Genomic DNA, 48,312 nt, shown 5'->3' on the forward strand with positions numbered 1-48,312 from the left:
CGGCGCCGGCGGGATGTAGCGGTACCGGTTGTCGGTCATCTTCTCGTAGATGTAGACCATCATCGGGTACTGCCGCTTCGGGTCGAAATCCGCCGGCTTGGCCAGCAGCGCGCGCAGCTTGCGGCCATCGGCCGCGGTGTACTCGATCAGTTCCTGCGTGCCCCAGGCGTAGCGTGCCTGCTGCGGATTGGCGTCGCTGACGCGCGACGGTTGCTGGAAGGCGAGCGTCGTCGCCCACAGGTCCGGGAACTCGACGAAGGTCTGCTGCGTGAAGACGACGCGATCGGCCTCCTTCGCCTTGATCAGGCCGCCGATCATCTTGTCGTCCTGGATCAGCATGCGCGGCACGCCGCCCGCGGCGTCGACGCGGTAGTAGCCGCTGGCGCGCGTGATGTCGTGCGTGGCGCTCAGCGTCAGCGTGTCGGCGGGCAGCGGCTTGCGGTCCGCGTCCTCGGGGTCGAGCGGCACCGCGCGCAGCTGCAGTTGCTGCTTGCGGCCCCAGCCCTGCGTCAGGTTGCGCGACTCGCCGGTGGCCGGCCGGACCGCCCACAGGTCGAACTTGTCGTAGAGGACGACGCTGTCGTCGTCGGCGGTCCAGCCGGCGCTGCCATAGGGCGAGGGCAGATCGGGGACGTCGCGGTCGTCGTTGTCGAAGCGCGACTTGATCCGGCCGGTCAGGTCGCTGGCTTCGCCGGTGTCGGTGCGCCAGGCCATCCAGCGCGCGGCCGGCGCATCGAAGCCCAGCACATAGCGCCCGCCGGGCGACAGCGTCGGCGCGTGCCGCAGCTTGCGTGCGAGCGGCGTCGCCGCGCCGGTGTCCAGGTCCACGGCATAGGCGTCCATGTAGACGCCTTCCCACGACACCAGCGGCCGGTACGGCAGCTCACTGAGGCCGAGCGCGACCTTCGCGTTCTCGTTGACCTGGATCGTGGGCAGCTCCCTGGTGGCGAGCTGCACGAAGCGCGACGCGCCGGCATCCGTCCCCAGATGCACGACGGCCAGGTAGCTGCGCACGCGCTCCTTGTCGGCCTTGGCCTTCTGCGCCGACTGCAGCTCCGGATCCTTCCAGTGCCAGAGGTCGACCTTCAAGGGCTCCGGCGCGTCCTTGGGCTCGGGCGGGGGCAGCTCGGCGGTGCTCAGGAACAGGCGCAGGCCGTCCTTGCTGAAGCTCAGCGGCGCATGCTCGCTGGGCGTCCAGCCCGCGGGCATGCCGGCGGTCGCCGCGTCCACCAGCATGGCGGCGCGCTCCTGACCGGCTTCCCACAGGAAGAGCTTGAACGGCGTCGGATCGGGCTTGGCGGGCTTCTCGTCCTTGGCCGGCTTGTCCGCCTTGTCCGCCTTGGCGGTGGCGACGTGGTCGCGATTGCTCACGAAGGCCAGCCGGCGGCCCGCCTCGTCGAAGGCCAACTGTTTGTAGCTGCCGGCGCCGGACAGCACGGCGCGGGCCTTCGCCGGTTCGGCGGGATCGACGAGATAGACGCCTTCGCGCGCGGTCTCGTCCGCAGCGGAGGGCGCGGGCACGGCGGGAGTGTCCGAAGCGGCAGTGGAGGGCGCCTTGACGGCTTCCTTCTTCGGCGCCTCCTTCACCGACAGCGTGTACGCGAGCAGCGTGCCCGGCCGATTCCATTCGAATTCGGCGGCGTCCTTGTAGGTGTTGCGCTGTCCGGTCTGCGCGTCGATCAGCACCAGCGCCGTGCCGGGCACCTTGGCGTCCTTGACGTCCTTGGCGGGTTCCTTGCCGCCGTCCTTCTTCGCTGGCGGCTCCAGCAGCATCGCCAGATGCCGGCCGCCGTCCTTGCCCCAGGCGAAGCGCTTCACACGCTCCACGGTCTCGACCTGACCGGTGGCGAGGTCCATCCACGCCGCCCCCGCCTTGGGCGCCTCGTCGCCCTTCTTCTTGTCCTTCTTCGCCTGATCGAGCGCCTCGCGGGTGGGCTGCACGGCGAAAGCGACGAAGCGGCCGTCGGCGCTGAATTGCGGCGAGGTGCCGCGCGCCGCGCGGTACTCGCGGCCGTCGGTCATATGGCGCACGACGAGTTCGCCATCGGCTTCCTGCGCGACCAGTGCGTAGGCGAGCCACTGCCCATCGCGGCTCAGCTGCGTATGCTGGATGCTGCGCCAGGTCGCGTAGACGTCATGCGTGATCGGCGCCTTCGCGCTGTCCGGTTGAACGGACGATGCCGCGGCGGCCGCGACCGGGCGCGCGGGCTGCGGCGGCGTGGCGGCGCTCAGCGGCGCCAGGGGCAGCAGCGCGAGCGACAGCGCCGGGATCGCGGCCAACAGGGAGCGGGTGGAGGCATTCATGGGGGCGGATTTTCCCGCGCGTGCCGTCGCGGGCCGTGAGTGGAAACGCCCTGTCGCATGCCCCGCGCTCCGCATCGCGCCCAGATGCAGCCGGTCGCACGCGCCTCGCGCACGGCGGGGGCGCTGCGTAGTCTTCGCTCCATCGCATCCTTCGATGCCTGCCCCTCAGAAAGGAGTCCCTCATGTCCGACGCCGAAGAACTCAAGCGCCTGGCCGACCTGCACCACGCCGGGGTCCTCAGCGACGAAGAGTTCGCCAAGGCCAAGGAACGTGTGCTCAATGCCAGCACGCGCTCGTCGACCTCGTACGCCTACGCCTCGCCGCAGGGCGGTGCGCCAGCGGTGAACGCGATCAACGGCTTCCACCGCAGCCGCGACGATCGCTGGATCGGCGGCGTGTGCGGCGGCCTGGCGCGATTGAGCGGACTGGCCGCGTGGTTCTGGCGCATCGTGTTCATCGCGCTGACGATGTGCGCCGGCGGCGGGATGCTGCTGTACTTCCTGCTCTGGATCTTCGTGCCGCTCGAGGACTGATCCCCGGCGCCGCGGCGGGCTAGACCCGGCCGGTCAACAGATACGCGGAGGCGAGCCAGCGGCGCTCGACCTCCGCGTCGCGCATCCGGGCCTCGAGCAGCCGCCACGGGCAGTCGAGCCCGTCCATGCGGATCACCGAATGCATCGCCGCGCCGAGCACGAACAGGTTGCTCATCGGCAGCCAGGGCGGTGCCCACGCCAACCCCGCCGCGACGATGCGCGCGCCCGGCTTGAGCACGCCGAGCGCCCGCGCCAGGCCGTCGGGACTCTGCAGCACATCGTGCGTGAAGAAGAACAGCGCGGCGTCCGCCTGACGCGTGCCGAGCGCGCTGGCATAGGGCGCATCCTCCGCCGTCGCCGGCAGGAAATCGATCGGCGCGTCCAGATGCTCGGCCCGCGCGCGCTGACGGGCCTGGCGCATCATCGATTCGCAGGGCTCGACGGCGACCACCCGGCCGCCGCGGCCCACCGCGGCGCACAGACCGGGCAGGCTCAGCCCGGTGCCCGCGCCGATGTCGAGCACCGTCTGCCCCGGCTCGAGCGCGAGCGCCGCGATGGCCTCGCGCCGCAGCGGCGCCACCGGCATCAGCTCGTAGTCGTAGATCGCGGCGCGGCGGCCGTACAACGCATTGAGGGCCTGCAGCGCGGGCCGCTGGTCTGGCGTGTTCATGGGCTCCCTTGTGCTCGCGGCGCAGCTTCGCGTGGCGCGGAGCGCGGTGTCAAGCAAGAAAAAAGAAGAGTCACGGAACCGTCATCCGGCCCCGAAACAATCGCGGCCCTATGTGCGTCGAACTCACCACAGGTACGCGGCTTGCCCGGCGTGCCGCCTTCGCGATCGCGGTCTTCTGCGCGGCCGGATCCATGCCGCCGGCCGCGTTGGCCGCCCCCTCGGCCGAGTCCTCCCTGAACGCCGCCGCGCCGGTGGACCTCAGGTTCTCCCAGTTCTTCAAGTCCCCGATCGGTCCCGCGGGTCTGGAGCTGTCCGACACCCTGCGCGGCGCCGATGGCCGCGCTGTGCGCTTGGTCGGCTACATGGTCGCGCCGGAGCAGGCCCGGCCCGGCCGTTTCTGGCTGACGCCGCGCCCCGTCCGCATGAGCGAGCACGCCGACGGCGAAGCCGATGACCTGCCCGCCGCCACGGTCACCGTGCTGCTCGATCCGGCGCAGCGGGAGCGCCTGGTCGCGCACCGCGATGGCCTCGTGACGCTGACCGGCACGCTGTCGGTCGGCCGCGCCGAGGACGAGTCCGGCCGCGTGTCCTGGATCCGCCTGCAACTGCCGCCGGACGCGCTCCAGGCCCAGCCATCCGATGCCGCCGAGCCCGCTCCGGCCGATGGCCACGGACATCGCCACTGACGGTGCCCGGCAATCCCTTCCGATTCCTCCTCCACGAGACTTCCCCGATGAAGCACCTTCCTTCCTTGAACGCTGCCGCCTGCGCGCTGATGGCGCTGGCCGCCGCTGGCTCCGCGCTGGCCGCGCCGGCCGTGACGCGTCTGACACCGCCCAGCGAGCGCTTCTCCAGCGGCCGTCCCGAGCCGGTGATCGCGCGCTTCCTGCCCGGCCAGCGCTTCGACCTGCAGGCCACGATCAGGCCCGACGCCGGTCAACGCATCACCGCCGCGCGCTTCCTGGTCGACGGCAAGCCGGTGGACGCGACGGTCGCGATGCGCGACTGCGCGTCGGGCTGCGTCAAGGGCATCAGCGCCGAGACCGCGATCGCCACCGTGCGCGCGATGGGCCTGGAGAAGGCCGGCCGCCACGAGTTCAGCGTCGAGGCCACGCAGTCCGACGGCCAGAAGGTCAGCGCCACCGGCAACTTCGACGTGATCCCGTTCGCCGCCTCGATGGGCCCGAAGGTCAAGAACATCATCATCCTGCTGGGCGATGGCATGGGTGCGGCGCAGCGCACCGCCGCGCGCATCGTCAAGGGCGGCTATGCGCAGGGCAAGGTCATCCAGCCGCTGGCGATGGACACCTTCCCGGCCACGGGCCTGGTCAAGACCTCGTCGCTGAACTCGATCGTCACCGACTCCTCGCCAGGCATGACCTCCTACGTCTCCGGCAACAAGAACAACAACAATGAAGAGGGCGTGTTCCCCGATGACACCGTCGACGCCTTCGACAATCCCCGCATCGAATACCTGTCCGAGTACCTGCACCGCACGCAGGGCAAGGCGCTGGGCATCGTGACGACGGCCGATGTGTTCGACGCGACGCCGGCCGGCAACGCGGTCCACACCAGCAACCGCGGCGCGGGCACCGGCATCGTCGACCAGTTCTTCGATGACCGCTCGCGCACCGGCCTGACGGTGCTGCTGGGCGGCGGCCGCAAGTGGTTCCTGCCGGCGGGCACGCCCGGCTCCGAGCGCGCCGACGGCAACGACTACGCGTTCTCGCCGACCGACGCGCATACTGCGGAGATCGTCAAGCGCTGGGGCGCGGCACCGGGGGCGAAGGACAAGGACCGCGACCTGATCAAGGAGTTCCAGGCCGCGGGCTACCGCTACGCGCCGACGAAGACCGAGCTGGACGCGGCCACCGCTGGCGCGGGCGCGGACAAGTTGCTGGGCCTGTTCGCGTTCTCCAACATGAACGTGGCGCTGGACAAGATCGACGGCCGGCGCGGCGTGAAGCAGGGCCTGGCCGGCGGCAGCGTCGTGGACGACTACGGCTTCCCCGACCAGCCGATGCTCGACGAGATGGCCAAGGCCGCGATCGCGACGCTGAAGAAGCAGTCCAAGGGCTTCGTGCTGATGATCGAGGGCGCTTCGATCGACAAGCAGGCGCACAACATGGACAGCGAGCGCTGGATGCTCGACACGATCGAGTTCGACCGCGCGGTGCAGGTGGCGCAGGACTTCGCACGAGAGAACGGCGACACGCTGGTGATCGTGACGGCGGATCACGAGTGCTCGGGCGCGGCGCTGATCGGCGGCTCGATGCTGACGGACCAGGCGCTGCGGGACGCGGCGGCGAAGAAGGGCGCGGCCAACCTGCGCGACAAGGTCGTGGGCGTGTACGAGAAGGCGGGCTTCCCGCGCTATCGCATCGCCACGGACGGCTATCCGGAGGCGACCGACATCGACTACCGCCTGCTGGTGGGCTACGGCGCGAACGCGGACCGGTACGAGGACTGGCGCACCAACCAGACGCCGCTGCGGGACTCGCAGCAGCCGATGGTCAAGGGCGAGCCGCTGAAGTGGTATCCGGCGAACGCCGCCGAGCGTGACGACGCGCAAGGGGAGTTCCTCGTCACCGGTCAGGTGCCCGGCGAGCAGGCGGTGCATACGGCGACGGACGTTCCGCTGTCGGCGTTCGGTCCGGGCGCGCTGGCGTTCACCGGCGTGATGGACAACACCGATGTGTTCTTCAAGCTGGCGCAGGCGGCCGTGAAGGGCGCAACGGCGCCTGCCGATACCAGCGGCGCGAAGCGCCCGGCGAAGGCGGCCCAGACGCGCTGAAACGCCGACCAGAGCGGACGGACAGGGCGGTGCCAGCGCCGCCCCGGGGTTGTCCCGCGACGCACGCAAAAGCCGCCGTCATTGGCGGCTTTTTCATGGGTGGTCGAGTGCCCCCTGAAGACACTGATCGGGCTCCTCGTTTTCATCAGGAGCCCTCATGCGTTCCATCGTCCTATCCACCGTGCTCATGCTCGGTGGCGTCTGGTCCGGCGCCGCCGTCGCGACGTCGCCCCCCGTACAGCCGTCACCCGCCGAGGCGGAGCAGGCTTCCGCGAAGAAGGAGCCGACCGAGTGGCGGAGATGGTGGGGAGGCTGGGTGCGGCTCGAGGCCGAGGTCATGACGCCCTTTGGTCCGCGGCGTGATCTGAGTTGCCTCAGCCCGAACGGCACCGACTGCTATTGGAGCGGTGAAGTGACGGACCCGGAGGCCTTCCCTGAATCGACACTGAAGCCGCTCGTGTGCGGCACGGACCAAATGCAGGCTCTTTGGGGTGTCAACGGCTACAACGACGGCTTCTACGACCGTAACAAGGATGGCAAAAGCGACTATGGCGAGCTCCATTGGTGCCGCTCGGCCTATGCGACGAAGTTCCTCCGTCCCGAGGAGTGGACCGATTACTCGATGCTCGGCGCCAGGCACTGGCTGGCGGAGACGCCGGCCGGCGACCTGATGTGCCATTCGACGGACGGCCTGACCTGCACGCCGGTCGCCGAAGGGGACACCGTTCCGCCCCCGGCCGAGGAGATCCATCCGGTCGTCTGTGGCGCGCATCACCGCTGGATGCATGGGCACGACGGCTACAGCACGCCGGGCCACTGGTGCCAGATGCCCAAGATCGACACCCATCACCCCAAGCTGAAGGTCACCGACCACTGGAGGGAAGACAAGACCGTCGGGTGGATGGCCGCGATCGAGCCCGCCTTCGTCGCGCGCGTCAAGGTGCCGGCCGGCCGGACGCTGACGTTGCGGGCGCATGGGCTGTTCGAGAACGCGAGCGCCGTCGGGCTGCCGCCTGTGAAGGAGAAGAAGTTCTTCGGCCTCGAATTCGGTCAGCAGCTGCGCTTTCATCTGGGAGACCGGTCTGAACACTTCGTTCCGCGAGCGTCGTGGACGCAACCGCTGCCTCACGATGGCGCCGTCATCGTGGGCACGCTGGTGACGTCGCGCAAGAACGCCTGCTTCTTCGGCGCAAGGGTGGGCGGCGAAGGGAAGGGCCTGTTCAATGCACCCGAGGCCTTGATCGGCAATTCCCTGGCGATTCGGGACGAGCATCATCGCCCGGTCCTCTTCGAGGCCAGCGCCGAGCCCATGCGCCCGGGCGAGCGCAATACGCTGTTCGATTGGCGCGCTGATGCCGGCCCCGAGTTCGAGATCGAGGAGGTACTCATGCTGTACGCCCGACCCGTGCCGCAGGAGCACGACCTCAAGAAGAGGCGTTTTATCTCCTACTCGAACGGCTGCGACGAGAAATAAGCGCTGGGTCTATTACCTGAACGACTGCGGTCAGCAGGCTTGACGGGCGCCCGCGGCAGGCGGGCGCAGTCCTTGAATCAGTTCAACAGCGCCGCCAGCCGGGCCAGCGGGAGCCTGTGGCCGCGAGTCGGTGCAACCGTCGTCAGCGCAAGCGGCCGTTCGCCACCATCTCCTCCGCCGCGCGCACCAGGCACATCGCGGACGCGCCCGCGGCCAGGCCGGCGCGCCATTGCCGGTCCTCGAGCACGCCGCCGATGCCCACCACCGGCGTGCCCGCCATCCGTGACCACCAGCGCAGTTGCGCCAGCCCTTGCGGCAGCCACGGCATGTCCTTCGTCGTCGTGGACCACAGCGGGCCGCAGGCGATGTAGTCCGGTGCCACGCCCCGCGCCCGGCACAGCTCCCACAGGCTGTGGCTCGACAGGCCCAGCCGCACACCGTGCCGCGCGCGCCGCTGCTGCAGCTCGTCACGGGCGGCGGTGTCCAGCGCCGCCCAGTCCTCCTGCCCGAGATGCAGCGCCCGCGCGCCCTCCTCGAGCGCCAATCGCCAGTGATCGTTGATCCACAGCGTCGACGAGCGCCCCGCCATGTCCCGCACCGCCGCGCGGATCGCGGCGCGCAGTGCGTCCTCGTCGACGCCCGGCCCGCGCTTGATCCGCAGCTGCAGATGCTCGAACTGGCCGCTGACCGCGATCGCCGCGATGCGCTCGGGCCGCTCGGTGATCGCGTACAGCCCCGTCGGGAAGGGCGCCGCGCGCCGCGCCGACGGCCAGAGCATCTCGCGCCAGCGCGTCAGCGTCGCGCGGTCGGGCGCGGTCTCGTCGTCGAAGCCCATCACGGGCATCGCGCGCGGGTCCTCGATGAAGCGGCGATCCGGGCGCAGCGGTCCCGGCCCCGCGCCGGCCGCGTGTCCATCGCGCAGCGCCGACCACGTCAGCATCTTCGCCAGGATCACGGCGTCCGGGAGCGCGAAGCCGCGCGCCATCGCGGCCGCCGCCGCGGTCGCGAAAGTGCAGCCGCTGCCGTGGTGATGCGCTGGCGCGCCGTCGCGGCCGGACAGCCGCGGCAGTGCGATCCAGCCCGTCGCCAGCGGGCTGTCGAGCCAGTCCAGCGACAGGCCGTCCGCCAGCGCCGCGTCGTCGCCGCCCGTGACCACCACGGCTTGCGCGCCCCGGCCGCGCAGCATCGCGGCGAGTTCCGGCACCGGCAAATGGCCGGCCGGCACGCCGAGCAGCCGTTCGGCCTCGCGCCGGTTCGGCGTGATCAGCGCGGCCTGCGGCATCAGCTGATGCCGGTAGGCGCTCAGCAGCGAGTCGTCGCAGAACGCCGCGCCACCGGCGCTCGCGCCCAGCACCGGATCGACCACCAGCAGGGCGTCGCCACGCTGCGCGAGCAGCGCATCGACCGTGGCCGCACTCGCCAGCAGTCCGGTCTTCACGACGCGCGGTGGCAGATCCTGGCGCAGCGCGCTGAGCTGGGCGCGCACCTGGTTCGCCGGCAAGGGGAACACCGCGTTCACGCCCCGCGAGTGCTGCGCCGTGACCGCCGCCACCACGGGACACAGGTGCACGCCCATCGCCGCGGCCGCGCGCGTGTCGGCGCTCAGGCCCGCGCCGCCGCCGCTGTCGGTGCCCGCGACGCTCCAGATCACCGGCGGCTCAGGATCGTCGGTCCAGGGCCGCAGCGCCAAGAGATCCGGATCGACCGCCTCCGCCCACCGCGAGGGCAGACTCGGATGCGGCACCAGGGGCGAGGGCAGGGCGCTGGCCGCCGGCGATTCCCGGCGATTCTCCCGCTCGCTCATGCGTCCCCCAGCAGAAAGGCGTGACCGCTGACCGGCGTGCTCGGGACGGCGAACGACTGCGGCGCCATCAGGCCGGCGCGGAAGGCTCGCCGTCCTGCGCCCACCGCGTCGCGGAACGCGCCCGCCATTGCGACGGGGTCGCCGGCCTGCGCGACCGCGCTGTTCAGCAGCACGGCGTCGAACCCCAGCTCCATCGCCCGCGCCGCCTGTGACGGCGCGCCCAGTCCGGCGTCGATGACCAGCACCGTGCCGGGCAGGCGCTCGCGCAGCGTGCACAGGCCGTGCAGGTTCAGCAGACCCTGGCCGGAGCCGATCGGCGCGCCCCAGGGCATCAGCAGCGGGCAGCCGGCGTCGAGCAGCCGGCGGCCCAGGATCAGGTCCTCGGTGCAGTACGGGAAGACGATGAAGCCCTCGCGCGTCAACTCGGTCGCGGCGGCGACGAGCTCGAAGGGATCGGGCTGCAGCGTGTGCTCGTCGCCGATCACCTCCAGCTTGATCCACGCCGTGCCGTAGAGCTCGCGCGCCATGTGGGCGAGCTGCACCGCCTCGCGCGCGCTGCGGCAGCCCGCCGTGTTGGGCAGCAGCCGCGCGCCCTGTTCGCGCCCGGCGGCCAGCGCCTGCGCGAGCGCGCCGTTGTCGCCCGCCTGCAGCGTGCGCTTGAGGCCGACCGTCAGCACCTGCGACGAGGACGTGCGGATCGCCTCGCACAGCACCGCCGGGCTCGGATAGCCGGCCGTGCCCAGGAAGAAGCGGCTGTCGAGCGCCACGCCGTCGATCAGCAGCGGATCGGATCCGTTGGTCATCTCAGCCTCCGACGATCGGTTGGAAGAACAGCACGACGTCGCCGTCGCGGAGCGCCGTCGCGGGACGCGCGTCGCGCGGCACGAAGCGGCCATTGAGCGCCGTTGCGACTGCGGCGGGCTCGCGCCGTTCGAGTTCCAGCAGTTGCGCGAGCGTGGCGCCGGCGGGCAGCGCCACGGCGCGGTCGTCGAGCCGCACGGTGATCGAGGGCAGGGCGGTCATGGGAAAGTCTCCAGGGAATCGGTGGCTGGAATGCGCTCGCCGATGAGCGCGCCGAGCGTGGCCAGGCCGGCCTCGCCGAGCAGCCGCTCGACCAGCGCGGGCGCCAGCAGCCAGCCGTGGCGGTACAGGCCGTTGAGCCGCAGCAGGCCGGGCTCGTGATGGGTGAAGGGCAGGTTGTCCGGCAGCGCCGGGCGCAGATGGCGATCCAGCCGCACGATGCGTGCCTCGGACAGCGCCGGCAGCACGCTCTGTGCCGCGGCCATCAGTTCGACCGCGGAGCGCAGCGACATGGGGCTGCGGTCCTCGCTCTCGATCTCGCTGGCGCCGACGACGAGCTCCTCGCCGGAGCGGGGGACCAGATAGACGCGATGGCGCGGATGCAGCAGCCGCGCGGGATGCCTCAGGCCATGGCCCGGCAGCGACAGCGTGACGATCTCGCCCCGCACGCCGCGCAGCGCCAATGGCGGCCGCGCGCCCAGTCCGCGCGCATCGATCGCCCAGTCGCCGCGCCAATGCCCGCCATCGGCGAAATGGAGCTCGCCCGGCAGCACCTGGTCGACGGGCCGCGCCCAGTGCCAGCGCGCCTGGGCTGCGCCCGCCTGCAACGCGGTCATCGCGGCGGGCGGCGAGATCAGGCCCTCGCGCGGCAGCAGCCAGCCGCGCAGGCCTGGCGCGAGCATCGGCTCCCGCGCGCGCAGCGCCTCGGCATCGAGGGGCTCCGCGCCCGGCATGCGCATCAGCGCGCGCTGCGCGGCGCCCAGATCCGCGCGATGCGCCAGCAACAGGCTGCCGTTCGCCTGCAGCGGCACGGGCAGCGGCAGCGCCGCCACGATGCCGGGCCACAGCGCCAGCGAACGCCATCCCAGCGCGGCGATCGCGGCGCCGCCCTGCTCCTGCTCGGCGAGCGGGCTCAGCATGCCGGCCGCGCTGAACGCGGCGGCCCCCTGCGCGTCGAAGGCGGGCGCCGGACCGGGCGACGCGTCGAAGACCTCGACGCGATGCCCGGCGCGCGCGAGCGCCCACGCGAGCAGCCGCCCGGCGAGCCCCGCCCCGGCGATGGCGATCGCGGCCATCGCGCTCAGTCCTGGCGGATCGGGATGTAGAGCTCGGCGCCGCCGGCGCGGAACTCCGCGCTCTTCTCGCGCATGCCGTCCTCCAGCTGCGCGCTGTACTCGCGCACGTCCTGCGTGATCTTCATCGAGCAGAACTTGGGCCCGCACATCGAGCAGAAGTGCGCCACCTTCGCGCTGTCCTTGGGCAGGGTCTCGTCATGGAACTCGCGCGCCGTCTCCGGATCCAGGCCCAGGTTGAACTGGTCCTCCCAGCGGAACTCGAAGCGCGCCTTGGACAGCGCGTCGTCGCGGGCGCGCGCCGCCGGATGGCCCTTGGCGATGTCGGCCGCGTGCGCCGCGATCTTGTAGGCCATCAGGCCCTGCTTGACGTCGTCGCGGTCGGGCAGGCCCAGGTGCTCCTTGGGCGTCACGTAGCACAGCATCGCGCAGCCGAACCAGCCGATCATCGCAGCGCCGATGCCGCTGGTGATGTGGTCGTAGCCGGGCGCGATGTCCGTCGTCAGCGGGCCCAGCGTGTAGAAGGGCGCCTCGTCGCAGTGCTTGAGCTGCTCGGTCATGTTGGCCTGGATCATGTGCATCGGCACATGGCCCGGGCCTTCGATCATGGTCTGCACGTCGTGCTTCCATGCGATCTTCGTCAGCTCGCCCAGGGTGCGCAGTTCGGCGAACTGGGCCTCGTCATTGGCGTCGGCCAGCGAGCCCGGCCGCAGGCCGTCGCCCAGCGAGAAGCTGACGTCGTAGGCCTTCATGATGTCGCAGATCTCTTCGAAGTGCGTGTAGAGGAAGTTCTCGCGGTGGTGCGCGATGCACCACTTCGCCAGGATCGAGCCGCCGCGCGACACGATGCCGGTGCGGCGCCTGACCGTCATCGGCACGAAGGGCAGCCGCACGCCGGCGTGGATGGTGAAGTAGTCGACGCCTTGCTCGGCCTGCTCGATCAGCGTGTCGCGGAAAAGCTCCCAGGTGAGGTCCTCGGCCACGCCGCCGACCTTCTCCAGCGCCTGGTAGATCGGCACGGTGCCGATGGGAACGGGGCTGTTGCGCAGGATCCAGTCGCGGGTCGTGTGGATGTTGCGGCCCGTGGAGAGGTCCATCACCGTGTCGGCGCCCCAGCGCGTGGCCCACACCAGCTTCTCGACCTCTTCCTCGATGCCCGAACTCACCGCCGAGTTGCCGATGTTGGCGTTGACCTTGACCAGGAAGTTGCGGCCGATCGCCATCGGCTCGAGTTCCGGATGGTTGATGTTGGCCGGAATGATCGCGCGGCCGCGAGCGACCTCGTCGCGGACGAACTCCGGCGTGATGACCGCCGGAATCGCGGCGCCCAGGCCGTCGCCGCGCAGGCGCTGCTCGCGCTCGGCGTCGGCCTGGTACTCGGCCATCCACTGGCGGCGGCCGTTCTCGCGGATGGCGACGTACTCCATCTCAGCCGTCACGATGCCGCGGCGCGCGTAGTGCATCTGCGTGACGTTGGCGCCGGCCTTCGCGCGCCGCGGCGTGCGGTTCAGGGCCGCGGTCTGCGCGCGCAGCGCCTGCTGCTGCGCGGCCTCGCGCAGACCGTCGTCGTAGAGCTGGATCGGGCGGCCGGTGTAGGCCTCGGTGTCGCCGCGGGTTTCGATCCAGGCGGCGCGCGTGGCCGGCAGGCCGCGGCGCACGTCGGTGGTCACCGCCGGGTCGGTGTAGGGGCCCGAGGTGTCGTAGACGGCGATGCGCTCGCCGTTGGTCAGCGCGATCTCGCGCAGCGGCACGCGCAGCCGCGGATGCAGGGTGCCGGCCTCGTGCGTCTTGGTCGACGCCGGCAGCGGCGCGCGGCTGGCGGCCAGGCGTTCATGGAAGTCGGCGGCCGCATCGGGGCGCTTGTCAGCGCGGGCCTCGGGGAGGGAACTCGGGGTCAGGTCAAGCATCGGTGTCTCCGGTTGGGCGCCGGAGGCTGGACCGAGGCGGTCGCAAGGCGTGAGGAACGGGGCCCCTCGCGAGGGGGCGCACCGGGTGGCCCGAGGGCCGCCGAGCGTCGGCGCGGCGCCAGGATGCGCGAGATTCGCCGAGGGTGCGCCACGAAGGGCGGGCTCTTCTTACGCCGGTACGAACCGGATCAAGTTCAGCGGGTCCATGGCTTCATCGCCATGTCTCAGCCCGTGCCGGCCGATGCGCGCGTCGCCGCATGCATCGCCTGGCCCAGGGCTCCCCGGAGCAGGCGCGCAGTATAGGTCCGGCCGCGGGCGGGGCTCTGGCGTTCGTGAATTCGTCGACGCGCCGGGGCCCGCGGGTCACCGTTACACCGTTCTTGCGGGCAAACCCCGAGTCCCTGTCCCGCATACGACTTCTTACACTGCGGCGCTCATGCTGGGCGTGACAACACCAGCAGCCACAAGAGCGACGAGAGCCCAAGAGAGCCACACGAGGCAGACAAGACCGGCGTCCCCAGGACGAGAGCAGCAGCGCAATCGAGAGGGTGGAGTGATGAGCAGCCGAAGTTTCCTGAGCGTGCGGCGTGGCGGCCTGGCGCTGTGCCAGGTCTTGAGCTTGTCCCTGGCCGCGATGGCCGCGCAGGCGCAGACCGCGCCGGCGGCTCCCGCCGCGGCGGCCGATCCCAAGGCTCAGCTCAGCGATGTCGAGCGCGCCAAGCGCGATGCCGACAAGGTCTTCCAGTGGATCAAGTTCCACGCCGAGAAGGGCGAGAAGAAGGCCTCCGACAGGCCGCACGAAGCCAAGGCCGAGGCGGTGAAGACGGTGGCCAAGCCGGCGCCGGCCGCCGCCGCGCCGGCGATGATCCCGGCCCGCCGCCAGGAGTCCGATCCGGCCGCCGAGCGCCCGCTCGCGGCGCGCGGCGATGCCGGTGCCGCGATGCAGACGGTGGCCGCCACGGCGCCGTCGCCGGCCCCCATGGCGCAGACCGTCGCGCCCGCCGCGCCCGCGCCGCAGCCACTGTCCGAGGCGCCATCGCCGCAGGTGGTGGCGATCGCCGCGCCGTCGACCTCGGCGCCCGCGGGCAAGGGCACGCCGCCCGAGCCGGAGACGGCCGAGCCCGACGAGCCGGTGCCGCTGAAGCTGGTGCGCCGTGTCGATCCCGAATACCCGCGCGGACTGCTGTCCATGCAGCGCCAGGGATCGGTGATGGTGCAGTTCATCGTCCGTCCGGACGGCACGGTGGACGCGGCGCAGGCGGTGCGCTCGCCGGATCGCAAGCTGAGCGCGGCGGCACTCAATGCCGTCAAGCAGTGGCGCTTCGAGCCCATTCCGGCGCCGCGCCAGGTGAGCGTGGAGATCGGGTTCCAGGTCGAGTAGCAGCCGGTTGCGCGGCGAACCCCTGAGCACCTTGCGGCGCACAAACGCCGCTTGTTGATGCTCATGCAAAGGGTTCTCCGTGTATTCACAGTTCGCATTTCCCTCGTCCCCAGCGAGTCCTGCGGAGCAGCCGTTCGAGGACCGCCTCGCCATGGCACGGTCGTCACCGGTCTGCTATGACTCCCGCATGTCGACGGACGATTTCATCCGGTCGCCCGAGTTCCAGACAGCGGTGCAGCAGACGCTCATTGGCGTGCAATGGCTTGAGTCGCTGGCGCAGAAGAACGCCCGCTGGGATGCGCTCAAGGCAACCGTGCTCATGTATGTCGAGAGCTACACGGGAAATACTTCGGCCCAGTCCGCGGCCCAGTGCCGGTTCTTGGGTGCAACTGATCGGCTTGCTTCCGTCCCCGGCCAACGGCACGTTGCAGCAAAGGCTGCAGGCGTGGAGCGAGAGCTTCTCGACACCTCCTGCGGAGCTTCGCGCGCACGATGCGGAGATGCTCGAGGCTGGCCCCCTTGTCCTGGCGGCACTGTGCAAGGAACTGGGCGAGATGAAGCCCGCCGACCGCCAGAAGGCTTTCACTCTCCTCGAGAGCCGCGTGCCGGCTCAGGTGGATCGGCGACGAGGGGTCTGCCCGCTTGCCAGAGCCCTGATCGAGGTGGAGAGCCTGCGGGCGGGCGAGGACAACCCTCATCTGAAGGAGCGCCGCGCGCGGTTTGACGAGTGGGCCCGGCCTCAGCTGCTGATGAGGCGCATCACGGCGCGTGAATGTGAGGAGGCGATGTTCAACGTGGGCCTGGAGGACTGGGACATGGACTACGACGGCCTCCATCAGGTGATGGACTTCATCCGCAACAACGCGACCTTGCGCGTCTGTCTGACGGGTTGCGCAGCTCCGGACGACAAGCACCCGCTCTCGGACGCGGGCAAGGCGGATCTGCACGCCGCGCTGGTTCGGTTGCAGCGTTGCTGTGACGATCTGATGGTGACGGACGCCACGTTGCGTGCATTCGCGGAGAACTGGCTGCCGAAAACGGCATCGGGCGGGCAGGACGACCTGGCCGGGAATCTGCAGACATTCGGCGCCGATGCATTGAAGCGCGTCGCGAGCCGGCTTGAGCGCCCGGGAGACCGGGCCTTGCGCGAGCGGAACAGGGAAACCCTGGGGCGCTTGCTGCGCGACCTGGCCAAGGCTGCGGACCCTGCGGCGACGCTGCTCGAGTACGCACGCTATGAGGTGCCGCACGATGCGCAATCGACGCTCGAGGTGACCGACGCCAGACGCCGGAAGGGCATCGAGGACGCGGTCAAGGCGTCCGCGGCGGCGCTGCTTCAGGGGACGTCCAGGGTGGAGTCGGAGGCGGCGGTGGCACGGGCTTGCCGCCGCCTGCAGCAACTGCTCGGCGTCCGGGCCGCCGCGGGCGAGGAGGACCTGGAAGCGGACATCGGTGGCCTGTACGACACCTCCGCCATCTCGCTGTTCGCGTTGAATGACCGGCTGCGCGAGGCGGCGTACCCGCCGGCCTGAGAACCCATTCCCGCGCCGCGCGAGCGAGCCCGGATTCCGGGACGGTTGGCGGACGGTGGCGAGTGACGGAACCCGCTTCCTGAGGAGTGAACTGAAGGGATTTCCGCTTTCCGGAGATCCCGATGCTGCCTTCAAGCCCAGCGCGCCCGCACTCGCCCGACACAGGGTTCGAGCTTCCTGTGAACGTTTTGGCCGCGCGTGCGGCGGAAATGCCTTTGCCACAGCGCATGGACGGTGATCTGCAGACGGACGTTCGTGTCTGCTTTACCGGGCGCGGGCGCAAGGGGCCGGGGGCCTCGACCGACAGGGAGACGTTCGACCAGTTCATGGCCGATCGAGGCTCGGAGGCGGTGAGAGAGACCGCGCGCAAGCTCGCCGCGCTTGATGCGGCGGCGTGCTTGCCGCAACTCGACGCCAATCTGGTGGCGCGGGCCTTGCGCGGTCCGTTGAACGTGGTCAGCTTGCTGCAGGCTGGCAAGCGAGGCAGCCTGGAAGACGAGATCCACGTGCTGGGCCTGGGGCAGTGCCTGCTTGACCGATTGCTGTCGCAGTTGAGCCATCGGACCTGCGATGCCGCCGTGACCCGGACCGTCATGACGCAGCTGTTTCAACAGCTGGCGGGGAGCGCCGAAGGCCACCCGCCCGCCGTTGGCGCGGCCTTCGTGACGGCGCTTGCCGAGGCTTTGAACCTCCTGGCCGAGTGTCTGGCGGGTTCCGACCCGCTGTGCCAGGCGTTCATCGCCACGCGCCAGCGGCTCGCGGAGGCTGCCCTGGTGGAGGACACCGCCTCCTGGGCTGACGACGAACCGCGGCCCCACCAACGCTCCCGGCAGCTCTCGGCCATCCGTTCGCAGATGCGGGAACTGCTCGCGCTGCCTGAGGTGGCTGGTCCCGGCCCCGCGTCGCGGGTCGACGCGGAAACGGTCACCAGGACGATCTTCAGCGCCATGCCCCATTGGCGCGATGGCGCCGTGGTGGCTCGTCTCGCCAGGGATCAGGTCCGGGCGGTGGTTGCGGAGGTCGAGGCAAGCACGGGTTCGCGCTGGGAGGAGCTTTCCTTGGACAGCGCGCAGCTGGCGATCGCGTCCCTGTCCAGCAGCGCGGGTCCGCGGCAATGGCCATGGGTGCTGCCGCTGTGGATCTTCTGCTTGTGGACGGCTCGTGTTGGCGGGGAGGGGATCTTGCATCGCGATCACAACCCGATGGGTCTTTTGTTCCTGGAGGAATTGCGCCGGAAAGGACTGTCCTTCAGCGAATGCGCCGCACCAGTCACGATCAAGAACCTCCCGGATGGCCGGCACCTGGGTCTGCCGGGTGGGCCGATCCGGCTTTGGCAGGCGCAAGGCGCGTTGTGTGCGATGGATGTGCTGACAGAGGGGGGGCGATTGGCCTTGCCCGTTGATCCGTGGATCGTCAATCAATACGCGGCGGGGGAAGCCCCTCGTGCGTCAGACCGGCTCAAGCAGGTGGTGATCGAGGCGATCGACACGGTGACGCCCGGGCGCAGCCGAGAGCTGGACACGTTCTGGCGGCCGGTCTCGCCGCAGTCCTGAATCACATTCCGTACATCGCCGCCTGATCGAAGGGCCCGAGTTCCTCCGCCATCGCGTCGAGGAACAGCCGCGTGCGAAGCGGCATCAGGCGGCGCTGCGGGAACACCGCCCAGCAGGTCGAGGGCTCCGCGCACCAGGCCGGCAGCACGCGCACCAGCTCGCCGCTGTCGACGAAGCGCTGGGCGTACTGGTTGCCGACCCAGGTGATGCCCAGACCCGCGCGCGCCATGTGCAGCAGCATGTCCGGCGCGTTGACCAGCGTGCGGCGCTCCGGGACGCCGGTCCACTCGTGGCGCTGATCCGCCTGCCCGTCCACGATGCCGAACAGCCGCCACGGCAGCGCCTCCCCGGCGCGACTCAGGATCATCAGGCCATGCATGCTGAGCAGCCCCTCCGGCAACTGCGGCTCGCCGTGCCGGGCCAGGTAGTCGGGCGATGCATACAGGCCGCTGCTGAACATCGCCAGCCGCCGCGCCGCGAGCTGGCTGTCCGGTGGGAGCTGGCCCATGCGCACCGCGATGTCGAAACCCTCCGCGATCAGGTCGACGCGGCGCGGCGAGAGGTCCAGCTCCAACTGGACCTCGGGGTAGTCGCCGACGAAGCGGCTCAGCATCGGCGTCAGCATCTGGTGCGCGAAGTCGGCCGCCATCGACACCCGCAGCCGGCCCGTGGGGCGCTGCTGCCGGTGCAGCGCCAGCGCCAGCGCGCCGTCCACCTCCCCGGCCAGCACGCGCGCGTGCTCCAGCACGCCCTGGCCGAAGTCGGTCAGCGTCAGCCGGCGCGTGCTGCGCTGGAGCAGCTTCTCACCGAGGCGCTCCTCCAGCGCCGCGATCCGGCGCGACACCGTCGACTTCGGCAACTGCAGCCGCTCGGCGGCGCGGCTGAAGCTGCCGCTCTCGATCACGCGGGCAAAGACCAGCAGGTCGTCGGCATCGAGGCTCATCGGCATCGGTCCTGATTGTTCGTTGAATGGGGTGAATATTAGCGACGGACCCAAAGATTGATGCTGATCCGGGAACAACGAAGCAGGGAGCCGGACTGAAGCGCCCTTCGCGCCGGGTCCCGACGCTCCGGGATCTGGTTTCGCCTGTCCTGTTCCGTACCGGAGAGTCGCTTGTTCAGCATCCCCAGTTTTCCCCCCTCGGTCATCGACGGCCACACCGCATCCGCCCGCCTCGACAACGCAAGGGCGACGCAGAGCGCGCACCACGCGGCGCGGCACGCGCCCAGCTGCGCCCCATTGGTCGGCATCGGGCCGGTCGGCGCGATCCTGACGCGCATTGAGCCGCAGCGCCTGAAGACGCTCCAGCAGCGGGTCGCAGACCACCTGGGCTGCTTGATCCCGTACGTCCCCGAGACCGCCCCCCACTTGCGCGAGTGCCTTGAGGAATGGCGCCATCGGTATGAGAGCAAGGTCGAACCTGGCGCCCTGAACGAGCACGATGCGCTGATGCTCGACGGCGGCCGTCGCATCCTGAAGCGGCTTCTCGACGGCCTGGGCCAGCTCGAGCCCCCTGAACGCGCCGCGCTTCTCAACGGCTACGAGGCACGGTTCCGATGCGACGCCAACGCCAGATCCAACTTCAAATTCAAATCTCGAGCCGTGGGATCGACCCATGGCGTCGTCCTGACGCTCGCCCATCTGATGGTCGACACGGAAAGTACCGCCCTGTCGCGGGCGCAGGGAAACCCCCTGTGGAACGAGCGTGTCGCCCGTCTCTCGCCATGGATCGGGCCGCTCAGTGCCATTCCCACCAGGGCCGTCCAGACAAGGCTGAACGACCTGGGCCTGGGGGACCCGAAGTCGCCAACGGATCTGCGAGATCCCCGCTCGATCAAGTTCGATCCGAAGGACGCGATCCACATGAACGCGCACTGGAAGATCTGCCTCAGGGACGATGCCGACCCTGTGCCGGATCCCGAGGACGAGCCGCTGCTGACGCACCTCGGCAACGCGGAATTTGCCTTGGCGCTGGACCGGTTGCTGGCGTCCTGCCACAGCCTCGGCGTGGTCGAACCACGGCCCCTGAATGACTTCGCAAACCAATGGCTGGGCAGCTTGCCCACGGGCGAAACGGACGATCCGGTGGTCCGCTTGCAGACCTTCGGCGTGGTGGCCATGCGGGACGTCGCCAAGCGCCTCGGCAGGCTGGAAACCGACAGCCTTGGCCGCATCGGGGACAAGCGCGCCTTGCTGGCCCAGTTCCTCGATGAACTGGTCCTGAGCAACGATCCCGCGGCCACGCTCTGCCATTTCGTCCGCTACCGGGTGCCGACCGATCCGCGATTGGCGTGCGAGGAGCATTTCGATGCGGTGCGCCGTGCCGCCATCGACAGCGGGATCCGGAAGTCCGCGTCGCTGCCCCCCAGGTTCGTGGCCTCGCCGGAGATCAACCTGCGGATCCGCAAGCAGGGCGGCCATCTGCAGCAGCTCCTGGGCGTCCGAGCCGCGCCCGACGACCCGCCGCCAGAAGACTGTGGGCTGTTCGACGCCTCCAGCGCGTCGCTGGCCTGGTTGAGCAACCGGATCTGCACCGCCGTGAACTGGCGAGCCAGGACGCTCAACGCCCAGAGCCTGGCAGCGATGGAGGCGAAGGCCCGGCCCCTTCCCGCCCGCCCGGCACCCACGGCGTCATCGCTGGACTGTTCCATGGGAGGAACAAACTTATCCGATGCGACGTCTTCCGGTGCTCTCAAGCGATCAATACAGTCATCTCCATCCCATCACACCTTGGCTCCCAAAGCCAGACAAGCCCGGAGAAACTGACCATGAACATCCTCCAGATCAATTCCAGCGCCCGCCGTCTGCATGAAGGCCAGGGCTCGGTCTCGACCCTGCTGGCCAACGAGGTCGTGCAGCAACTGGTCGAGCGCAACCCGGGCGCCAAGACGGTCGTGCATGACCTGGCGGTGCGGCCGCTGCCGCCCATGGACGAGGCCACCCTCGGCGCGCTGTTCACGCCGGCCGACGCCCGCAGCCAGGCCCAGGCCGATCGCGTCGCCTTCAACGACCAGTTGATCGCCGAGCTCCAGGCCGCCGACGTGATCGTGCTGACCGCGCCGATGATCAACTTCGGCGTGCCGTCGCAGCTGAAGAACTGGATCGACGCCGTCGCCCGCGCCGGTGTCACTTTCCGCTACGGCGCCAATGGTCCCGAGGGGATGGTCACCGGCAAGCGCGTGATCGTCGTCAGCTCGCGCGGCGGCATCCACCGCGGCCAGCCGACCGACAATATCGTCCCCTACCTGCAGGTGACGCTGGGCTTCCTGGGCATGAACGACGTGAAGTTCGTGCTGGCCGAAGGCCTGAACATGGGCGAGGAAGCCGCGGCCAAGGGGCTGGCGACCGCCCGCGAAGAGATCGCCGCGCTGTTCGGCGAGGCACAGCCGGCCTGAACGGCCGGGCGAGCCCAAGTTCATTGAAGAAGGAAAGGAATCCATCATGACTGCCGCGACCCCTGTCTCCACCATCACGACGCCCCGTCAGGTCGAGCGCCTGGTGCAAGGGCAGGCCACGCGCGACGGCGCCGGCGTCAAGCTGACGCGGGTGCTGACGCACGACCTGCAGCGGCGGCTGGATCCCTTCCTGATGCTGGACGCCTTCGGCACCGACAACGCCGACGACTACATCGCCGGCTTCCCCGATCACCCGCACCGCGGCTTCGAGACCGTCACCTACATGCTCGAAGGCCGCATGCGCCACCGCGACTCGGCCGGCAACGAAGGCCTGCTGGGTCCGGGCGGCGTGCAATGGATGACCGCGGGCCGCGGCGTGATCCACTCGGAACTGCCCGAACAGCAGGAAGGCCGCATGGAAGGCTTCCAGCTCTGGCTGAACCTGCCCGGCCGCGACAAGATGCGCGACCCCTGGTATCGCGACATCGCCAGCAGCGAGATCCCCGAGCTCGTGCGGCCAGGCGCCACGGTCCGCGTCATCGCCGGCGACAGCCATGGCGTGGCCGGCGCGGTGCAGCGCGACGCGACGCAGCCGCTCTACCTCGACGTGCGGCTGGACGCCGGCGCGAGCTTCGAGCAGGCGATCCCCTCGACGCACAACGCCTTCCTCTACGTGTATCGCGGCGCGCTGCGCTTCGACACCGGCTGCCTGGTGCCCAGCGGCCGGATGGCGATCCTGGCCAACACGCCGGGCTCGGACGGCGTGCGGCTGACCGCGTCGGAGGAAGGCGCCCGCGCCATCCTGATCGCCGGCCAGCCGCTGGGCGAGCCGATCGCGCAGTACGGCCCGTTCGTCATGAACACCGAGGGTGAGTTGCTGCAGGCGGTGCGCGACTTCCAGGCCGGCAAGTTCGCCTGAAGCCAACCGCCGCGCGAAACGCGGCTGGCCACGGCCTGGACGCGCGGTGCGGCGGCCTGGATCGGCGCCCGCGGCGGCGCCGGTCCACCAGCGAGCGCCAGCGCGCGGGCTCCGCAGGGGCATGACACAGGCGGTCTTCGAAGCCGAGACCGCCGCCCGGCGGCGCCGCCATGCCCCACCTGTTCCATCGATCCGCTCGCGATCCGCTGCCTGCCGCCGAAGACACCTTCGACGGGCACTTCGGCTTCTCCGTGGCGGTCTCCGCGACGCCGGATCGCGACCAGGCGTCCGATGCGGACGACCCCGCCTGCGGTGCGGCGTCGCTGGACAGCGCTTGCGCCCAGTTGATGGCGCGGGCGGCCGAGCTGCTCCACGTCGACGACCAGTTGAGCGTGGCCTCGGTCTTCGCCGACCTTCCCGCCGGCCTGGCCCGCGGAAACTCGTACCTGTCCACCGACCCCCACTACCTGACCTATCTCCGCGGCGACGGCGCCCGGCTACTGTCGCGGCTGGCCGCCGCGCTGGCCGACCCGCGGCTGCCGGTCGAGGACCGGCGTGAGCAACTGATCGAGGTGGCTGACGCGCTCAAGGCCTGCCTGGGCGGCTTCGTCCACACGCTGACGGAGGCGGTGCGGCGGCTCGATGCGGGCCGCGGCGGTGCGGTCGCCGCGGCGCTGCGCGCGCGCGACGGTCTGAGGGACGAGGCCATCGATCGCTTCGTGCGCCGCACCGTGGGCCGCGATCCGATGCAGCCGCATCCGCTCAGGACCCACCACGCGCACTTCGCGAACGCCTTGATCCAGCGCCTGGGCCTGCCCCTGCGCGAGTCGCGGCCGACCGACATCTTCATGGATGCGCGCCTGTGGAACGGCGGTGTCGCGAGAGAGATGTCGGCGATCCTGTCCGAGGCGGCCTCGCCGGCGCGCACCGCCTTGCGGATGGCGGAGACGGGCCTGGTCGACATGCGCCGATGTTTGCGTGAGCACGGCATCGACGCCGACCGCCTGAAGCTGACGGATCCGTGGGAAGTCGAGGCGTTCCATGAGGCGCATCGCCAGCTCGAAGGCGGGATCGGCCCGGTCTCCCGGCAGGTTCTGCTCGAGGCCTTTCCCGATCCGGCATCGGCCGGCGACGAACTCTGGCGGCTCACACCGGATGCCGGGCGGGTGGCCGCCGGGGTGCTGATGCACCTCGCGGCGCTTGGCGCGCTGACGCAAGCGCCAGCTCCCCCGGTCCCCGTCGCGGCTTGGCTTTCTGACGACGGCGGGCTGATCGAGCTGATGGATCTGGCCGGCGCCTTCTGCTGGATGCGCGAGAACGGCGACGATCACGCGGCGCGGCGCGTGTCGATGGCGGATCTCCGGGTGCTCGACGGCCTGCAAGGGCGCGCCGGACGCGCGATCGCGCCCACCATCGCCCTGGCGGCGGGGCAGCGCGAAGCGATCGCGCGCGCGGCGCTGGCCGACGCCACCGACGCCGACTGGACATGGCTGCCGCCGCGCTGGCTGGTGAGCGACGACCTGGCGTCGCGCTGGTGGCGCCGGATGCCGCGCGAGGCGATGGCGGCGTGGTGGCGGCGCCATCCGCCCTGTTGCTGGCCGGTGGAGTGCCGTGCATCGCTGGGCGCGGCGGCCGACCAGGCCGGTGATTGGCCGCGTCTGCGTGAGATCGCGGCCCAGTGCGCGACGGCGGCCGTGGCGCTGAAGTTCTGGCGGGCGATCGATGGCGGCGCCGCGCTGGCGGGCGCGCTGCGGGAAGGGGATGATCTGCGGCTGTCGTGCTGGTTGCAGCTGCTGCGGCGCGCCGCGCCGGCGATGGGTGGCCGCGGCTGCGTCAACATGCTGACGGGCAAGGACGAGCGGGGACATCCGGCCCTGATCGACGCGATGCGTGCCGGCTCCGCCGCGGCGCTGAACGTCTGGCTCGATGCGGTGGACCGGTTTTGCCGGGGCGGGCCGTTGACCGTGGGCCAGTACCAGCGCCTGGTGCTCGGACAGCTGAACGGCGAGCAGTACTCGCCAGCCGGCGAGGCGCTCGAAGCGGGCCGCCACGATCTGTTGTCCGTCTACCTGGGCGCGCTGGGGAAAGCCTGCGGCGATGGTCTGATTCCCGCGCACTGGATGGGCGAGGTGTTCCGCTCGGCGGGACAGGGCGGCTCGGTGCATGGACAAGGCCTCGGCCGGGCGATGGACCGCGGCTACGCGGAGGCGGCGACCGTCTGGCTGCAGGCGCTGCTGGAGGCTTTGCGTCAGCGCCTCATCGGACGCTCGCACTGGGCCGCCCTGATGCGGGGCGGCGACATGGGGCCGCCGGCCTACGTGCGCGCGATGGCCGGCGGCCACGTGCAGGCGCAGCGGGCCTTCCTCGATGCATTGCGGCAGGCGGTCGCCGAGCGCCTGATCCCGCGCGGGCAGGCGCTATCGCTCCTGTTGGCGGACGGCGACGCCCATGGGCCCGGCGAGGCCGTGCGAGGGGGGCATCAGGCGGTGCTCGAGGCCCATCTCGAGGTGGAGCGCGAGCTGGTGCCGGTCCGCCTGCTGGAGCGGGCAGGCTTGCTGATGCGCCGCTGGATCCATGCGGGCTTCCACCTCGCGATCGGACCGGCGATGGCCTGCGGAAACGTCGTCGCGATGCGGCAACTGATCGAGGCAGTCGAGCGGCTGCCGATGGCTCTGCCCGAAGGCGTGATGCTGCGCGTCTTCGCGGGCGTCCCCGGCCAGGTGCCGCCCGTGAGAGCCGCCGTGATGGCCGGACATCTGGGCGCCGTGCGCGAGTGGTTGCGCGGTGTGACCGAGGCCAGCCGCGCCGGCCGGCTGTCGCGGGTCGCCTTGCGCCGGCTGCTGCGCGCGGAGGTTGGCGGGCCTGGCGAGAGCGCCCTGCACGAGGCCGTGCGTCACTCCGCGGCCGCCACGCGCGCGCTGGCCAGCGGCCTCGTCTCGCTGGCGCGCGACCGGTTGGGGTCGCGCGATCTGATGTCGCTGATGGGGTACCGGCGCGGCGGCGCCGTCGAATCGCCGCTGGCGCTGGCAATGACCGGCTCGTCCATGCGGGACCGGCCGCTGGCCGCCACCGTCGACGCGCTGACCGAGGTCTGGCATCTCGCCTGTGCGAGCGGCTGGCTCGAGCCGCGGCACCTGGAGCGGCTGCTGTCGATGCGGCTGCGCGATGGCCGGCAGGGATTGGCGCTGGTGGCGGACCGCCTCGGGGCCACCAGCCGGCGTGCCGTGGCCGAGTACGTGCATGCCGTCCTGCGCGCCGTGCATGCGAACTACGTGGCGCCCGGGACGGCGGCGGACTGGCTGTCACGCGGTCTGCCCGAGGGGCCCGGCGCGCCGCCGGTGGCCGACTGGGTCGAGCAGGGATTGACGGCCGCCGAGCAGGCCGGCCAGCTGTCGTCGGTGGAGGCCTTAGTCCTGCGCGGCGCGCGCGCCGCAGTCGCGGCGCCGTGAACCGGCTGCCGCTGCCGCTAGCGCGGCGCCTTGAGCGGCGGCACGACCGGCGCGAGCAGCCGCGGCCCGTCGAAGCCCTGCACCGCGCCAAAGCGGCCGCCGTCCTCGCGGCTGTTCCATTCCTCCGCCCAGGCCTGCATCTCCTCGCGCGAGCGGCCGACGAAGTTCCAGAACAGCAGCACCGGCTCGCCGAAGGGCGGGCCGCCCAGCAGCAGCGCGCGGCTCTTGCCGCCGCCCGACAGCAGCTTCAGCGCGCGCGCGCCCGGCGCGATGGCGAGCAATTCGCCGGGCCGGCTCAGGCCGGTGGACTCGCCGTCCAGCGTCACCGACATCTCGCCCTCCAGCACCATCAGTCCGTACTCGTGGTCGGGATGCAGCGGGATCGCCGCCTCGGCCGCGCGGGCCGCGCTCAGGTCCACGCCCAGCAGCGGCGTGTGGCTGGGCACCGGCGAGCGGTGGCCGCCGAACTCGCCCACCAGCAGCATCGTGTCGAAGCCGCCGGTGACGAAGGCCGGCAGCTCGGGGAAGTGCTCGAAGGCCGGCGCGCGGTCGCGCACCGCGTCCGGCAGCGCGATCCACAGTTGCGCCAGCTGCAGCCGGTCCGACCGCGACTCCTCGGTGTGGCTGATGCCGCGGCCGGCCGTCATGAGGTTCACCTGGCCCGGCCGCAGCATCTGCTCGGAGCCCAGGCTGTCGCGATGCAGCACCTCGCCCTCGATCATCCAGCTGAAGGTCTGCAGCCCGGTGTGCGGATGCGGGCCCACGCGCATCGCCGTGCCGTGCGTCAAGTCGGCCGGGCCGGCATGGTCGAGGAAGCACCATGCGCCGATCATGCGGCGCTTGGGCGTGGGCACGGCGCGGCGGATGGGCAGGCCGCCGACGTCGCCCAGGTGCGCGGCGATGCGCTCCCAGCGGGCGGGCAGGGGATCGGCGGCGAGGGTGGGGATGTCGCTCATGGAGAGGCTCCTTGCGAGAGGTCGTCGAGGATGGGGCAGTCGGGGCGGTCGTCGCCGTGGCAGCAGTCCGCCAGCTCGGCGAGCGCGCGGCGCATCGCCTGCATCTCGGCCAGGCGGCGATCCAGGTCGGCGATGTGCCGCTCGGCGATGCGCTTCACCTGGCCGCTGGCGCGGCGGCGGTTCTGCCAGAGCTTGAGCAACTCGGCGATCTCCGCCATCGAGAAACCCAGGTCACGCGCGCGGCGGATGAAGCGCAGCGTGTGCACCTCGCGCTCGCCGTAGAGGCGGTAGCCGGACTCGGTGCGCGCCACCGGCGGCAGCAGGCCCAGCGACTCGTAATGGCGCAGCATCTTCGGCGACACGCCCGAGCGCTGCGCGGCCTGGCCGATCGTCAACGGGGCGTCCGGGATCGAGGCGGTCATCGCGCGTGTCCTTTCCAGCGCTTGAGCAGCAGCGCATTGCCCAGTACGGAGACGCTGGACAGCGCCATCGCGGCGCCGGCGATCACCGGGCTCAGCAGGCCCAGCGCCGCCAGCGGCACGCCCAGCAGGTTGTAGATGAAGGCCCAGAACAGGTTCTGCCGGATCTTGGCGACGGTGGCGCGCGACAGCGCGATCGCGTCCGCGACCAGGCGCGGATCGCCGCGCATCAGCGTGATGCCGGCCGCCTCCATCGCGACGTCGGTGCCGCCGCCCATCGCCAGGCCAACGTCGGCGGCGGCCAGCGCCGGCGCGTCGTTGATGCCGTCGCCCACCATGGCGACCGGCGTCCCGCCGGCCCGCAACTCGGCGACGAGGCGCGCCTTGTCCTCGGGCAGCAGCTCGCCGCGGACTTCGTCGAGACCCAGCGCCGCGCCGGCCGCTGCCGCGGCGGCGGCGTTGTCGCCGCTGAGCATCAGCGTGCGCAGGCCCATCGCCTTCAGGTCCGCGATCGCGGCGGCCGAGGCCGCCTTGTTGCGGTCGCCGAAGGCCAGCATCGCCAGCAGCGCCGGAGCGCCTGGCCCGTCCTCCTGCGCCGCCAGCCACGACAGCGTGCGGCCCTGGGCCAGTGCCGCGTCGGCCTGCGCCTGCAGCGGCGAGAGGTCGACGCCGCGTTCCGCCATCCAGCGGCCGCTGCCCAGCATCAGCGCCCGGGCCTGGACCCGGCCGCTCAAGCCGCGCCCCGCCACCGCCCGGACCTCGGTCGCGGGGGGCACGGTGAGCGCGCGCTCGGCGGCGGCGTCGCGCACCGCGCGCGCCAGCGGATGCTCGCTGCCGGCTTGCAAGGCCGCCGCGAGCGCGAGCGCTTCGGTCTCGTCCTGGCCCGGCGCGGCTGCGAAGGCGGTGAGCCGAGGTTTGCCTTCGGTCAGCGTGCCGGTCTTGTCGAATACCACCAGGGCGACGCGGCGCGCCTGTTCGAGCGCCTGCGCGTCCTTGATCAGCAGCCCGCGCCGCGCGGCGACGCCGGTGCCGACCATGATCGCCGCGGGTGTCGCCAGACCCAGCGCGCAGGGGCAGGCGATCACGAGCACCGCGACGGCGTGGATCAGCGCGCGTTCCCAGTCGCCCGTCGACAGCCCCCAGGCCAGCAGCGTGATCGCCGCGATGACCAGCACCGCCGGCACGAACACCGCGCTCACGCGGTCCACCAGGCGCTGGATCGGCGCCTTGTGCGCCTGCGCGGACTCGACCAGCCGCACGATGCGCGACAGCGTCGACTCGGCGCCCAGCGCCGTCACCTCCACCAGCAGCAGGCCCTCGCCGTTGACCGCGCCGCCGATGACGCGGTCGCCCTCGGCCTTGTCGACCGGCAGGCTCTCGCCGCTGATCAGGGATTCATCGACCTGGCTGCGGCCTTCGCGGACGCGGCCGTCGGCGGGGATGCGCTCGCCGGGACGCACCACCATCAGGTCCTTGAGCCTGAGCTGCGCGATCGGCACGTCGACGTCGGTCTGCGCGCCCGCCGCGCCGCGCCGTACGCGCGCGTGCTCGGGCCGGAGTTCCCGGAGCGCCGCGATGGCGCTCAGCGTCTGGCGCTTGGCGCGGCCCTCGAGCCACTTGCCGAGCAGCACCAGCGTGATCACGGCGGCAGCCGATTCGAAGTAGAGCGCCTCGCCGGACGTGCCGGCGCGCAGCAGCTCGTAGACGCTGAGCCCGTAGGCGGCGCTGGTGCCCAGCGCGACCAGCAGGTCCATGTTGCCGCTGCGGTCCTTCAGCGCCGCCCAGCCGGCGCGATAGAAGCGCGCGCCCAGCCAGAACTGCACCGGTGTCGCGAGCGCGAGCTGCCACGCGCCGCCGATCATCCAGTGCGCGCCCCAGAGCATCGCCACCATTGGCGCGATCAGCGGCAGCGTGAGTAGCGCGGCGATGGCCACCGGCCAGCCGGTGGCGCGCCATGGCACTGGAGCGGGCGCCGGCTCGGTGTCGTCGACGATCTCGCGGGCCTCGTAGCCGGCCTTGCCGATGGCGGCGACCAGCGCGTCCGCGGCGACGCCTGGCTGGGCGCGGACGGTGGCGGTCTCGGCGGCGAGGTTGACTTCGGCGCCCTCGACGCCGGGCACCTTGCGCAGCGCGCGCTCGACGCGGTTGACGCAGCTCGCGCAGGTCATGCCGGAGACGGCGAACTGCAGTTCGCCGGACGGAGCGGAGGGGGCGGTGGGAGTGAAGGCGGCGGTGTTCATGGCGACAGTCTCAAGCCTGCCATGATGGGAAGGTCAACACCATACACCCGATGGGAGAGGGGATGGATCGCGCTTGACCCTGCCACGATGGCAAGGTTTAACCTGCGGCCTGTTCCCTGCTTTCATCCCGTCTCAGAAGGAGTCCGACATGCATGAATTCAAGCTGCCCGACATGAGCTGCGGTCACTGCCTCGCCGCTGTCACCGCCGCGGTCAAGGAGGCCGACGGCCAGGCCGATGTGAAGGTCGACCTGGCGCAGCGGACGGTGAAGGTGGAGAGCGGGTTGAGCCGCGAGGCCCTGGCCGACGTGCTCAGCGAGGCCGGCTACCCGCCGGCCGCCTGAGCCGCCACGCTCCCCAGCGGCCGGCCGCGCTCGGCCGCGCTCAGGCGCGCTTGAGCGCCTCGGCGTCGAACGGCAGCTGGCGCAGCCGCTTGCCGGTGGCCGCGAAGATCGCATTGGCCACGGCGGGCGCGATCGGTGGCGTGCCCGGTTCGCCGATGCCGCCGGGCGCCTCGCCGCTCTGCACGATGTGCACGTCGACCTTGGGCATCTCGTTCAGACGCAGCACCGGGTAGTCGTGGAAGTTGCTCTGCTCGACCCGGCCGTCCTTGAACGAGATCCGGCCATACAGCGCCGCCGACAGGCCATAGACGATGGCGCCCTCGATCTGCCGCGCGATGGTCTGCGGATTGACCGTCTGGCCGCAATCGACCGCGGCGGTCACGCGATGGACCTTGATCGCGCCGTCCTGGCCGACGGAGACCTCCGCGACCTCGGCGACAAAGCTGCCGAAGCTCTCCGCCATCGCGATGCCGCGGTGCCGGCCCTTGGGCGCCGGCCGGCCCCAGCCGGCCTTCTCGGCCGCCAGCGTCAGCACGCCGCGGGCGCGCGGATGCTGCTCCAGCAGCGCCAGCCGGTACTTCAGCGGATCGGCCTTGGCCGCGTGCGCCAGCTCGTCGATGAAGCTCTCGATGAAGAACGCGTTCTGCGAATGCCCCACCGAGCGCCAGAACCACACCTGCGGCCCCGGCTCGGCGCGGCCGTAGGCGATGCGCTGGTGCGCAATGTCGTAGAGGTGGTCCGCCAGGCCCTCGACGGCCATCGAATCGACGCCGTTCTCCGGGATCTTCATGAAGCCCGAGGCCGCCATGATGGACGGGGTCGCCACCTCCGCGCGCAGCATCCGGGGCCGGCCCTGCTCGTCGAGTCCGGCCTCGAAGCGCACCCGCGAGGCCGGCCGGTAGTAGCCGGCCGCCATGTCGTCCTCGCGCGCGTAGATCAGCTTGACCGGGCTGCCGCTGAGCTTGGAGAGCAGCGTCGCGTCGATGGTGAAGTCGGGGGCGAAGCGGCGCCCGAAGCCGCCGCCCAGCAGCAGCGTGTTCACCTTGACCTTGGCCGGCGTGACCTGCGCCACCTGCGACAGGATGCCCTGCGACGGGCCTTGGCTCTGCGTGCCGGCCCAGATCGTGACCTCGTCGCCGCGCACCCAGGCCAGGCAGTTCAGCGGCTCCATGCAGGCATGGGCGAGATAGGGCACGTCGTACTGCGCCGACAGCGTGCGCGCCGAGGTCGCGGCGCCGTCCTTGACGTTGCCCGTCTCGCGCGCGATCGCGGTGGCGTTCTGCAGGCCGGCCTCGAGCGTCGAGGAGACCTTGTCGCTCGACAGGTCGGCGTGATCGCCCAGGTCCCATTCGATGCCGAGCGCGTCGCGCCCCTGCTTCGCGGCCCAGTAGCCATCGGCCAGCACCGCCACGCCGGACGGGATCGCGATGACCTTGCGCACGCCCTTGACCGCCTTGGCCTTCGCCTCGTCGAAGGCCTTGGGCTTGGCGCCGGCGATCGGCGCGCGCGCCATCACCGCCACCAGCATGCCGTCGACGCGCGCGTCGATGCCGAACTTGGCGCTGCCGTTGATCTTGGCGGCGCTGTCCAGCCGTCGCGTCGGCTTGCCCATGATGCGGAAGTCCTTGCGGTCCTTCAGCGCGGGCTTCTCGGGCACCGGCTCCTTGGCGGCCGCCTCGACCAGCGAGCCGTAGCTCGCCTTGCGGCCGCCCGGCCCGATCACCTGGCCGCGCTCGGTGCGCAGCGACGCGGCGTCCACGCCCCATTGCCGCGCGGCCGCGGCGACCAGCATCTGACGCGCGGCGGCGCCGGCCTGGCGCACCGGCGTCCAGTGCGCGCGCACCGTCGTGCTGCCGCCGGTGGCCTGCATGCCGAACATCGGGTTGTTGTAGGCCGCGTCGACGGGCGCCTGCTCGACGGAGACGAGCGCCCAGTCGGCATCGAGTTCCTCGGCCACCATCATCGGGATCGCGGTCAGCACGCCCTGGCCCATCTCGGCCGAGCCGCAGACCACGGTGACCTTGTTGTCGGGCGTGATGCGCAGCCAGGCATTGGGCGCGAAGGTGTTGCTCTGCGCCGCGGCCGGCTGCGCCAGCGCCGCGCGGGTGGCGGCCAGCGGCAGCGCGAAGGACACGGTCAGTGCCGCGCCGCCCTTGAGCAGCGCGCGGCGGCCGGGGGATTCCACGGAGACGTCCATGATCAGCCTCCCTTGGCCAGCGTGGCCGAGGCGTCGTGGATCGCCGCCCGGATCTGGTTGTAGGTGCCGCAGCGGCAGACGTTGCCGCTCATCGCGCCGTCGATGTCGGCGTCGGTGGGCTTCTTCTTGCCGGCCAGCAGCGCGCAGGCGCTCATGATCTGGCCGCTCTGACAGTAGCCGCACTGCGGCACGTCGATCTTCAACCAGGCCGCCTGCACCGCGCGGCCGGCGGGCGTGGCGCCGACGCCTTCGATGGTGGTGATCTTCTTGCCCGCCGCCGCCTCCAGCGGCGTCTGGCAGGCGCGCACCGGCTGGCCGTCCAGATGCACGGTGCAGGCGCCGCACAGCGCCATGCCGCAGCCGAACTTGGTGCCGGTCAACTGCAGGTCCTCGCGCAGCGCCCACAGCAGGGGCATCTGCGGATCGGCATCGAGCGTCACCGCCTTGCCGTTCACGGTCATCGAAATAGGCATGGGTCCTCCTGGGGGGCGCCTGGGGCGGACCGCCGCGCGCGGCCTCCCTCTGTCGGGGGTCGGGTCTTGCGGCGGGGTGCGCAAGCGTAGCGCTTTCGTCCTTCTCGCGTGCGCCACCCTTTGAGAACTCCCTCGCCCCGCCTCGCGGGGAGAGGGTGGGGGAGAGGGGAGCGAACTGCGCCGATCGGGGAGAACCCTCAAAGGGTTAATTCGCATGAAAGGGCGCCCACCGCACCTGGATGGTGCCTTTCGAATGAGGGAGGGTTTTCCCTTGCGCTCAGCAACGCAACCGCCAGTCCAGGCCTTCCAACTGCGCGCTTTTGGAGCGCCAGGGCGTTCAACGCCCGCAATTGCGAAGAGTGAATGCTGTCTCGTGAAGCATTGTTGCTGTTTTGCAATGTCCGTCCGGCCAAGCGACACCTGGCCCTCTCCAGAATCCGCCCCCTCAATTCGGAGTGGAAGTATGAAAAGGAACACCCAGCTCTCCCTGTCGCTGAGCGCCGCCGCGGCGCTGCTGTGCTGCGCCCAGACGGCGCGCGCGCAGGAACAGGAAACGGCCCAGCTGCAGCGCGTCGAGGTGACCGGCTCCAACATCAAGCGCCTGGCGTCCGAAACCGCCTCTCCGGTGCAGGTCTACAACCGCGACGAGATCCGCCGCACCGGCGCCAACACGGTCCGCCAGGTGCTGGACACGCTGACCGCGACCTCGAGCACCGAGCTGCGCGACGACGGCGGCAGCGCCGGCTTCGCGTCGGGCGCTTCGGGCGTGTCGATGCGCGGCCTGGGCAAGGGCGCCACGCTGGTGCTGCTCAACGGCCGGCGCGTGGCCAACTACGGCCTGGCCGACGGCGCCAAGCAGACCTTCGTCAACGTCGACGCGATCCCGGCCGATGTGATCGAGCGCGTCGAGGTGCTCAAGGATGGCGCGTCCGCCATCTACGGCTCCGACGCGATGGCGGGCGTGATCAACATCATCACGCGCCGCAGTTTCAACGGCGTGGGCGCGTCCGCCAGCGCGACGTTCAACGAACATCCGAGCGCCGGCGGCCAGCGCCAGGCCAGCGTCGTGGCCGGCTACGGCGACCTGGACCGGGATCGCTTCAACGTCTTCGCCAACATCGAGGCCTACCGCCGCGACGGCTACACGGTGGCCGATGTGAAGGACGACTACCCCGCCTGGCACAAGGCCTTCGCGCGTCCCTCCTTCGGCGACCCGCTGCCGCGCTCCTTCCCCGGCAACTACGTCATCAACGGCAAGCGCGTGCCCATCGGCCAATGCGCGACGCTGAACAGCGCCGGCGCCTGCGTGAGCGACATCACCGCGCTGCAGGCGGTGTCCGACCCGGCCGAGCGCGTCAATGGCTTCGCCGCCGGCCGCGTCAAGCTGAGCGAGAGCCTGCAGGGCTTCGCTGAAGTGTCCTACTCCAAGACCACCACCGAGTACCGCGGCTCGCCGATGCTGATCTCGGGCGGCGGCACCTCCGTCTGGTACGACGGCTACAACCGCAAGTCGCAGATCCTGCCGCACCCGACGGTGCAGGTTGGCGGCCGCACGGTCGGCGTGGACTACGCGTTCCTGGACAACCCCGATCTCTACAAGTCGGACGGCGATGCGGACCAGTACCGCGCGCTGGCCGGCCTGACCGGCACCTTCCGCGACATGGACTGGGAAGTGACGGTCGGGCGCAATGCCGCCAAGGCCGAGCGCTTGAGCCGCCTGGGCAGCCGCGACCTGTACACCGCCGTCAGCAGCGGCGAATACAAGCTCGGCGGCCCGAACAGCCCCGAGCTGCTCGATCGCCTTTTCCCGCTCAGCGGGTCCACCGGCAAGAACCAGCAGAACTGGATCGACGCCAAGATCAGCGGCGAGCTGATGACGCTGCCGGGCGGCCCGCTGGCCTTCGCGCTGGGCGGCGAGCACCGCGCCGAGGCGGTGAGCATCAAGTCCACGGACAACGTCCTGCGCGCCGAGATCATCAGCCGCGGCTCGGTGCTGATCGACGGCAAGCGCAACCTGGACGCGGCCTTCCTGGAGTTGAACGCGCCGGTGACCAAGCGCCTGGAGCTCAACGGCGCGCTGCGTTTCGACAAGGCCAGCGGCTTCGACGGCCGCGTGTCGCCGAAGTTCGGCGTGCGCTTCGAGGTCTCGCCGCAGCTGATGCTGCGCGGCACGGTGGCTGGCGGCTTCCGCGCGCCCAACATCCCCGAGACGCTGGGCCAGGTTGGCGTGACTGGCTTCTTCAACAACACGGTGGACCCGCAGCGCTGCGCCACGGCGACGGCGATCAGCAACATCCTGAAGACGCAGGGCAATGCGTCCGACGTCGCCGATGCCGCCCCGGCGCTGAACAGCGGCTGCCGCGTCTCGCTGCCGGTGATGATCTCGGCCAATCCCAACCTGAAGCCGGAGACCTCCAAGAGCGTGACGCTGGGCTTCGTGTTCGAGCCGACGCGCAACCTGTCGGTGGCGGTGGACTACTTCCGCATCGAGCGCAAGAACGAGATCGACTCGCGCGACTCCGACTACGTGCTGGCCCGCGAAGGCCAGCCGGGTTACGAGTCATTGATCAGCCGCGCGCCGATGACGGCGCAGGAGCAAGCCTGGGCGCAGCGCGCGAATGAGTTGTCGCCTGCGGCGAACCTGTCCTGGAAGGCCGGTCAATTGAGCTCGCTGCTGCTGCAGTACGAGAACTTCGGCAAGACCCAGACCTCGGGCGTGGACCTCGACATCAAGGGCCGGGTGGCGTCCGGCGCGTTCGGCACGCTGAACCTGGGCCTGGCGGCGACCTACGCGCTGAGCTACAAGGCCTGGGATGTCGACGCGAACCAGTGGCGTCCCAACCAGGTCGGCCTGTTCGAGAACCCGCGCCTGAAGGCGGTGATCTCGGCGGCGTGGAACCAGGGGCCGTGGTCGACGGGCCTGCGGTTCAACTATGTGTCCAAGACCCGGCTGAACCGCAGCGAAGCCGATGCCGGCGACTGGTCGGAAGAGAACTGCAAGCTGCGTCTGCAGCCGGGCCAGTTGCCCTGCTTCGTGGACGAGGATCTGCGCACGGACTTCAGCCTGGGCTACACCGGCATCAAGAACCTGCGGCTGTCGCTGAACATCCTGAACGTGCTCGGCGACGAGCGTCCGGTCAACCTGCGCGACGGCTACTCGCTGCGTCCGCGCTCGTACAAGGTCGGCGTCTCGTACGACTTCTGATCGGATTCAGCTCGGTTCAAGCCCGGCTTCGGCCGGGCGTCTCTTCTGAAACGAAGCGTGCACAGGAATGACAGGGCGACCGCAGGGTCGCCCTTTCCGTTGGCGGCTCAACTCGCTAGCGGCGAAGAAACGGGGTCTGGCCAGTTCCTTCGCGCGTGCACGACGTCCAGGACCTCGATGGCCTCCGAGGTGACGCGATACGGCACGAAGTAGTTGGACGTCACGACCATCTCGCGGACTCCGGCCACTCGTGACGAGGCGCGGTAGAGCATGGGGAACGTCAGCGCCAATCGAAGCTTCTTGATGATCAGCCGTCCGAATTCTTCTGCTGCAAGTGGGTTGTGCCGGCCGATCTCCGCAAGGATCAGGTCGAAGCGGAGCAGAGCGCGGGGCCGCCATTCAAGCGTTACCGGATTGAGCATGGCGACTCCTCATCTCCTGGAACGACCGCTCCATCCAGTCAACAACATCCTCGTGAGGGATGTTGGGCCGCGGGTCCTCGATCGACAGCCGGATCTGCTCGCGATACCACTCGTCCCAGGCGTCCTGGTCGAAGTTGTCTTCGCTGATGTGGGGCACGTACTCGCCGGGGACGGCGGGAGGGATCTGAACCGGCATGGGCACGGCGCCCAGCAGCTCTTCAATGTGGGAATGCTTGTCCTGGTCCACGATGGGGCGCTCCTGGTGATGACTCGAGAGTCGGAGCGCTCATCGTTGCCGAACACGCTTCACTGAACCATGACTCGAACTACTGGAAATTTGACCTTCCCAGGTCTTCCGCACTCGCGCGCGTCATGCTGAAGGGTCAGGACTTGCCTGTCGCCTGCGCCGCGTCTTCAAGCGCCTCGGCCACGCGCGTCTTCATGCGGCGCAGCGCCTGCAGCTCCTGGTCCGGCGCCTGCAGCGCCGGCCACAGCAGCGCGACCAGGTCCCGCGCCGCGTCATCGACCTGGATCTGCCGGCCCGCGATGATCACTTCCCACAGCATGTGCTCCATCGGTCCGAACACCAGCGAGCGCAGCAGCCGCAGCGAGATGTCCTGCCGCACTTCGCCCTGCGCCTGGCCGCGCGCCAGCAGGTCCATCAGCGGCGCCGTGTAGCGCCGCTGCAGGTCGACGAAGGCCGCGCCGAAGTCCTGCCCGTCGCCTCGCGTCACCGGCGCGTCGCGCTTGCGTCCCTCCGACAGCACCAGTTCGCACAGCCCCGTCCCCTGGATCAGGAACAGCCGCAGATGCGTGTGGACGACGAACTCCAACTGGTCCCGGATCGAGCGCTCGCGCGGCAGCCCGGCCTCGATCGCGTCGATGATCTCGTCGTACCAGTCCCCGATCACCCGCATGCACAGTTCGCGCTTGCCGCGGAAATAGGTGAACACCGTGGCCTCGGAGATCCCCAGCCGCTGCGCGATCTCGGTGGTCGTGGCGCGGTCGTAGCCGCGCTCGGCAAACACCGCGCGGCTCTCGCGCAGGATGTCGCGCACCCGCTGCTCCGCCTTCGCACCCACCGGCGAGCGCCGCCGCGCGGGCAGGGCCGCCGCGGACGGCGGCTCGGTGCGGGAGGTCGGGATGGGGCTCATGAGGGGCGCATTCTCCCGATTTATTGAGCCGGGCTCAAGTCCGCCAGCCCGACCCTGGATTCCACCGTCTTTCTGCCGTATGCTTCGCGCCTTGCGTCCGCCCGGCGATCCCGGGAAGGGGCGCCCAGCCAACGCGCTTGCATCCGAATTGAGCGCGGCTCATAAGTCCGGAGACCTCCCACCATGCCCTTGCTGCCCACCAAGCTCAACGCCCGCTCGGCCGACTTCAAGGCCAACGCGGACGCGATGCGCGGCCTGATCGACGACCTCAACGCCCGGCTGGCGAAGATCGCCGAGGGCGGCGGCGAGGCCGCCCGCGCCAAGCACATGGCCCGCGGCAAGCTGCTGCCGCGCGACCGTGTCGAGATGCTGCTCGATCCGGGCACCCCGTTCCTGGAACTGGCGCCGCTGGCGGGCCTGGACATGTATGACAACGCCGCCCCGGGCGGCGGCGTGATCGCGGGCATCGGCCGCGTCTCGGGTGTCGAGTGCGTGATCGTCTGCAACGACGCGACGGTCAAGGGCGGCACCTACTACCCCGTCACCGTCAAGAAGCACCTGCGCGCGCAGGAGATCGCGGATCAGAACCGCCTCCCGTGCATCTACCTGGTCGACAGCGGCGGCGCCAACCTGCCCAACCAGGATGAGGTCTTCCCGGACCGCGACCACTTCGGCCGCATCTTCTTCAACCAGGCCAATCTCTCGGCCAAGGGCATTCCGCAGATCGCCGTCGTGATGGGCTCCTGCACCGCCGGCGGCGCCTACGTGCCGGCGATGAGCGACGAGACCATCATCGTCAAGAACCAGGGCACGATCTTCCTCGGCGGCCCGCCGCTGGTGAAGGCCGCCACCGGCGAAGTCGTCAGCGCCGAGGACCTGGGCGGCGGGGACGTCCACACGCGCCTGTCCGGCGTGGCCGATCACCTGGCCGAGAACGACACCCACGCGCTCGCGATCGCGCGCCAGTCGGTCGCGCGTCTGAACTGGCGCAAGGCCGGCGAGTTGCGGACCCAGGCGCCGAAGCCGCCCGCCTACGACCCGGCCGAACTGCACGGCGTGATTCCGACCGACACCCGCAAGCCCTTCGACGTGCGCGAGGTCATCGCGCGCCTGGTCGACGGCAGCGAGTTCGACGAGTTCAAGGCCCGCTACGGCAACACGCTGGTCTGCGGTTTCGCCCACATCGAGGGCATGCCCGTGGGCATCGTGGCCAACAACGGCATCCTGTTCGCGGAGAGCGCCAACAAGGGCGCCCACTTCATCGAGCTGTGCTGCCAGCGCAAGATCCCGCTGGTGTTCCTGCAGAACATCACCGGCTTCATGGTCGGCCGCAAGTACGAGAACGAGGGCATCGCCCGCGCCGGCGCCAAGATGGTGACGGCGGTGGCCTGTGCGCAGGTGCCCAAGTTCACCGTGATCATCGGCGGCAGCTTCGGCGCCGGGAACTACGGCATGTGCGGCCGCGCCTATTCGCCGCGCTTCCTGTGGATGTGGCCCAACGCCCGCATCTCGGTGATGGGCGGCGAGCAGGCCGCGTCGGTGCTGGCCACCGTCAAGCGCGACGGCATCGAAGCCAAGGGCGGCCAGTGGTCCGCCGACGAGGAAGAGGCCTTCAAGGCCCCGATCCGCCAGCAGTACGAGGACCAGGGCCATCCGTACTACGCCAGCGCCCGCCTGTGGGACGACGGCGTCATCGATCCCGCCGACACGCGCCGCGTGCTGGCGCTGGGCCTGTCCGCCGCGCTGAACGCCGAGATTCCCGAAACGAAGTTCGGCGTCTTCCGCATGTGAGCGCGCTTCTCGTCCCTCTCTGCCGACCATGACCATCACCCTCCGCCCGATCGCCGCCTCCGATTCCCTCGAGGCCCTGACCGCGCTGCTGCATGCGTCCTATGCGTCGCTGGCGGCGCAGGGCTGGAACTTCACCGCGGTGAACCAGAGCGTGCAGACGACGCGTGAGCGGGTCCAGACCGGCCAGGCCTTCGTCGCCCTGAGCGCCTCGGGCGAGCTGGTGGGCACGGTGACCATCGCGCCGCCGAAGCGGGCCGATGGGCGCTATCTGGGCGATCCGGTGCCGGATTGCTACACGCAGCCCGACACGGCCATCCTGGCGCAATTGGCGGTGCATCCGTCCTGCCGCGGTCAGGGCATCGCCGAGCAACTGATGGACATGGCCGAAGCCTGGGCGCACGCGCGGGGCTACGCGCACGTGGCGCTCGACACGGCCGTGCCGGCCGAGACGCTGCGCCGCCGCTACGAACGCCGCGGCTATGCGCGCATCGGCGACGTGCAGTGGGCCGGCAAGACCTATCGCAGCGTGCTGATGCGCAAGGCCCTGGGTCCGGTGCCTGCATCAGCCTCGAGCGAGGGGGCGCGGGCATGAAGGCCGCGATGTCGGCGCTGATCGCGGCCGCCGGGCTGGTCGCGGCCCTGATGGGCGCGACGCCCGCGGCCTCGTTCGCGCAGGCTTCGGCGCCGGAACCGGTGCTGACCGACGAATCGAAGGCGCCGGTCCCCGATCAACTCGCCCTCGACATCCGCGAAGCCATCGTGCGGGTACCCGTGTCGGTGAAGGACGCCTTTGGCTCGACGGTCAGCGGCGACCTGATCGTCACGACCTTCCGCCCGCCCGGGCCGGGCCCCTTCCCGCTTGCCGTGATCAGCCACGGCCGCAACGCCAAGACGCGCGCCGAGTACAAGCGTCAGCGCTTCGAATCGGCCGCCCGCTACTTCGTCCGCAAGGGCTTCGCGGTCGCGGTGCCGCTGCGATTGGGCTACGGCGAGCTGGCGCGGCTGGGCGATCCCGAAACCAACGTGCGCTGCGACTCGCCGCGCTACGCCAGCGCCGCCGCCGCGGCGGCCGCCGAGATCGAGGCCGTCGTGCGCTTCATGGCTTCGACCGCGGACATCGACGCGCGCCAGGTGGTGCTGGTGGGGCAGTCCGTTGGCGGCTTCGCGACGATCGCCGCCACCGCCGCGCGCATCGACGGCCAGGTCGCCGCGATCAACTTCGCAGGCGGCCACGGCGGCAGCCCGGACGCGCATCCCGGCGAGCCCTGCCGGCCCGATGAGCTCGAGCGTCTCTACCGCGAGTTCGGCACCCGTGCCTCGGAGAGCGGTCGGCCGGTGCCCACGCTGTGGTTCTTCGCCGCCAACGACCGCTACTTCTCGCCGCGCCATCAGCAGGAATGGGCCGACGCCTACCGCGCTGGCGGCGGCCGCGCCGAGCTGCGTCCGATGCCGCCGTTCGCCGACGACGGCCACAAGCTCTTCATCCAGGGCAACGATGTCTGGCAGCCGCTGGTCGATGCCTTCCTGAAGCCGCTGGGCTTCGACGTGCCCGGCGCGCTGCCCTATCCGGGCGGCGGCGAGGTCGCGGTCGATGACCTGGACGCGCTGCCCGGCGCGCGGATCGCCGACGGCTATCGCAAGTTCCTCGCGTCCAAGGAGCCGCGCGCCTTCGCCACCAACGGACGGAGCTGGGGCTGGGCCACCGGCGACGACGCCCAGTCCCGCGCGCTCGCGTTCTGCGACCGCTACACCGGCAGCCAGGAGCGCTGCCATCTCTATGCCGTCAACCAGACCGTCGTCTGGAGCAAACCATGACCTCGCCCGCGATGACCCCCACTGATGTCCCCGTGCCGACGGCGCTGCGCGTCGAGCGCTCCGGCCCCGGCGGCGCGATCGCCCGCGTCACGCTCAACCGCCCGGACGTGCGCAACGCCTTCAACGACACCGTCATCGGCGAGCTGACGGCGGTGTTCGAGGCGCTGGGCCGCGACCCGTCGCTGCGCGCGATCGTGCTGGCCGCCGAGGGCAAGGCCTTCTGCGCTGGCGCCGACCTGAACTGGATGAAGGCGATGGCCGGCTACAGCTGGGCCGAGAACCACGCCGACGCCGGCCGCCTCGCCCACATGCTGTGGACGCTCTACCGCTGCCCGGTGCCCGTGATCGCACGCGTGCAGGGCGATGTCTATGCCGGCGGCGTGGGCCTGGTGTCGGTGTGCGACATCGTGGTCGCGGCCGAGTCCGCCGGCTTCTGCCTGTCCGAAGCCAAGCTCGGCCTGCTGCCCGCGACGATCGGGCCCTACGTCGTGCGCGCGCTTGGCGAGCAGGCCTCGCGCCGCTACTTCGTCACCGCCGAGCGCTTCTCCGCCGCCGAGGCCCATCGCCTGGGCCTGGTGCATGAACTGGCCGGCGACGCCGAGGCGCTCGATGCGAAGGTCGACGCGCTGGTCGCGTCGCTGCTGGCCAACGGCCCGGCCGCCGTGCGCGCCTGCAAGCGCCTGGTGCAGGACGTGGCGCACGCGCCCATCACGGAGACGCTGCGCGACGACACCGCGCGCCGCATCGCCGACATCCGCGCCAGCGCCGAAGGGCGCGAGGGCGTGCAGAGTTTCCTGTCCAAGGGCAAGCCGTCATGGCTGGCCTGACGGACGCGTCGCCATCGCCCCGCTCGAGCGTCGCGCCGTTGTTTCCCAAGAGCTGAGTTCCGAATGTCTGAAGCAGTACGACAAGACTGGCAGCGCCGCAGCCTCGCGGCGGTCTGGCACCCATGCACGCAGATGGCGCGCGCGCAGGACGTGCCGCCGCTGCCGATCGCGCGCGGCGAGGGCCCCTGGCTGATCGACCACGAGGGCCGACGCTATTTCGATGCCAACAGCTCGTGGTGGGTCAACCTGTTCGGCCACGCCGACCGGGCCCTCAACGACGCGATCAAGCAGCAGCTCGACACACTGCCGCACGTGATGCTGGCCAGCTGCACGCATGAGCCGGCCGTGCGCCTGGCCGAGCGCCTGTCCGCACGCACCGGCGGCGCGCTGGGCCATCTGTTCTTCGGCAGCGATGGCGCCTCGGCGGTCGAGATCGCGCTCAAGCAGAGCTTCCACAGCTGGCGCAACCGCGGCCGCGCGGACAAGCGCGAGTTCGTCTGCCTGCGCAACGGCTATCACGGCGAGACCATCGGCGCGCTCGCGGTCACCGATGTGGCGATCTTCCGCGACGCCTACGATCCGCTGCTGATGCGCAGCCACATCGTGGCCTCGCCCGATCAGCGCCTGGGCAACGAGGCGCAGGCGCTCGGCGAAATGCGCGCGCTGCTCGCCGGGCGGCATGAGCACATCGCCGCCGTCATCGTCGAGCCGCTGGTGCAGGGCGCGGCCGGCATGTCGATGTACGCGCCGTCCTACCTGAAGGCGCTGCGCGCGCTGTGCTCCGAATTCGGCGTGCACCTGATCGCCGACGAGATCGCGGTCGGCTGCGGCCGCACCGGCACCTTCTTCGCGTGGGAGCAGACCGCGCCGGCCGCGAAGGCCGACTGGCCCGACTTCCTGCTGCTGTCCAAGGGCATCACCGGCGGCACGATGGCGCTGTCGCTGGTGCTGACCACCGACGAGGTCTACGAGGCCTTCTGGTCGCAGGACGTGACGCGCGGCTTCCTGCACTCGCACAGCTACACCGGCAACCCGCTGGCCTGCGCCGCAGCGAACGCGGTACTGGACCGCTTCGACGCGGGCCAGCTCGAACGCAACCAGCAACAGGCCGCGTGGCTCACCGCGGCCTTCGCGCCACTGGCGGCCGATCCACGCGTCACGCACCTGCGCCAGCGCGGCATGATCCTGGCCTTCGACATCAACCCGGCGACCACCGTGCCGGTCGAACGCTTCGCCGAGAAGTTCCATCTCGCCGCGCGCGAGCACGAGTTGCTGATCCGCCCGATCGGACAGACCGTCTACCTGATGCCGCCCTATCTCATCGACGAAGCGGCCGCGACCTTCCTCGCGGCGGCGGTGGCCGCGACGCTGGAGGAGGTGGTCCATGCTGCTTGATCATCTGCAGGCCAAGCTCGATGCGATCCGCGCGCAGGACCTGACGCGCTTCACCCGCATCGCCGAGACCGGCACCGCGCCGCGCCAGACCGTGCGAGGCGCCGATGGCATCGCGCGCGAGCTGACGATGTTCTGCTCGAACGACTACCTGGGCCTGGCCGCGCATCCGGCCGTGGCCGAGGCACTGGCCGAAGGCGCGCGGCTTTACGGCGGCGGCTCCGGCGCCTCGCCGCTGGTCAGCGGCCATTCGCGCGCGCATCACGAGGTCGAGGCGCTGCTGGGCCGCTGGTTCGAGCCGCACATCCCCGGCGCCCAGGCGATCGGCTTCTGCACCGGCTACATGGCCAACCTGGCGGTGGTGACCGCGCTCGGCGATGCCGACGCGGAGATCTTCAGCGAGACGCTGAACCACGCCTCGCTGATCGACGGCACGCGCCTGGCCAAGGCCAGGGTGACGCGCTATGGGCACTGCGATGTCCAGGGGCTGCGCGGGCAGCTCGCCGCGAGCACGGCGCGCGTCAAGCTGATCGTCACCGATGCGGTGTTCAGCATGGACGGCGACATCGCGCCGCTGCCGGCACTGCTTCAGGCGGCCGAAGACTTCGATGCCTGGCTGATCGTCGACGACGCCCATGGCCTGGGCGTGCTCGGCGCGACCGGCGCCGGCTCGCTCGAGCACTTCCAGCTGCGCAGCGAGCGCCTGATCGTGGTGGGCACGCTGGGCAAGGCGGCGGGGCTCGCGGGTGCCTTCGTCGCCGCCCATCCCACCATCACCGGCTACCTGCTCCAGGCCGCGCGCAACTACATCTTTTCGACCGCCTCGCCGCCCGCGGTGGAGCATGCGCTGCTGACCAGCCTCGCGCTGATCCGCGGCGAGGTCGGCGATCAACGCCGCCGCGCGCTGCGCGCGCTGCAGTCGCGGCTGCGCGCGGGCATCGCGGCGATGCTGGACCGTCATCCCGCGCTGACCTGGAAGCTGGCCGACTCCGAGACGGCGATCCAGCCGCTGATCGTCGGTGGCAACGCCGAGGTGATGGCGCTGGCCGCGGCGCTCGAGCGCGAGGGCCTGCGCGTGCCGGGCATCCGTCCGCCGACCGTGCCCAAGGGCGAGGCGCGGCTGCGCATCACGCTGTGCGCGACGCACGCGCAGGCCGATGTCGACCGCCTCGTCGCCGCGCTGGAGGCCTGCGCATGAGCTCTCCGCATCCGCTGCATGGCTTCTTCATCACCGGCACCGACACGGAGATCGGCAAGACCTGCATCACCGCCGGTCTGACCTTCGCCTTCGATGCCATCGGCCGTTACACCACGCCGATCAAGCCGCTGGCGGCCGGCCAGGCGCGCAGCGCCGAAGGCATCTGGGTCAACGAGGACGTCGCGCTGCTGCATGCCGCGCAGCGCCAGGGCATGACGATGGACGAGGTCGGCCCGCTGCAGTTCCGCGAACCCTGCGCGCCGCACATCGCGGCCAGGCTCGAAGGCCGCGCGATCGACCGCGACGCGCTGCTCGCGGCGATCCGGCGCTCGGCGTCGAAGGGCGACTTCGCGCTGATCGAGGGCGTCGGCGGCTTTCGTGTGCCGCTGACCGACCGCTGGGACACGGCGGATCTGGCCGTCGATCTGGCCATGCCGGTGGTGCTGGTCGTCGGCCTGCGGCTGGGCTGCATCAACCACGCGCTGCTGACGGCCGAGGCCATCCTGGCGCGCGGCCTGCGGCTCGCCGGCTGGGTCGCCAACACCGCCGATCCCCATCAACCCCATGTGGCGGACAATCTGGCCGCCTTGCGCGCCGGCCTCGACGAGGCCCTGGACGCGCCGTGCTGGGGCCACGTGCCCCGGCTCAACGATCCTTCCCCCGCGGCCGTGGCCGCGCACCTGCAGCAACCGCTGCTGCTGAACGCCTTGAAAGCATGACGATGAAGCAGACCGTCAACCAGATCCAGACGCTGACCCCGACCACCGACGAGCAGCGCCGCAACGCCACCCCCTGGACGGTGAACGAGATCGCCGCGCTGTTCGAGCTGCCCTTCAATGACCTGCTGTTCCGCGCGCAGCAGGTGCACCGCGAGCACTTCGACCCGAACGCGGTGCAGCTCTCGACGCTGCTGTCGATCAAGACCGGCGGCTGCGAGGAGGACTGCAAGTACTGCCCGCAGTCGGCCCACTTCGACACCGGGCTGAAGGCCGAGAAGCTGATCCCGCTCGAGGAAGTGATGGAGGCCGCCCGTGCGGCCAAGGCCAATGGCGCGACCCGGTTCTGCATGGGCGCGGCGTGGCGCTCGCCCAAGGAGCGCCACCTGGAGGCCATCGGCGAGATGATCACCGAGGTCAAGGCGCTGGGCCTGGAGACCTGCCTGACGGCCGGCATGCTGGCCGACGGCCAGGCCGAGCAACTGCGCGAGGCGGGTCTGGACTACTACAACCACAACCTCGACACCTCGCCGGAGTTCTACGGCCAGATCATCACGACGCGCACCTACCAGGACCGTCTGGACACGCTGGAGCGCGTGCGCGGCGTGGGCCTGAAGGTGTGCTCGGGCGGCATCGTCGGCATGGGCGAGACCCGCCGCCAGCGCGCCGGCCTGATCGCGCAGCTGGCCAACCTGGATCCGTATCCGGAGTCGGTGCCCATCAACAACCTGGTGCAGGTCGAGGGCACGCCGCTGGCGGGCACCGCCGCGCTGGATCCGTTCGAGTTCATCCGCACGATCGCGGTGGCCCGCATCACGATGCCGCGCGCGATGGTGCGGCTGTCCGCCGGCCGCGAGGAGATGCCAGAGACCATGCAATCGCTGTGCTTCCTGGCCGGCGCGAACAGCATGTTCTACGGCGACAAGCTGCTGACGACGAGCAATCCGCAGGCCGAGAAGGACCGCCAGTTGATCGCGCGCCTGGGCATGCACTGCGCGACCGAGGCCGGGCTGAGCGCCGATGCCGACGGTGATCGCGCCGGCTGCGCGCCTGCGGGCGAGGGCGCCGCGGCGTCCTGCGGCCATCGTCACTGATCGCGCCCTTGCGCCGCTTTGCGCGGCTTTGCGCGCCATTCGAGCGCACCCGGCGCCCGCGGTCACAAGCCGCGGCGCGCCGAGGACCTGACAGCATGAGGAGACACCCGTGTTCAAGAAGATCCTGATCGCCAACCGCGGCGAAATCGCCTGCCGCGTGGCCGCCACCGCCCGGCGCCTGGGCGTCAAGACGGTCGCCGTCTATTCCGATGCCGACGCGAATGCGCGCCACGTCCGCGCCTGCGACGAGGCCGTTCGCATCGGCGGCCCCGCGCCGCGCGACAGCTACCTGCAGTGGCAGCGCATCCTGGACGCCGCGAAGGCCACCGGCGCGCAGGCCGTCCATCCGGGCTACGGCTTCCTCAGCGAGAACGAGGAGTTCGCGCAGGCTTGCGCGGACGCGGGTCTCGTGTTCATCGGCCCGCCGCCGTCGGCGATCCAGGCGATGGGGCTGAAGGCGGAATCCAAGCGCCTGATGGAGCAGGCCGGCGTGCCGCTGGTGCCGGGCTATCACGGCGCCGATCAGGATCCCGCGCTGCTGCGCCGCGAGGCCCGGCGCATCGGCTATCCGGTGCTGATCAAGGCGAGCGCGGGCGGCGGCGGCAAGGGCATGCGCGCGGTGCATGCGGATGAGGAGTTCGAAGCCGCGCTGGCGTCCTGCAAGCGCGAGGCGATCAACAGCTTCGGCGACGACGCGGTGCTGATCGAGCGTTATGTCCAGCGGCCGCGCCACATCGAGATCCAGGTCTTCGGCGACAGCCATGGCGACTGCGTCTACCTGTTCGAGCGCGACTGCTCGGTGCAGCGCCGCCATCAGAAGGTGCTGGAGGAGGCGCCGGCGCCCGGCATGACGGCCGAGCGCCGCGCCGAAATGGGCGCCGCCGCGGTCGCGGCCGCGAAGGCGGTCGGTTATCAGGGCGCCGGCACGGTCGAGTTCATCGCGGAGCAGGACGGCCGGTTCTACTTCATGGAGATGAACACGCGGTTGCAGGTCGAGCATCCGGTGACGGAAGCGATCACGGGGCAGGACCTGGTCGAGTGGCAGCTGCGCGTCGCCGCCGGCGAGCCGCTGCCGCTGAAGCAGCACGAGCTGCGCATGCACGGGCATGCGATCGAGGCCCGCATCTGCGCCGAGAACCCGGAAGGGGGCTTCCTGCCAGCGACTGGACGTTTGTCGGTGGCGCGCTGGCCGGCGCACGCGGCGTTCGAGACGGCGCCGGTGCGGATTGATTCCGGCGTGGGGGAGGGGGATGAGATCAGCCCCTTCTACGACTCGATGATCGCCAAGCTGATCGTCTGGGGCGAGACGCGCGAGCAGGCGCTGGCGCTGCTGGACGCTTCGCTGCGCGACACGCACATCGTGGGGCTGCACACCAATGTCGCCTTCCTGCGGCGCTGCGCGGCGACGGACTCGTTCGCGAAGGCGGACCTGGACACGGCGCTGATCGAGCGCGAGAAGGCGGCGCTGTTCGGCCAGCCGGGACTGGCGCTCGCGGAGGCGGCGGCGGCGGTGGTCGCGCACACGCTGGCGGAGGAGGCGGCGACGGAGTCGGCCGATCCCTGGAGCCGCCGCGACGGCTGGCGCTTGTTCGGCGCAGCGCAGCGGCGGTTCGAACTCGACATCGATGGCATCCATCATCAGGTGCTGCTGTCGCGACATCATCACGGCAGCCTGTCGCTGACGCTGCCGGGCAGAGAGGGCCGCGAGGGCAGCGAAGGCGGTGGGGCGATCGCGCTGGCGGTGCGCTCGGGCTCGCCGGAGCGGCATGAGCTCTACCTCGACGAGCGCCGCGTGGCGGTGTCGACTTACAAGGTCGGCGAGCAGGTGGCGGTGTTCGGGGCGCACGGATCGGCGATGGTGACCGAGGTCGACGTCATCGCCCACGCGGGCGAGGGGGGATCGGAAGGCGGCCGGTTGACCGCGCCGATGCCCGGCAAACTGGTGGCCTTCCTGGCCCAGGCGGGCGATAGCGTGACCAAGGGGCAGCCGCTTGCGGTGATGGAGGCCATGAAGATGGAACACACGATCACCGCGCCGCGGGATGGCGTCGTGGCGGAACTGCTGTTCGCGGTCGGCGATCAGGTCGGCGACGGCGCTGAACTGCTGCGGCTGCAGGCAGCCTGAAGACCCTCACCCCCGCCCTTGTATGTAGCAAAGTACGCCCAGGCCGCCACAGGCCGACCCGCCCAGGGTAGGCGCTTGGGCGCCATACCGAGGGAGAGCGAGGGTCGTGGCGGCCGACCTCGGTTCGTCATGAACA

General features: G+C 70.7%; 38 protein-coding genes and 1 riboswitch (1 of these 39 cut by a window edge). Of the genes, 22 read left to right on the plus strand and 16 right to left on the minus strand.

Annotated elements, in window-relative coordinates; translation table 11 throughout:
* Window positions 1-2,304: the 5' portion of a prolyl oligopeptidase family serine peptidase gene (locus ABDW61_RS19670; RefSeq protein WP_343641101.1), read on the minus strand. Its footprint begins 771 nt before the window's first position; 2,304 of the gene's 3,075 nt are visible here — the first part of the coding sequence; it begins with the start codon at window positions 2,302-2,304; the stop codon falls past the left edge of the window.
* A 182-nt stretch (window positions 2,305-2,486) separates the two neighbouring features.
* Between ABDW61_RS19670 and ABDW61_RS19675 the strand changes: the two genes are divergently transcribed.
* Window positions 2,487-2,837, plus strand: coding sequence for a PspC domain-containing protein (locus tag ABDW61_RS19675; RefSeq protein ID WP_343641102.1), 351 nt, complete (start codon window positions 2,487-2,489; stop codon window positions 2,835-2,837).
* A gap of 19 nt (window positions 2,838-2,856) precedes the next feature.
* Here ABDW61_RS19675 and ABDW61_RS19680 read toward each other — a convergent pair whose 3' ends face one another.
* Window positions 2,857-3,507 carry a methyltransferase domain-containing protein gene (locus ABDW61_RS19680; RefSeq protein ID WP_343641103.1) on the minus strand — a complete coding sequence of 217 codons (651 nt, stop codon included), beginning with the start codon at window positions 3,505-3,507 and terminating at the stop codon, window positions 2,857-2,859.
* Window positions 3,508-3,617: 110 nt separating this feature from the next.
* Here ABDW61_RS19680 and ABDW61_RS19685 point away from each other — a divergent pair, with 110 nt between their 5' ends.
* The 3 genes from ABDW61_RS19685 (at window position 3,618) to ABDW61_RS19695 (ending at window position 7,775) form a co-directional block, all read left to right on the plus strand.
* On the plus strand, window positions 3,618-4,193 hold the full coding sequence (locus ABDW61_RS19685) for a hypothetical protein (RefSeq protein WP_343641104.1): 576 nt from the start codon (window positions 3,618-3,620) through the stop codon (window positions 4,191-4,193).
* Window positions 4,194-4,240: 47 nt separating this feature from the next.
* A complete protein-coding gene (locus ABDW61_RS19690) occupies window positions 4,241-6,301 on the plus strand; it encodes an alkaline phosphatase (protein ID WP_343641106.1) in 2,061 nt (686 codons plus the stop codon).
* Window positions 6,302-6,458: 157 nt separating this feature from the next.
* Complete coding sequence (locus ABDW61_RS19695; RefSeq protein WP_343641108.1) at window positions 6,459-7,775, plus strand: hypothetical protein; 1,317 nt, start codon at window positions 6,459-6,461, stop codon at window positions 7,773-7,775.
* A gap of 142 nt (window positions 7,776-7,917) precedes the next feature.
* Here the strand turns inward: ABDW61_RS19695 and ABDW61_RS19700 are convergent, their stop codons facing one another.
* The 5 genes from ABDW61_RS19700 to thiC are packed head-to-tail and all read right to left on the minus strand — an operon-like array spanning window position 7,918 to window position 13,579.
* Entirely contained in the window at window positions 7,918-9,579 is a 1,662-nt protein-coding gene (locus ABDW61_RS19700) for a bifunctional hydroxymethylpyrimidine kinase/phosphomethylpyrimidine kinase (protein ID WP_343641110.1), read from the minus strand.
* The gene (locus ABDW61_RS19705) at window positions 9,576-10,382 is read right to left on the minus strand and encodes a thiazole synthase (RefSeq protein ID WP_343641112.1); all 807 of its coding nucleotides are present in this window, start codon (window positions 10,380-10,382) and stop codon (window positions 9,576-9,578) included. Before ABDW61_RS19705 ends, ABDW61_RS19700 begins: the two co-directional genes overlap by 4 nt.
* Window position 10,383: 1 nt before the next feature.
* Window positions 10,384-10,602 (minus strand): sulfur carrier protein ThiS, encoded by a 219-nt coding sequence (gene thiS, locus ABDW61_RS19710; protein ID WP_343606205.1) that lies wholly within the window; start codon window positions 10,600-10,602, stop codon window positions 10,384-10,386.
* Window positions 10,599-11,675: an FAD-dependent oxidoreductase gene (locus ABDW61_RS19715; protein WP_343641113.1), complete on the minus strand. Its 1,077-nt coding sequence runs from the start codon at window positions 11,673-11,675 to the stop codon at window positions 10,599-10,601. The genes thiS and ABDW61_RS19715 overlap by 4 nt, the downstream gene beginning before the upstream one ends.
* Window positions 11,676-11,680: 5 nt before the next feature.
* Window positions 11,681-13,579, minus strand: coding sequence for a phosphomethylpyrimidine synthase ThiC (gene thiC, locus ABDW61_RS19720; protein ID WP_343641115.1), 1,899 nt, complete (start codon window positions 13,577-13,579; stop codon window positions 11,681-11,683).
* Between the two features lie 148 nt (window positions 13,580-13,727).
* Window positions 13,728-13,873: riboswitch (TPP riboswitch) on the minus strand.
* 262 nt (window positions 13,874-14,135) lie between these two features.
* Here thiC and ABDW61_RS19725 point away from each other — a divergent pair.
* The 3 genes from ABDW61_RS19725 to ABDW61_RS19735 all read left to right on the plus strand — a co-directional run bounded on the left by ABDW61_RS19725 (window position 14,136) and on the right by ABDW61_RS19735 (window position 18,045).
* Complete coding sequence (locus ABDW61_RS19725; protein ID WP_343641117.1) at window positions 14,136-14,960, plus strand: TonB family protein; 825 nt, start codon at window positions 14,136-14,138, stop codon at window positions 14,958-14,960.
* A 383-nt stretch (window positions 14,961-15,343) separates the two neighbouring features.
* On the plus strand, window positions 15,344-16,492 hold the full coding sequence (locus ABDW61_RS19730) for a hypothetical protein (protein ID WP_343641119.1): 1,149 nt from the start codon (window positions 15,344-15,346) through the stop codon (window positions 16,490-16,492).
* Window positions 16,493-16,671: 179 nt separating this feature from the next.
* The gene (locus ABDW61_RS19735; RefSeq protein ID WP_343641120.1) at window positions 16,672-18,045 is read left to right on the plus strand and encodes a hypothetical protein; all 1,374 of its coding nucleotides are present in this window, start codon (window positions 16,672-16,674) and stop codon (window positions 18,043-18,045) included.
* Between the two features lies 1 nt (window position 18,046).
* Here ABDW61_RS19735 and ABDW61_RS19740 read toward each other — a convergent pair whose 3' ends face one another.
* A complete protein-coding gene (locus ABDW61_RS19740) occupies window positions 18,047-18,988 on the minus strand; it encodes a LysR family transcriptional regulator (protein ID WP_343641121.1) in 942 nt (313 codons plus the stop codon).
* Window positions 18,989-19,159: 171 nt separating this feature from the next.
* On the opposite strand from ABDW61_RS19740, the gene ABDW61_RS19745 reads away from it, so the two are divergent.
* The 4 genes from ABDW61_RS19745 (at window position 19,160) to ABDW61_RS19760 (ending at window position 25,809) form a co-directional block, all read left to right on the plus strand.
* Window positions 19,160-20,812, plus strand: coding sequence for a hypothetical protein (locus ABDW61_RS19745; protein ID WP_343641123.1), 1,653 nt, complete (start codon window positions 19,160-19,162; stop codon window positions 20,810-20,812).
* Between the two features lie 2 nt (window positions 20,813-20,814).
* Window positions 20,815-21,441, plus strand: a complete 627-nt coding sequence (locus tag ABDW61_RS19750; protein WP_343641125.1) for an NAD(P)H-dependent oxidoreductase — start codon at window positions 20,815-20,817, stop codon at window positions 21,439-21,441.
* A gap of 46 nt (window positions 21,442-21,487) precedes the next feature.
* On the plus strand, window positions 21,488-22,360 hold the full coding sequence (locus ABDW61_RS19755) for a pirin family protein (RefSeq protein ID WP_343641126.1): 873 nt from the start codon (window positions 21,488-21,490) through the stop codon (window positions 22,358-22,360).
* Window positions 22,361-22,530: 170 nt separating this feature from the next.
* A complete protein-coding gene (locus ABDW61_RS19760; RefSeq protein ID WP_343641128.1) occupies window positions 22,531-25,809 on the plus strand; it encodes a hypothetical protein in 3,279 nt (1,092 codons plus the stop codon).
* A 17-nt stretch (window positions 25,810-25,826) separates the two neighbouring features.
* Here ABDW61_RS19760 and ABDW61_RS19765 read toward each other — a convergent pair whose 3' ends face one another.
* Genes ABDW61_RS19765 through ABDW61_RS19775 form a run of 3 tightly spaced genes read right to left on the minus strand, consistent with a single transcriptional unit; the run spans window position 25,827 to window position 29,424 of the window.
* Window positions 25,827-26,765 (minus strand): pirin family protein, encoded by a 939-nt coding sequence (locus ABDW61_RS19765; protein WP_343641129.1) that lies wholly within the window; start codon window positions 26,763-26,765, stop codon window positions 25,827-25,829.
* A complete protein-coding gene (cueR, locus tag ABDW61_RS19770; protein ID WP_343641131.1) occupies window positions 26,762-27,187 on the minus strand; it encodes a Cu(I)-responsive transcriptional regulator in 426 nt (141 codons plus the stop codon). Before cueR ends, ABDW61_RS19765 begins: the two co-directional genes overlap by 4 nt.
* Window positions 27,184-29,424: a heavy metal translocating P-type ATPase gene (locus tag ABDW61_RS19775; protein WP_343641132.1), complete on the minus strand. Its 2,241-nt coding sequence runs from the start codon at window positions 29,422-29,424 to the stop codon at window positions 27,184-27,186. The genes cueR and ABDW61_RS19775 overlap by 4 nt, the downstream gene beginning before the upstream one ends.
* Window positions 29,425-29,572: 148 nt before the next feature.
* Here ABDW61_RS19775 and ABDW61_RS19780 point away from each other — a divergent pair, with 148 nt between their 5' ends.
* Complete coding sequence (locus tag ABDW61_RS19780) at window positions 29,573-29,767, plus strand: heavy-metal-associated domain-containing protein (RefSeq protein WP_343641134.1); 195 nt, start codon at window positions 29,573-29,575, stop codon at window positions 29,765-29,767.
* Between the two features lie 40 nt (window positions 29,768-29,807).
* Here the strand turns inward: ABDW61_RS19780 and ABDW61_RS19785 are convergent, their stop codons facing one another.
* Window positions 29,808-31,964: a xanthine dehydrogenase family protein molybdopterin-binding subunit gene (locus tag ABDW61_RS19785; protein ID WP_343641136.1), complete on the minus strand. Its 2,157-nt coding sequence runs from the start codon at window positions 31,962-31,964 to the stop codon at window positions 29,808-29,810.
* Window positions 31,965-31,966: 2 nt separating this feature from the next.
* Entirely contained in the window at window positions 31,967-32,437 is a 471-nt protein-coding gene (locus ABDW61_RS19790; protein WP_343641137.1) for a (2Fe-2S)-binding protein, read from the minus strand.
* A 463-nt stretch (window positions 32,438-32,900) separates the two neighbouring features.
* On the opposite strand from ABDW61_RS19790, the gene ABDW61_RS19795 reads away from it, so the two are divergent.
* Window positions 32,901-35,642, plus strand: coding sequence for a TonB-dependent receptor (locus ABDW61_RS19795; RefSeq protein ID WP_343641139.1), 2,742 nt, complete (start codon window positions 32,901-32,903; stop codon window positions 35,640-35,642).
* 107 nt (window positions 35,643-35,749) lie between these two features.
* Here ABDW61_RS19795 and ABDW61_RS19800 read toward each other — a convergent pair whose 3' ends face one another.
* The 3 genes from ABDW61_RS19800 to ABDW61_RS19810 form a co-directional block, all read right to left on the minus strand.
* Entirely contained in the window at window positions 35,750-36,064 is a 315-nt protein-coding gene (locus ABDW61_RS19800) for a type II toxin-antitoxin system RelE/ParE family toxin (protein WP_343641141.1), read from the minus strand.
* Entirely contained in the window at window positions 36,042-36,311 is a 270-nt protein-coding gene (locus ABDW61_RS19805) for a hypothetical protein (RefSeq protein WP_343641143.1), read from the minus strand. The genes ABDW61_RS19800 and ABDW61_RS19805 overlap by 23 nt, the downstream gene beginning before the upstream one ends.
* A 136-nt stretch (window positions 36,312-36,447) precedes the next feature.
* Complete coding sequence (locus ABDW61_RS19810) at window positions 36,448-37,218, minus strand: TetR/AcrR family transcriptional regulator (protein ID WP_343641144.1); 771 nt, start codon at window positions 37,216-37,218, stop codon at window positions 36,448-36,450.
* A gap of 183 nt (window positions 37,219-37,401) precedes the next feature.
* Between ABDW61_RS19810 and ABDW61_RS19815 the strand changes: the two genes are divergently transcribed.
* From ABDW61_RS19815 to ABDW61_RS19855, 9 genes are all read left to right on the plus strand, one after another.
* Window positions 37,402-39,009, plus strand: coding sequence for a carboxyl transferase domain-containing protein (locus ABDW61_RS19815; protein WP_343641145.1), 1,608 nt, complete (start codon window positions 37,402-37,404; stop codon window positions 39,007-39,009).
* 28 nt (window positions 39,010-39,037) lie between these two features.
* Entirely contained in the window at window positions 39,038-39,601 is a 564-nt protein-coding gene (locus tag ABDW61_RS19820) for a GNAT family N-acetyltransferase (protein ID WP_343641146.1), read from the plus strand.
* On the plus strand, window positions 39,598-40,824 hold the full coding sequence (locus ABDW61_RS19825; RefSeq protein WP_343641147.1) for a hypothetical protein: 1,227 nt from the start codon (window positions 39,598-39,600) through the stop codon (window positions 40,822-40,824). The genes ABDW61_RS19820 and ABDW61_RS19825 overlap by 4 nt, the downstream gene beginning before the upstream one ends.
* Window positions 40,825-40,835: 11 nt before the next feature.
* A complete protein-coding gene (locus ABDW61_RS19830) occupies window positions 40,836-41,651 on the plus strand; it encodes an enoyl-CoA hydratase/isomerase family protein (RefSeq protein WP_343641156.1) in 816 nt (271 codons plus the stop codon).
* Between the two features lie 63 nt (window positions 41,652-41,714).
* Window positions 41,715-43,046 carry an adenosylmethionine--8-amino-7-oxononanoate transaminase gene (gene bioA / locus ABDW61_RS19835; protein WP_343641148.1) on the plus strand — a complete coding sequence of 444 codons (1,332 nt, stop codon included), beginning with the start codon at window positions 41,715-41,717 and terminating at the stop codon, window positions 43,044-43,046.
* The gene (locus ABDW61_RS19840; RefSeq protein ID WP_343641149.1) at window positions 43,036-44,241 is read left to right on the plus strand and encodes an 8-amino-7-oxononanoate synthase; all 1,206 of its coding nucleotides are present in this window, start codon (window positions 43,036-43,038) and stop codon (window positions 44,239-44,241) included. Before bioA ends, ABDW61_RS19840 begins: the two co-directional genes overlap by 11 nt.
* Entirely contained in the window at window positions 44,238-44,960 is a 723-nt protein-coding gene (gene bioD, locus ABDW61_RS19845; RefSeq protein WP_343641151.1) for a dethiobiotin synthase, read from the plus strand. The genes ABDW61_RS19840 and bioD overlap by 4 nt, the downstream gene beginning before the upstream one ends.
* Before the next feature lie 2 nt (window positions 44,961-44,962).
* Window positions 44,963-46,051, plus strand: a complete 1,089-nt coding sequence (bioB, locus tag ABDW61_RS19850; protein WP_343641152.1) for a biotin synthase BioB — start codon at window positions 44,963-44,965, stop codon at window positions 46,049-46,051.
* A 109-nt stretch (window positions 46,052-46,160) separates the two neighbouring features.
* Window positions 46,161-48,176: an acetyl/propionyl/methylcrotonyl-CoA carboxylase subunit alpha gene (locus ABDW61_RS19855; RefSeq protein WP_343641153.1), complete on the plus strand. Its 2,016-nt coding sequence runs from the start codon at window positions 46,161-46,163 to the stop codon at window positions 48,174-48,176.
* Window positions 48,177-48,312 lie beyond the last annotated feature (136 nt).

The organism is Roseateles sp. (assembly GCF_039595595.1).
GTDB lineage: Bacteria > Pseudomonadota > Gammaproteobacteria > Burkholderiales > Burkholderiaceae_C > Roseateles.

Coding starts and splice junctions, on each gene's coding strand:
- ABDW61_RS19675 (WP_343641102.1), top strand. CDS start 2,487: ATGTCCGACGCCGAAGAACTCAAGCGCCTGGCCGACCTGCACCACGCC.
- ABDW61_RS19680 (WP_343641103.1), bottom strand. CDS start 3,507: ATGAACACGCCAGACCAGCGGCCCGCGCTGCAGGCCCTCAATGCGTTG.
- ABDW61_RS19685 (WP_343641104.1), top strand. CDS start 3,618: ATGTGCGTCGAACTCACCACAGGTACGCGGCTTGCCCGGCGTGCCGCC.
- ABDW61_RS19690 (WP_343641106.1), top strand. CDS start 4,241: ATGAAGCACCTTCCTTCCTTGAACGCTGCCGCCTGCGCGCTGATGGCG.
- ABDW61_RS19695 (WP_343641108.1), top strand. CDS start 6,459: ATGCGTTCCATCGTCCTATCCACCGTGCTCATGCTCGGTGGCGTCTGG.
- ABDW61_RS19700 (WP_343641110.1), bottom strand. CDS start 9,579: ATGAGCGAGCGGGAGAATCGCCGGGAATCGCCGGCGGCCAGCGCCCTG.
- ABDW61_RS19705 (WP_343641112.1), bottom strand. CDS start 10,382: ATGACCAACGGATCCGATCCGCTGCTGATCGACGGCGTGGCGCTCGAC.
- thiS (WP_343606205.1), bottom strand. CDS start 10,602: ATGACCGCCCTGCCCTCGATCACCGTGCGGCTCGACGACCGCGCCGTG.
- ABDW61_RS19715 (WP_343641113.1), bottom strand. CDS start 11,675: ATGGCCGCGATCGCCATCGCCGGGGCGGGGCTCGCCGGGCGGCTGCTC.
- thiC (WP_343641115.1), bottom strand. CDS start 13,579: ATGCTTGACCTGACCCCGAGTTCCCTCCCCGAGGCCCGCGCTGACAAG.
- ABDW61_RS19725 (WP_343641117.1), top strand. CDS start 14,136: ATGAGCAGCCGAAGTTTCCTGAGCGTGCGGCGTGGCGGCCTGGCGCTG.
- ABDW61_RS19740 (WP_343641121.1), bottom strand. CDS start 18,988: ATGAGCCTCGATGCCGACGACCTGCTGGTCTTTGCCCGCGTGATCGAG.
- ABDW61_RS19750 (WP_343641125.1), top strand. CDS start 20,815: ATGAACATCCTCCAGATCAATTCCAGCGCCCGCCGTCTGCATGAAGGC.
- ABDW61_RS19755 (WP_343641126.1), top strand. CDS start 21,488: ATGACTGCCGCGACCCCTGTCTCCACCATCACGACGCCCCGTCAGGTC.
- ABDW61_RS19760 (WP_343641128.1), top strand. CDS start 22,531: ATGCCCCACCTGTTCCATCGATCCGCTCGCGATCCGCTGCCTGCCGCC.
- ABDW61_RS19765 (WP_343641129.1), bottom strand. CDS start 26,765: ATGAGCGACATCCCCACCCTCGCCGCCGATCCCCTGCCCGCCCGCTGG.
- cueR (WP_343641131.1), bottom strand. CDS start 27,187: ATGACCGCCTCGATCCCGGACGCCCCGTTGACGATCGGCCAGGCCGCG.
- ABDW61_RS19775 (WP_343641132.1), bottom strand. CDS start 29,424: ATGAACACCGCCGCCTTCACTCCCACCGCCCCCTCCGCTCCGTCCGGC.
- ABDW61_RS19780 (WP_343641134.1), top strand. CDS start 29,573: ATGCATGAATTCAAGCTGCCCGACATGAGCTGCGGTCACTGCCTCGCC.
- ABDW61_RS19785 (WP_343641136.1), bottom strand. CDS start 31,964: ATGGACGTCTCCGTGGAATCCCCCGGCCGCCGCGCGCTGCTCAAGGGC.
- ABDW61_RS19790 (WP_343641137.1), bottom strand. CDS start 32,437: ATGCCTATTTCGATGACCGTGAACGGCAAGGCGGTGACGCTCGATGCC.
- ABDW61_RS19795 (WP_343641139.1), top strand. CDS start 32,901: ATGAAAAGGAACACCCAGCTCTCCCTGTCGCTGAGCGCCGCCGCGGCG.
- ABDW61_RS19800 (WP_343641141.1), bottom strand. CDS start 36,064: ATGCTCAATCCGGTAACGCTTGAATGGCGGCCCCGCGCTCTGCTCCGC.
- ABDW61_RS19810 (WP_343641144.1), bottom strand. CDS start 37,218: ATGAGCCCCATCCCGACCTCCCGCACCGAGCCGCCGTCCGCGGCGGCC.
- ABDW61_RS19815 (WP_343641145.1), top strand. CDS start 37,402: ATGCCCTTGCTGCCCACCAAGCTCAACGCCCGCTCGGCCGACTTCAAG.
- ABDW61_RS19820 (WP_343641146.1), top strand. CDS start 39,038: ATGACCATCACCCTCCGCCCGATCGCCGCCTCCGATTCCCTCGAGGCC.
- ABDW61_RS19825 (WP_343641147.1), top strand. CDS start 39,598: ATGAAGGCCGCGATGTCGGCGCTGATCGCGGCCGCCGGGCTGGTCGCG.
- ABDW61_RS19830 (WP_343641156.1), top strand. CDS start 40,836: ATGACCCCCACTGATGTCCCCGTGCCGACGGCGCTGCGCGTCGAGCGC.
- bioA (WP_343641148.1), top strand. CDS start 41,715: ATGTCTGAAGCAGTACGACAAGACTGGCAGCGCCGCAGCCTCGCGGCG.
- ABDW61_RS19840 (WP_343641149.1), top strand. CDS start 43,036: ATGCTGCTTGATCATCTGCAGGCCAAGCTCGATGCGATCCGCGCGCAG.
- bioD (WP_343641151.1), top strand. CDS start 44,238: ATGAGCTCTCCGCATCCGCTGCATGGCTTCTTCATCACCGGCACCGAC.
- bioB (WP_343641152.1), top strand. CDS start 44,963: ATGAAGCAGACCGTCAACCAGATCCAGACGCTGACCCCGACCACCGAC.